Below are 57353 nucleotides of genomic sequence, written 5' to 3' on the forward strand. Positions count from 1 at the left end.
GCCGAACAGCAGCGGATGGCGCTCGTACGACGAGATCGACATGCTGAGCTCCTTCGGGTCAGGGGGCGATGTCCTGTTCGCCGTCGGCCGGCGTGGGGCGGGCCTGGTCTCCATGGACCGCAGCGGTGCCGTCCTGGTCGTCGGCGAGGTCTTCGAGGGAGCGCCAGATGCGTGCGGTGATCCGGGCCGCCTCGTCCGCGTCCCCCGCGGCGCAGGCGTCGATCAGCCGCTCGTGCCGGGCCGCCGACTCCAGCGCGCCCGCCTCGGCGAACCGGCGCCACTCCAGTCGGCGCAGCAGCGGCGTGAAGCGGGCGATCGTCGCAGCGACCGCACGGTTGCCGCAGGTGCGGACGAGCACGTCGTGCAGGTCGTCGTCGGCCCGCAGCGCCGCGCCCACCTCGCCGGTACGGGTGGCCCGTACGAAGCGGTCGTTGGCCTCGCGCATGGCCGTGACGCCGTCCGCCCAGAGCAGGGGCACTCCGGTCCGCGCGGCGAGTTCGTGCATCGCCCGCACCACCACGGCGGCCTCGCGCACGGCCCGCGGGTCGAGCCGGGTCACCCGGGTGTAGCTCTGCGGCTTGGTCTCGACGAGTCCCTCCTCGGCGAGCCGTGCGAGGGCGTCACGGACCGGTGCCCGGGACAGGCCCAGCCGGACCGCGAGGTCGGCGTCGCGCACCGGCTCCCCGGGCGGCAGCTCGCCGCACACGATGGCGTCACGAATGGCCGCGTACGCGGTGTCCCGCAGCAGAGTCCGCCCGACGGGCCGCAGTGCTCCCATGACTGACATGTTAGATGTCAATCTCATGGGAGCACAACAGGGCCCGGACCGTCAGGTGGCCGGGACCCACGGCCAGTCGGCGCTGTGGCCGCGCTCCAGCAGCGGCACCATCCGGAACGCCGCGTCGGTCAGTCCGCCGAAGGTGTGCCGCCTCGGACCACCCGAGGGCGCCTGGCCCGCCCGGTACCCCGCCAGGTTCCAGGTGTAGACCGGCACCTGCGCCGGGACCTGCTCGGCCGGGTCGCCGTAGTGGCTGTACGCGGCCTGCTCGTCGGTGACGATCAGGACCCGGTCGTGGCCCCGGTAGTGCGCCCGTACGGCCCGTGTCGTGTCCGTGCCGCCCAGGTCGCCGAAGCGGCCGAGCACCTTCAGCACCGACTCGCCCCGGCGGTACCTCACCCGGGAGCTGGTCGTACCGAACTCCACCAGGTCCGCGTGGGCCGCCCGCATGGCCACGGCCGCGCCGAACACCGCCGCGGCATCCGCCCGGTTGAGCTCGGAACGCTCCGACAGACGCGCCCACATGGAGCCGGAGCGGTCGACCAGGACGAGCGTCCGGCCCGGCAGCGAGGGCACGTTCGCCAGCGAGTGGCCGAGCGCCTTCTCCAGCGCGTACGACCAGCGCAGCGACGGAGCGTGCTGGTACGCCGCGAGGTAGCGGAAGGGGAACTGCCGCGACCGCGCGACCACTTCGGGGTCCGAGATCTCGGCGGCGACCCGCTCGGCGACCTCGTCGCGGACACCCGCCTCGTCGAAGTTGCGCAGATTGCGGATCAGCGCCATCGGTCCCATCGACGGAATGACGGCCTCCCAGGCCGCCGCGTCCATCGGGCCCTGGAGCCAGCCCGCGAGCGCCTCCCACGTCATGCCCGCCTCGGCGAGACGAGCGGCGCCGTCGGGCGCGGTGACCACCGCGCGCCGCTCGGCGACGGGGGTGGCCATCAGCGCGCGGTGCGCGACGAGCGCGCGGTTCGAGGCGGGCGGCTCGGCGGTGTCCGGGTTGTGCCGGCGGTCGAGCGCGTAACGGAACAGCTCGCCCTGCCACGGCTTCGCCGGATCGGGCGAGGCGTGCACGAGGTTGAGGATGTCGCCGAAGCGGTAACCCCTGCCGGCGGTGTCGTACTTCAGCAGGGCCTTGCCGTTCCACAGGCCGGCGACCGCGTCGGCGATGCCGCGCTTGACGGGCTTGGGCACGTTCCGGCCGTACCGCGAGGTCCAGTAGCCGAGCAGTTCGCCCGGCTCGTCGGGACGGCGCAGCACGGAGGCGACGACCTGACGGTTCGAGGGGCCGGCGGTCACGGACGCGTCGAGCCGCGCCTTGACGTACTCAGCGGCACCGACGATCGAGGCGGTCCGCAGATTGCCCTCGCCTCGCAGCCAGCCGAGCAGGCCCGCGGTCCACTCCGGGTCCTCGACGGAGAGCGTGCGCACGAGCTGCGCGAAACGGCTGTCGCGGTCCTCGCCCGACTCGTAGAAGGTTTGCTGGGAGACGAAGTTGGCCACGGCGAGCAGGAAGAGCTCGGAACGCGCGTCGCGCTCGACGCCCTTGCCGCCCTGATGCGTGCGGATCGTACGGCCGGTCGAGCGGACGGGCGAGGTGGCCGACGCCTTCGCGCCGCGCACATTGAAACGTGCCATGTGAATTCCCCCGAATTCGACGGGGAGGGGCAGCACCGGGGAATGCGGAAAACACTCTCCGCGCCTTTGCGACCCCCGCATGCCGGCCTCCCGAGATCAAAGGTGGCGGCGGCGTGATTTCGTGAAAGGAAGTAGCCGCAGCCTGCGCACCGGGAGGTGCATAAAGCATGTGTCCAGAGGTCGAAGCCGGCGGAACCGACAAGGTGCTCTGCCGTCTGAGCTACATCGGCGGGAAAGCCGATGGCGGGACTCGAACCCGCGACCGCCCCATTAACAGTGGAAGTAGGTCCTGCCTTCGCACCTGGACAGGCATCACTCTAGGAGGCGGCTATGCGGCGGCGCGAAGGGTTTTTCGCTAGCCCCGCCGATGGGGGAACGCATTCGACAGGGCCGGTCGACGGCCCACGCGTGCCATGGCGTACACAGGGCGCAGGCAGACGTCCCGACTCCGAAAGGCCGTGCAGTTCATGACTTTCCCCGCAACCGGCAGGCGCGTTCTCGTCAGCGGTGCCTCCCGGGGCCTCGGCCGCGCCGTCGCGCAGGCTTTCGCCGCCAACGGCGACAGGGTCGCCGTGCACTACGGCTCACGCGAACAGGAGGCGCGGCTGACGCTCGACTCCCTCCCCGGCACCGGGCATGTGCTGCTCGGCGGTGATCTGTCGGACCCGGAGGCCGCGCGGTCGGTCGCCGTGCGGGCGGCGGAGGAGCTCGGCGGCATCGATGTGCTGGTCAACAACGCCGCCGTCAACGAGGCGCATCCGCTCCCCTCGACGCCGTACGAGCGCTGGACGGCCGTCTGGCAGCAGCACGTCTCCGTCAACCTCCTGGCGACGGCGAACCTGAGCCATGTTGCGGCCCGCGGGATGATCGAGGCGGGCACGGGTGGACGGATCGTCAACATCGGCTCGCGCGGGGCGTTCCGGGGTGAGCCGGACCATCCGGCCTACGGGGCGACCAAGGCGGCCGTCCACGCGCTCGGCCAGTCGCTCGCGGTGTCCCTCGCGCCCTATGGCATCGCCGTCGCGTCGGTGGCGCCCGGCTTCTTCGAGACGGAGCGGGTGGCGGACCGGCTGAGCGGCGCGGAGGGTGAGGCGATCCGCGCGCAGAGTCCGTTCGGCCGGGTGGCGTCCGCCGAGGAGATCGCAGCGGCGGTGCTGTGGCTGGCGTCCCCGGCGGCGGAGTGGTCGTCGGGCGCAGTACTCGACCTCAACGGGGCGTCACATCTGCGGACGTAACGCGACGCGGGCGGCCGGGACGGCTGTCGACCGGAACACGGCGGCCGGGACGGCTGTTGACCGGAACACGTCGGCCGGGACGGCTGTCGACCGGAACACGTCGGCCGGGACGGCTGTCGACCGGAACACGTCGGCCGGGACGGGTGTCGACCGGAGCACGTCGGCCGGGACGGGTGCGCCGTGTGAGTCCCAGCCGCTGCCGGCGTCCCCACCGCAGCCCGGCGCGCCCCGACCGCCTCGCTTCGTCCGCGCTCAGGCGCCCGGCTTGGAGCGGGCCTTGAACGCCGCCTTGCGCGCGTCCTTGGCCACCTTCCTGTCCGGGTGCAGACGGCCCATCGCCTCCAGGACTTCCGGCGTCGCCGGGTGGTCCACCCGCCAGGCCGCGTCGAAGAAGCCGCTGTGCTGACCCGCGAGACCCTCCACCAGGCCCTGGAGTTCCTCCAGTTCACCGTCCGCGTCGAGCTGCGCCGCGATCGTGTCGATGGCGAGCCAGAAGATCATCGACTCGGGTGGCGCGGGCACGTCGGAGGCGCCGCGCTCGGCCAGCCAGACCCGTGCCAGACCGCCCAGTTCGGCGTCGTCGAGGACCGCGCGGACCTCGGACTCGGCCTGTGCGCCGACCAGGGTGAGCGCCTGCTGGCAGTGCAGCCGGCGCAGTGGCGCGCCCTTGTCGACGCCCCGGGCCGCGCCGAGCAGTTCGTGCGCGGCGATCGCGGGCTCGCGCCGGGCCAGCCACTGTTCGGTCTCCGCGCGGGCGGCCCGCTCGGGGTACTGCGCGAGTCCGTCGAGCAGGGCGTCGGCGCCCTTGTCCGCGAGGTCTCCCACGGCCGGCGCGTCGATCCCGCCCTCCAGCATCCGCGTGCGGATGCCGTAGAGACCGAGGGGGGTCAGCTTGACCAGCCCGTACCGCGAGACGTCCATCTCGTCGACCGCGGACGGAGCCTCGGCGTCGTCCGGGACCTCGGCCATGAGGGCCTCGTCCACCGGCCGGTACTCCACCAGACCGACCGGCTCCAGCAGCCGGAACTGGTCGTCCAGCCGCATCATCGCCACCGAGACCTGCTCCAGCACGTCGTCGGTCGGCTCGCCCATGTCGTCGGGCACGATCACCGACGCGGCGAGAGCCGGCAGCGGCACGGGCTCGTCGCCCGCGCCGCCGTCGGTGACGGTCAGCAGATAGAGGTTGCCGAGCACACCGTCGAGGAACTCGGCCTCCGCGTCCGGGTCCCAGTCCAGTGCCTCGTAGTCGATCTCGCCGTCGTCGCCGATCGCGTCGGCCAGATCGTCCAGCAGCGGGGCGATCGCGTCGGCGTGCACGGCCTCCAGCGCGTCGAGCCAGATCGCGAGGACGTCCTGCGGCCCGCCGGAGGTGATGAGCGCCAGGTTCTCCCCCGCGGAGGCGGTGCCGTACTCGGCCTCGCCGTCGTCCGGATCGTCGACGTCCACCAGGCCGGTGTCGACGGCGGTACGCCAGGCCTCGCTCGCGTACGCGGGCCCGTCGTCCTCGGTGTCCAGGCCCAGTTCCGCCGCCGCCGCGGCCAGTTGCTCCTCGGCCAGCTCGCCGCCCGCGCCCACTCGGGTGTCCGGGCCCGCCCAACGGGCGAGCTTCACGGCCCTGGTCAGCAGCGGGGTGGCCAGCGCGTCCCGCGCCAGCTCCGCTTCCGAGTGCAGCCGCACCGGCGGCAGGGTGGGGCGGTCTTCGGGCATCTGCTGCTTCTCCTCCGGGCGTACGGGTCCGGGCTGGGGTGACCGCCGCATGCCCGAGAGGCAGGGGCGAGGGCCCGGGGCCGTCCCCAGCGTAGACGTATTTCACCGGGTTTCGCCGCGCTCCGGGAGTACGCACGGGACGGCCGGGGTCCAAGGGAACTCCCCCACGTGGGCGTTCATCCGTCCGTCGGCCGCCGTACACCCGGCGACTCTTGACAAGTGGACTGCTCAGCAAAGAGATTGACGCGCGTAGAACAGCAGTGCAGCAAGCGCATACCCCTCACCCTCGATTCCGGAGTTCCTCGATGCCTTCCTCTGTCGTACCGAGAACGGCCGCCGTCGCGGCCCTTGTCGCCTCCGCGCTGGCCGCCGGCCTACTGGCCGGCTCCTCCGCCTCGGCAGCCGCCGCGGCCGAGACCCGGATCCATGACATTCAGGGCTCCACCCGGATATCCCCGCTCGTCGGGCAGCAGGTCACCGAGGTCGCCGGCATCGTCACGGGCGTACGGACCTACGGCTCGTCGCGCGGCTTCTGGTTCCAGGACCCGCAGGCCGACAAGAACCCCGCCACCAGCGAGGGCATCTTCGTCTACACGGGCTCGACCCCGACGGTCAAGGTCGGTGACTCGGTGCTGGTCTCCGGCACCGTCGGCGAGTTCGTCCCGGGCGGCACCTCCTCCGGCAACCAGTCGCTGACACAGATCTCCCGGCCGACGATCACGGTCGTCTCCGCCGACAACCCGCTGCCGGCTCCGGTCACCATCTCCGGCAGCGCCGTGCCCACGGCGTACACCCCGGCCGGCGACCCGGCCAACGGCGGCAGCATCAACGCCCTGCCGCTCAAGCCGCGCACGTACGCCCTGGACTACTACGAGTCCCTCGAAGGCACCAACGTGCGGGTCGGCACGTCCCGCGTCGTCGGTGCGACCGACGCGTACGCCGAACTGTGGGTGACGGTCAAGCCGTTCGAGAACATCACCGCGTCCGGTGGCACCCGCTACGGCTCGTACACCTCGCAGAACGCCGGCCGGCTCCAGATCCAGTCGCTGACGCCCACCGCCGAGCAGCCCTTCCCCAAGGCGAACGTCGGCGACGTGCTCGCCGGGCGGACCGAAGGGCCCCTGGACTTCAACCAGTTCGGCGGCTACACGCTGACCGCGCGCACGCTCGGCACGGTCGTCGACCGCGGTCTGGAGGCCGAGGAGACCCGCCCGCAGCGCCGGGGCGAACTGGCCGTCGCCACGTACAACGTGGAGAACCTCGACCCTTCCGACCCGCAGGAGAAGTTCGACGCGCTGGCGAAGGCCGTCGTGGAGAACCTGTCCTCGCCCGACATCCTCGCCCTGGAGGAGATCCAGGACAACAACGGCGCGAAGAACGACGGCACGGTCGCCGCCGACCAGACGGTCAAGAAGTTCACGGACGCGATCGCCGCGGCCGGCGGTCCGGCGTACGAGTGGCGCGGCGTGGACCCGCAGAACAACGAGGACGGCGGCGAGCCCGGCGGCAACATCCGTCAGGTCTTCCTCTTCAATCCGGAGCGGGTCTCCTTCACCGACCGCGCCGGCGGTGACTCCACCACCGCGACCGGGGTCGTCGAGGAGCGCGGACGGGCGGCGCTGACGCTCTCCCCCGGACGCATCGACCCCGCGAACACCGCGTGGGAGGCCAGCCGCAAGCCGCTCGCAGGTGAGTTCACCTTCCGCGGCCGTACGGTCTTCGTGATCGCCAACCACTTCGGCTCGAAGGGTGGCGACGAGGCCCTCACCGCCCACCGGCAGCCGCCGAACCGTTCCTCCGAGGTCAAGCGGCTCCAGCAGGCGCAGGCCGTGAACACCTTCGTCAAGGAGATCCTCGAGGCCGACCGCCACGCCGACGTCCTGGTGCTCGGCGACATCAACGACTTCGAGTTCTCGGCGACGACGAAGGCGCTCACCGACGGCGGCGCCCTCTACCCGGCGATCAAGTCCCTGCCCAGGCCGGAGCGTTACACCTACGTCTTCCAGGGCAACAGCCAGGTGCTCGACCAGATCCTGACCAGCCCGTCGATCGACGACTTCGAGTACGACAGCGTGCACATCAACGCGGAGTTCGCGGACCAGAACAGCGACCACGACCCGCAGGTGCTGCGCTTCCGGCCGTGACGCCGCCGTCATGTGATCCCGTGGACCGTTGGTGCGTAGGTCCACTCCCGTGGGCCGTCGCTGCGCCGGTCCCGATCCCGTGGGCCGTCGCTACGCCGGTCCCGTGAGAACCCGTACCACCGCCGCTACGTGCCCGCGCCGAGACTCAGCGCGGGCACGTAGCGGTTCACACCGCCGCCGGTCACGCCGGGGTAGTCGCGGACCTTCTCCCACGCCCCGGTGGGCGAGCCGATGCCCGCGCCCGGCGCGCCCAGGGCCTCGCGGTGCGCGTCGGCGCTCTCCCACTCGGCGTAGTTGAGCACCCGCGTACCGTCCGTACCGATGTGGAAGTGACCGGCGATCCCGCCGGGGTGGGGGTGCGGTTCGCTGTCCAGCGCGACGAAGACGGTGTCCACCCAGTCCCGTGCGCGTTCGGCGCCGGGACCGTCGAACTCGACGTCCACGATCACCACGCAACCCGGCACGCGCCGGTCGTCCCCGCCGAGCGAGGCGCTGCGGTAGAGCTCGTAGGAGTGCAGGCCGAGCCGCTCGATGCCCGGCACGGCGGCGTCGATCTCGGCGTTCCGGTCGTCCCGGAGTGTCCGGACGAACTCCCGGTAGGCGTCCTCGCCGGTCCACTGCGAGTAGTGCAGCAGTGTGCGCCCGTCCTCGCCCCGGTGGACGGTGTACGAGAGCAGTCCGCTGTCCGGCCAGTCCCTGCTCCGCCAGGCCGTGGCGATGGCGTCGATGGTGGCCCGCTGCCGCTCGGGGGTGCCGACGTCCCAGGTCGAGGCCTTGACGATGCCGACACCCGGGCGGGTGAGGTCGGGCCTGGCGTCGGGCTGCACGGTCACGGTCATGGCGATGTCCCCTCGGCTCGGCGCGCCCCTGCGGTGCGCCGCTGGTCCCAGCCTGAAACATCAACCTCGGTCGAGGTCAACCGCCCGCTTCCTCCCGCGGGAGTGCCCAGGCGGTGACGTCCAGCTCGGCCGAGGTGCCGATGTCGAGGAAGAACGGCACGGTCTGCTCCTGCTCCCCGCGGAAGGGCGCGACCACCAGGTACGCCCCCGGCCGGACGGCGTCGAACGAGGTGACCCTGTTGTTCCAGTTCAGGACCGACACGGCGCTCTTGCCGGGTGCCAGTGTCAGAGGCCGCGGTCCCTGGTCCCTGCCGGAGTCCGTGTACGCGTTCGCGCCGTGCGTGACCTTCAGCTTCAGCGCGTCACGGTCCTTGTCGAGGGCACCGATCTGCGGATAGCCCTCGACGCGGTACGGCTTCGTCCCGCAGTTCGTCAGCCGGATCGTCGTGGCCCGCCGCCCCATCGCGGCATCGACGACACCGGTGACGACGGCAACTCCCGTCTCGGGACAGGTGGTTGGCGTGGGCTCCGGGAGCTGCTCACCGTCGTTCGGGGTGCGCGGCGCCGGCACGGCCGAGGGGGGACCGGTGTACGGAGCCGGTGTCCCGGTGAGCTTGTCGGCGTGCACCCTCCAGCGTGGGTCGGGCGACGGGCTCGCACCACTCTCCCCCACACCGCCCGACGCCTCCGCGCATCCCGCGAGTACGAGCGCGGCCACCACCGCGAGCGCCGCTGCCGGCACCGCACCGTTCCGCCGCGCCCCGCCAGTCATGCCAGTCATACCGGGTCCCCTCCCCTGTGACATGTCCCCGGTGGCGATCATGCCAGACGTACGCCGGTCAATTGTTCAGCTCTGCTTGCCCCTCACCCCAAGAAGATCTAAGTAGACCTTCATGGTCCCGCGGGCCGAGACTGCGGGGATGACCACACCGCACCCCTTCGGCCGGGCGCTCTGCGCGATGATCACTCCGTTCACCGCCGGCGGCGGGCCCGACCTGGACGCCGCCGCACGCCATGCCGCCCACCTGGTGGCCGAGGGCTGCGACGGACTGGTCCTCAGCGGCACCACCGGCGAGTCCCCCACCACCACGGACGCCGAGAAGGCCGCCCTGGTCCGGGCGGTGCGCGCGGCGGTGGGCGAGGGAGTGCCGGTCGTGGCGGGCACCGGCACCGCGGACACCCGCCACACGGTGGAACAGGCGCGGGCCGCCGAAGCGGCGGGCGCCGACGGCATCCTGGTGGTGACCCCGTACTACAGCCGCCCGCCGCAGGCGGCACTGGAGGCGCACTTCCGCCGGGTCGCGGACGCCGTCGGCCTCCCGGTGATGCTCTACGACATCCCCGGCCGCACGGGCACCCGGATCGAGGTCGAGACGATGCTGCGGCTCGCGGACCATCCGCGGATCGTGGCGGTGAAGGACTGCGCGTACGACCTGCTCGGTTCCACCAAGGTGATCGCGCGGACCTCGCTCGCCTACTACTCCGGGTGCGAGGAGCTGAATCTGCCGCTGTACGCGGTCGGCGGGGCGGGCTTCGTCAGCACGGTCGCCAACGTCGCCCCGGGGCCGCTGCGCGAGGTGCTCGACGCCTTCGATCGGGGTGACACCGCCCGGGCCGCCCGCCTGAACCAACTCCTGCTGCCGCTCACGGAGTTGATGATGGCCGCCGGACTGCCGGGCACGGTGACGGCGAAGGCCCTGCTGGACGCGGGCCCGGTCCGGGAACCGCTGCAGCCCGCCGGCCGCGAGGCGACCGACGGGCTGCGCAGGGCGTACAACGAGCTGCTCGCCGCCCTCGGCGAGGCGTGAGGCCGGGCCCCTCCCCGGGGGCCGGGGCCCCTCTCCGACAGAAGGCCCTAGTTGTGGCTGTGCAGAACGTCGTTGAGGCCGCCCCAGACCGCGTTGTTCGGCCGGGCCTCGACGGCGCCGGTGACCGAGTTGCGGCGGAAGAGGATGTTGGAGGCACCGGAGAGTTCACGGGCCTTGACGATCTGGCCGTCGGGCATGGTGATGCGGGTGCCCGCCGTGACGTACAGACCGGCCTCGACGACGCACTCGTCGCCGAGCGCGATGCCCACCCCGGCCTCGGCGCCGATGAGGCAGCGCTCGCCGATGGAGATGATGACATTGCCGCCGCCGGAGAGCGTGCCCATCGTGGAGGCGCCGCCGCCGATGTCGGAACCGTCGCCCACGACGACGCCGGCGGAGATCCGGCCCTCGACCATGGAGGTGCCCAGCGTGCCGGCGTTGAAGTTGACGAAGCCCTCGTGCATCACGGTGGTGCCCTCGGCGAGGTGCGCACCGAGGCGGACCCGGTCGGCATCGGCGATACGGACGCCCTTGGGGGCGACGTAGTCCGTCATCCGCGGGAACTTGTCGACGCTGGTCACCTGAAGATGCAGTCCTTCGGCACGGGCGTTGAGCCGCACCGTCTCCAGCGTGTCGACGGCGACCGGACCGAGCGAGGTCCAGGCGACGTTGGCGAGCAGGCCGAAGAGGCCGTCCAGGCTCTGACCGTGCGGCTTGACCAGCCGGTGGCTCAGCAGGTGCAGGCGGAGATAGGCGTCGTGGGCGTCGAGCGGCTTCTCGTCGAGCGAGGAGATGACCGTGCGGACGGCGACGACCTCGACAGCGCGACGGGCGTCGGTGCCGACGGCCTTCGCGGCTCCTTCGCCGAGCAGTTCGACGGCCCGCTCGGCGGTGAGCCGCTCGGTGCCGGCGGGGCCCGGCTCGGCGGTGAGCGCGGGGGCGGGGAACCATGTGTCGAGGACGGTGCCGTCGGCCGCGATGGTGGCGAGCCCGGCGGCGACGGCGCCGGTGGTGCGAGGAGCAGTGGTGTCGGTCATGGGGAAAACCTAACCGGCGCGGCGCCCGCCGGGCGAACCGGTCTCACGTCCCGGTCGGGAGGACCACGGACCCCACGGCTTGCGCGGGCACCGCCCACGCCGGCCACAGCAGACCGGGTGCGTCCGAGTGGAGCGGGCCGCCGACCGGCGGGGCCGGTACCTGCCCGCTGAGGGCGCCCGCCTCGGCGACGCGAGACCGCGAGGACCAGAGGAAGAGGTGGACGCAAGTGACGCTGACGGCGGACTCAAGGAGAGCCCCCAAGGCGAGCAGCCGCACCGATCCGTGGCACCTTCCGCAGCATGGTCACTCAGCCCCGAGTGTCCATGGGGAAGCGACCGGCCCAGCGGACCGGAGCAAGATCAACGGGCGTTGCGCGCGGCGCTGTTCAGCCGAGCGTGCGCGCCGCTGTTCAGCCGGGCGCTCGTCCGCCGATGACGCGGGCCAGCACGTCGCGCGCGTACTCCGCGTCGTACGGCGCGTCGGTGAGGAGCACCTGAAGACAGACGCCGTCCATCAGCGCCATCAGGGCGCGGGCCGTGACGGGATCGGTCCTGCGGGCCAGGATCGCGGCGACCGAGTCGGTCCACTCGGCGGCCACCGGCCGCAGCGCGGGCCTGCGCAGGGCGGCCAGATAGAGCTCGTACTCCAGCTCCACCCCGGTCCGCTCGCCCGAGAGCCACTCCCCCATCAGCCGGGCGAGCTCCGTGGCGAGATCGGCGTCCGGGTCGGCGAGCGCCCGACTGTCCCGTACCGCCGCGCCGAAGCCCTCGTTTGCCTGCCGCAGCGCGGCGACCAACAGCTCGTCCAGAGAGGCGAAGTGGTACGTCGTCGAACCGAGCGGCACATCGGCCTCGGCCGCCACCGTGCGATGGCTGAGCCCGGCGATCCCGCGGCACCCGACCACCCTGATCGCCGCGTCGATGATGCGCTGCCGGCGCTCGGGGTCGTACCGGCGGGGCATCAGTGCGCCCCGCCCACATTCAGCACCACCACTCCGGCGATCACCAGCAGGATGCCGCCGACCTTCACCAAACTGGTCGACTCCCCCAGGAAGATCATGCCGATAGCGGCCACCGCCGCGGTGCCGACGCCCGCCCAGATCGCGTAGGCGGTGCCCACGGACATGGTCTTGAGGGTCTGGGCCAGCAGAGAGAAGGCGATCACATAGCCGATGACGGTGAGCACCGAGGGCCACAGCTTGGTGAAACCGTCGCTGTACTTCATGGCCGTGGTGCCGGCCACCTCCGCCGCGATGGCCGCGGCGAGCAGTCCGTATCCCATGCGTACGAGCGTACACAGCGTTGCGTACGACCGTACACAACGCGCACGCACACATGACGAAGCGGCCGTGTCCACCGGATGGCCCGGCGGTCACGGCCGCTTGTGTCGTACGGGGGACGGATCAGACGTTGAACCCCAGCGCGCGCAGCTGCTCGCGCCCGTCGTCCGTGATCTTGTCCGGGCCCCACGGCGGCATCCAGACCCAGTTGATCTTCAGCTCGTTGACGAGTCCGTCCGTCGCCGACTTCGCCTGGTCCTCGATGACATCGGTCAGCGGGCAGGCCGCCGACGTCAGCGTCATGTCCAGCGTCGCGATGTTGGAGTCGTCGATGTGGATGCCGTAGATCAGGCCGAGGTTGACCACGTCGATGCCCAGCTCGGGGTCGACGACGTCATACAGCGCCTCGCGGACTTCTTCCTCGGAGGCCGGCTTCAGCGCCGCCCCTGCGTTCTCCGTCATGCCGTCTTCCTCTCGGGGCTCTCGCCCAGCGCCTGTGCGGTCGCGTCCTTCCAAGCCATCCAGCTGAGCAGCGCGCACTTCACCCGGGCCGGGTACTTGGAGACACCGGCGAACGCGACCGCGTCCTCCAGCACCTCCTCCATCGCGTCGTCGGGCTCGATCTGGCCCTTGGACTGCATCAGCTCCAGGAAGGTCGCCTGGATCTTCTGCGCGTCCGCGAGGTCCTTGCCGACCAGCAGGTCGTTGAGCACGGAGGCGCTGGCCTGGCTGATGGAACAGCCCTGGCCCTCGTAGCTCACGTCCTCGATGCGGTCGCCGTCGTACTTCACGCGCAGCGTGATCTCGTCACCGCACGTCGGGTTGACGTGGTGCACCTCGGCGTCGCCGTCCCGCAGACCACGCCCGTGCGGGTGCTTGTAGTGGTCCAGGATGACTTCCTGGTACATCGAATCCAGCTTCACGCGTCAGTCCCTCATCCGAAGAAGTTACGGACGTACTCCAGCCCGTCGACCAGTGCGTCGACCTCGGCGGGCGTGGAGTACAGATAGAACGACGCTCGCGTGGTCGCAGGAATTCCGTACCGCAGGCAGACCGGGCGGGCGCAGTGGTGGCCGACACGGACGGCGATGCCCAGCTCGTCCAGGACCTGGCCGACGTCGTGCGGGTGGATGTCACCGAGCGTGAAGGAGATCGCGGCACCGCGGTCCTCGGCCGTCACCGGGCCGATGATCCGCAGACCGGGCACCTCCTGGAGCCGCTTCACCGCGTACTCGGTGATCGCGTGCTCGTGGGCAGCGACGTTCTCCATGCCGATGGCGCTCAGGTAGTCCACCGCCGCGCCGAGACCGACGGCCTGGGCGATCGGAGGCGTACCGGCCTCGAACTTGTGCGGCGCGGGAGCGTAGGTCGACGAGTGCATCGACACCGTCTCGATCATCTCGCCGCCGCCGAGGAACGGCGGCAGGTCCTCGAGCAGCTCCTGCCGGCCCCAGAGCACGCCGATGCCGGTCGGGCCGCACATCTTGTGGCCGGTGAAGGCCACGAAGTCCGCGCCCAGCGCCTGGACGTCGACCGGCATGTGCGGCACGGCCTGCGAGGCGTCGATCAGCACCAGCGCGCCGACCTCCTGCGCACGGCGGACGATCGCGTCGACCGGGTTGACGGTGCCCATGATGTTGGAGACCAGCACGAAGGAGACGATCTTCGTCTTCTCGTTGATGAGCTCGTCGATGTCGGACAGGTCCAGACGGCCGTCGTCGGTGAGCCCGAACCACTTCAGCTTCGCGCCGGTACGCTGCGAGAGCAGCTGCCACGGAACGATGTTGGAGTGGTGTTCCATCTCCGTGATGACGATCTCGGTCTCGTGGTCCACCCGGTAGGGCTCGTCGGCCCAGCCGAGCATGTTGGCCACGAGGTTGAGCGACTCGGAGGCGTTCTTGGTGAAGATCACCTCGTCGCGGCTCGGAGCGTTGATGAAGGACGCGACCTTGTCACGCGCGCCCTCGTACAGCGCCGTGGCCTCCTCGGCGAGGACGTGCACACCGCGGTGGACGTTGGCGTTGTGACGCTCGTAGTACTCGGTGACGGCGTCCAGCACCTGGCGCGGCGTCTGCGAGGTCGCCGCGTTGTCCAGGTACACGAGCTTCTTGTCGTCGTGGAGCACCCGGTCGAGAATCGCGAAGTCCTTGCGGATCGCCTCGGTGTCGAGGAGGCCCGGCAGCTGTGTCACGCGGATACGCCACCCTTCGTGTATGCCTCGTAGCCCTCGGACTCGAGCTTGTCGGCGAGCTCGGCGCCGCCGGACTCGGCGATCCGCCCGTTCGCGAAGACGTGGACGAAGTCGGGCTTGATGTAGCGCAGGATGCGCGTGTAGTGGGTGATCAGCAGCGTGCCGACCTCACCGGTCTCGCGGACGCGGTTGACGCCCTCGGAGACGGTGCGCAGCGCGTCGACGTCCAGACCGGAGTCCGTCTCGTCGAGGATCGCGATCTTCGGCTTGAGGAGCTCCAGCTGAAGGATCTCGTGGCGCTTCTTCTCACCGCCGGAGAAGCCCTCGTTGACATTGCGCTCGGCGAACGCCGGGTCCATGTGGAGCTGCTCCATGGCGGTCTTGACCTCCTTCACCCAGGTACGCAGCTTGGGTGCCTCGCCGCGGATCGCGGTGGCGGAGGTACGCAGGAAGTTGGAGACCGAGACGCCGGGGACCTCGACCGGGTACTGCATGGCGAGGAACATGCCGGCGCGGGCGCGCTCGTCGACGGACATCTCCAGGACGTCTTCGCCGTCCAGAGTCACGGTGCCACTGGTGATCGTGTACTTGGGGTGGCCCGCGATGGAGTAGGCGAGGGTCGACTTGCCGGAGCCGTTGGGGCCCATGATGGCGTGCGTCTCGCCCTGCTTCACGGTCAGGTCGACGCCCTTGAGGATCTCCCGGGGGCCGTTCTCGGCCTCGACGGAAACGTGCAGGTCGCGGATTTCAAGCGTTGCCATGGGTGACTCAGGACTCCTGGGTGACGGAGACGAGCACATCGTCCCCTTCGATCTTGACGGGGTATACGGGGACGGGGCGCGTCGCGGGCAGTCCGGACGGCTTGCCGGTGCGGAGGTCGAAGCTCGAGCCGTGCAGCCAGCACTCGATCTGGCAGTCCTCCACCTCGCCCTCGGAGAGGGAGACGTTCGCGTGCGAGCAGATGTCGTTGATCGCGAACACCTCACCCTCGGTCCGGACGAGCGAGACGGGCGTGCCGTCGAGTTCCACCCTCTTGGGGGTGTCCTCCTCCAGCTCGCTCAGCGCGCAGGCCTTGACGAAGGACATCAGACCGATGCCTCCAACTCCGCGTCGATCTTGGCGAGCAGCCGTTCCTCGACGTCCGGGAGACCGATCTGCTGGACCAGCTCGGCGAAGAAGCCGCGGACCACGAGTCGGCGGGCCTCTTCGGCGGGGATGCCGCGGGCCTGGAGGTAGAAGAGCTGCTCGTCGTCGAAACGGCCGGTGGCGGAGGCGTGGCCGGCGCCGACGATCTCGCCGGTCTCGATCTCCAGGTTCGGCACCGAGTCGACCCGCGCGCCGTCCGTGAGGACGAGGTTGCGGTTCATCTCGTAGGTGTCGGTGCCCTCGGCCGCGGCCTGGATGAGCACGTCACCGATCCACACCGCGTGCGCGTCGTCGCCCTGCAGCGCGCCCTTGTAGACGGCGTTGGACTTGCAGTGCGGCATGTTGTGGTCGACCAGGAGACGGTGCTCCTGGTGCTGGCCCTTGTCGGTGAAGTACAGACCGAAGAGCGCGGCCTCGCCACCGGTGCCCGCGTAGGAGACCCGCGGGTGCAGGCGCACGACGTCGCCACCGAAGGTCACCACGACGGACTTGAACGAGGCGTCACGTCCGACCAGCGCGTTGTGCTGGGCGATGTGGACGGCCTTGTCGTCCCAGTCCTGGACGGAGACGACGGTGAGCTTGGCGCCGTCGCCCACCACGAAGTCGACGTTGGCCGCGAGGACCGCGTCACCGCTGTGGTCGATGACCACGACGGCCTCGGCGAAGGCGCCGAGCTCGATGAGCTGGTGGCCGAAGGTCGTGCCGCCCTCGCCGTGCACCCCGATCCGGATCGGCTCGGCGAGCACCGTGTCCTTGTGGACCGTGACGACCGAGGCCTTCTCGAAGGCGGAGTACGCCTGGGCGGCGACCCGGTCCACCGGGGTGCCCGCCCGGCCGAGCCGGGCGTCGTCACGGCCGACGGTCTCGACGGTGACGCCCTCGGGCGCGTCGATCTCCACGGTGACGGCGCCGCCCGTCGCGACGGCGGTGCCGTCGTGCAGACCGCCCAGCCGCTCCAGTGGAGTGAAGCGCCACTCCTCCTCACGACCGTGCGGGACCGGGAAGTCCGCCACGTCGAACGAGGGGGGCGCACTCATACGAGTGGCGACGGTGGACTCGGCGGCCACCGCGATCGAACCGGCGGTGGTGGATCCCACCGGAATGTTCTGAGCCTCAGCCATGGCTGTCGGGGTGCTCTCTCTCTGCCTCTGCGTAAGAAATCAGTCGCTGCGGGAAGGGGCGGCCGGGACTAACCGACCGAGCCCTCCATCTGCAGCTCGATCAGCCGGTTGAGCTCCAGGGCGTACTCCATGGGGAGTTCCTTGGCGATCGGCTCGACGAAGCCGCGCACGATCATCGCCATCGCCTCGAACTCCGTCATGCCACGGCTCATCAGGTAGAAGAGCTGGTCCTCGGAGACCTTGGAGACGGTCGCCTCGTGACCCATGGACACGTCGTCCTCGCGGACGTCCACGTAGGGGTAGGTGTCCGAGCGGGAGATCGTGTCGACCAGCAGCGCGTCACAGAGCACGTTGGACTTCGCGCCCGGCGCGCCCTCGCCGATCTCGATCAGACCGCGGTAGGAGGTGCGGCCGCCGCCTCGCGCCACCGACTTGGAGACGATGTTGGAGGAGGTGTTCGGAGCCATGTGGACCATCTTGGCGCCCGCGTCCTGGTGCTGGCCCTCGCCCGCGAAGGCGATGGACAGGGTCTCGCCCTTGGCGTGCTCGCCCATCAGGTAGACCGCCGGGTACTTCATGGTCACCTTGGAGCCGATGTTGCCGTCGACCCACTCCATGGTCGCGCCCTCGTAGGCCACGGCCCGCTTGGTGACCAGGTTGTAGACGTTGTTCGACCAGTTCTGGATCGTCGTGTAGCGGCAGCGGCCGCCCTTCTTGACGATGATCTCGACCACGGCGCTGTGCAGCGAGTCCGAGGAGTAGATCGGCGCGGTGCAGCCCTCGACGTAGTGGACGTAGGCGTCCTCGTCGACGATGATCAGCGTCCGCTCGAACTGGCCCATGTTCTCCGTGTTGATACGGAAGTAGGCCTGGAGCGGGATGTCGACCTGGACACCCTTGGGCACGTAGATGAACGAGCCACCCGACCAGACGGCGGAGTTCAGCGACGCGAACTTGTTGTCGCCGACCGGGATGACCGTGCCGAAGTACTCCTGGAAGAGCTCCGGGTGCTCCTTCAGCGCGGTGTCCGTGTCGAGGAAGATGACGCCCTGCTCCTCCAGGTCCTCACGGATCTGGTGGTAGACGACCTCGGACTCGTACTGGGCCGCGACACCGGCGACGAGGCGCTGCTTCTCCGCCTCCGGGATGCCGAGCTTGTCGTACGTGTTCTTGATGTCCTCGGGCAGCTCTTCCCAGGACGCCGCCTGCTTCTCCGTGGAGCGGACGAAGTACTTGATGTTGTCGAAGTCGATGCCCGACAGGTCGGAGCCCCAGCTCGGCATCGGCTTCTTGTCGAACAGACGCAGACCCTTGAGCCGCAGCTTCAGCATCCACTCCGGCTCGTTCTTCTTCTCCGAGATGTCGCGGACGACCGCCTCGGAGAGGCCGCGCTTGGCCGCGGCACCTGCCGCGTCGGAGTCGGCCCAGCCGAATTCGTACGTACCCAGGCCCTCGAGTTCGGGGTGGGCAGTCTCCGTGGGGAGAGTCATGCGGGGTTCCTCCCGGCCGTGCTTGCAGATGCTGATGATGGTGTGGTCTTGGGAATGAACGTCGTGCACACCCCGTCGCCGTGGGCGATGGTGGCCAGACGCTGCACATGGGTGCCGAGGAGGCGGGAGAAGAACTCCGTCTCCGCCTCGCACAGCTGCGGGTACCGCTCGGCGGCGTGAGCGACCGGGCAGTGATGCTGGCAGAGCTGCTCCCCCGCCTGGGCATTGGGGGCGCTGCGCGCCGCAGCAGCGTACCCGTCGGCGCTCAGGGCCTTGGCCAGCGCTTCCGTGCGCCGGTCGGGGTCGACCGCCTCGAGGGCCTTGCGGTAGGTCTCCGCCTGGGCCTCGATACGGTCCCGGGCGAAGGCGGCCACGGCCGCCTCTCCCGCCGCTCCGCCGCCCGCAGACCGCTCGATCCAGCGGAGAGCGTCGACGGCCAGTGCGTCGTACGACTGGTCGAAGGCGTCCCGGCCGCAGTCGGTCAGGGCGAACACCTTGGCGGGCCTGCCGCGCGTGCGCGCGCCGTAGATGCGCTGTTCCCGGGGCTCGACGACATTGTCGGCGACGAGCGTGTCGAGGTGGCGGCGTACGGCCGCCTGGGTGAGTCCGAGACGTGTGGCGAGGTCGGCCACGGTGGACGGCCCGTGGTCCAGCACGGACCGCGCGACCCGGTTGCGCGTCGAGTGGTCCGAGCGCACACCGGTCGTGAGTTCCTCCTGCGGAGCCTCGCCGACGTTTTTCACAACACCATTGTTGCGTAATTCCTCCGGAGGTGACAACCGCCGTCCGGCTGCCGGACCGGTGCGCTGCATCACTAAGGGTCACCTAACGAAAACACCCGGCCGCAAGCGTCCGCACCTCCCTGAGCTGGTCTTTCTCCGGAATCCGGCACGCCGGAGACGCGATGGTCGACCTTGATCGTATTCAGTGAAAGATACGCCGGAATTGGTCAGGAAACGCGGACGGAGGGGCCGGGTCCGGCGTTGTCCGCCCCGATCCGGTACGTCTTCGGACCCGCCCCTCTTGTCGCCGCACGGCCCGCCTAGACTTCCGGCATGCGAAGCGAGTCCGTCGTCCAGATCCGGGGCCTGGTCAAGCGGTACGGATCCAAGACGGCCGTGGACGGCCTCGATCTCGAGGTCCCCCAGGGCTTGGTGACCGCTGTCCTCGGCCCCAACGGCGCCGGCAAGACCACCACCGTCGAGACGTGCGAGGGCTACCGCCGCCCCGACGGCGGCACCGTCCGGGTGCTCGGACTCGACCCGATCGCCGACGCCGCGGACCTGCGCCCCCGCATCGGCGTGATGCTCCAGTCCGGCGGGGTCTACTCCGGCGCACGCGCCGAGGAGATGCTGCGCCACATGGCGAAGCTGCACGCCCACCCGCTCGACGTGGACGCCCTGATCGAGCGGCTCGGCCTCGGCAGCTGTGGCCGTACGTCCTACCGGCGCCTCTCGGGCGGACAGCAGCAGCGGCTCGCGCTGGCGATGGCCGTCGTCGGCCGTCCCGAACTGCTCTTCCTCGACGAGCCGACCGCGGGCCTCGACCCGCAGGCCCGGCGCTCCACCTGGGACCTGGTGCGCGAGCTGCGCGCCGACGGCGTCTCCACCGTGCTGACCACCCACTTCATGGACGAGGCCGAGGCACTCGCCGACGATGTCGCCATCGTCGACGCGGGCCGGATCATCGCCCAGGGCAGTCCCGAGCAGCTGTGCCGGGGCGGGGCCGAGAACACCCTGCGCTTCACCGGCCGGCCCGGACTCGACGTCGGCTCGCTGCTGAAGGCGCTTCCCGACGGCACCGAGGCGGTCGAGCTGACGCCGGGCGCGTACCGGATAACCGGCCACGTCGACCCGCAGCTGCTGGCGACCGTCACGTCCTGGTGCGCCCAGCACGGGGTGATGCCGGACGGCATCTCGGTCGAGCGCCACACCCTCGAAGACGTCTTCCTGGAGCTGACCGGCAAGGAGCTGCGCTGATGAGCGCCGGTACATACGCACCGCGGCCGGGTGCCGCGCCGCTGGCCCGGATGATCGGGGCGCAGGCCGCGTTCGAGACGAAGATGCTGCTGCGCAACGGTGAGCAGCTGCTGCTCACCGTCGTCATCCCCTCGCTCGTGCTGGTGCTGTTCTCGACCGTCGGCATCATCGACACCGGCACGGGTGAGCCCGTCGACTTCCTCGCCCCCGGTGTGCTCGCCCTCGCCGTGATGTCCACCGCCTTCACCGGCCAGGCCATCGCCACCGGCTTCGAGCGGCGCTACGGGGTGCTCAAGCGGCTCGGCGCCTCGCCGCTGCCCCGCTGGGCCCTGCTGACCGCCAAGACGCTCTCCGTCCTCGCCACCGAGGTGCTCCAGGTCGCCCTGCTGACGGTGATCGCCTTCGCGCTCGGCTGGTCCCCGCACGGCGACCCCCTCTCCGTCCTGCTGCTGCTCGTCGTCGGCACCGTCGCGTTCTCGGGCCTCGGACTGCTGATGGCCGGGACCCTGCGGGCCGAGGCGACCCTCGCCGCCGCGAATCTGGTCTTCCTGCTGCTGCTGGTGGGCGGCGGGGTGATCGTGCCACTGGACCGGTTCCCCGACGGCGTCGCGGCGGTGCTCGCCCTGCTGCCGATCTCGGCGCTCTCGGACGGGCTGCGCGACGTGCTCCAGCACGGCGCGTCGCTGCCGTGGGGCGATCTGGGCATCCTCGCCGGCTGGTCGGTCCTCGGACTCGCCGCGGCGGCCCGCTGGTTCCGCTGGGAGTGACGCGCCCGGGAGGGACGCGCCGCTTTCCTCGGTGCCGGGAGTGACCCGCGTCTTCCGTAGGTACTGACCCACGCGCCAGTATGGCTGCGAAGATCAGCGCGTGGGAGGCCTCGATGGAACGGACCGCCGCACTCCGACTCGACGCGGAGTGGACGAAGGTCAGATCCGGCAGAGCCGGGGTGTCGCCGGACGAGCGTGAGCGGATGCTGATCGAGCTGATCGCCGCCCTCACCCCGCACGCCGAACACGATCTCCCGCTCACCGCCCGGCTGAGTCTGCGCTACGGAGATCTCGCCCGGCACCACTTCGACACCGGCCGCCGTGCGGACGCGCTGATCGCCGTGCACGAGGCCGTACGGACGTGTGCGGAGCCTGCCGTGCACGACCCGGAGCACGCCCGCTGGTACGCCAGGGCACTGATCAGCCAGGCCGTCTATCTCGCCGAACCCCTCAGCGACGAACTGGGGCTGCCGCGCTACGCCTTCCAGCCGGTCGGCGACCGGCCTCCGGTGGAGGCCCGCGCGGACGGCATCGCCGCTCTCGCGGCCGTCCACCGCGCCATCACGGTCTGGGAGGGCCTCGATCCGTCGGACCCGCAGAACCGCGAGGGCCTGGCCCAGGCCCATGCCTTTCTCGGCGACCGGCTGGAGGAGCTCGGCGATCCGGTGGAGGCGGCGGCCTGGGCGGTGCGGGCGGAGCGCGGGTACCACGAGCTGTGGTCGGGGGCCCAGGCGCGGGAGAGTCTGCAGGCCGCGACCCTGGAGCATGTGAGCGACCAGTTGGAACGGCGGCTGCGGCGCTGCCCGTTCAAGGGTGGCCTGACGCAGTTGCGGTCCGAGGACCTGCTGCCCGACCGGCTGCTCCCGCTGGCGGTCGTGGCCGCCCGTATCGAGGGCGCCGAACCGGACACCATCGCCGAGGGGCTGGACCTGGACCCCGCGGAGGTACGCCGGATACTGCGGGCCCGGTCCTGGCGAGCGGTGTGGCGGTTCGACATCCGGGCCGCGGCGGGTGGGCCGTGGGTCCCGATGGAGTACCCGTGGCGGGGTATGGACGCGGTGACCGACCGCAGCGCGGCGGCCGTGGGCCAGGAGCTGACCGACGCGTTCCTGCACTCCCCCGCGTGTCCGGGTCCGTCGGCATCGTGGCGGATCGCCGTCTGGTGGGAGGAGGAGGACCACCTCGACGGGTCACGGTTCCGCCGGACGTACAGGCCGGAGGTGGAACGGGAGCCGGCACCGGGGGCACGGGCGAGCAGCGCACCGGGCCCGGAGGCGGCCCGGCCCGAGACGGGTGGCCCACCCACGGCGGACGCGCCCTGACACCCGAGGGCGCGCGGCCTACACGCACGTGACCGTCGGACCCGCCGCCGGCGCCCGGACGCCCGCCGGACACAGCGGCGGCCATCCGCACGTTCACGCCCATTTCCGGCCGTTCCGGCACGCGAAGCCGACCCTCGTGAATGCATGCACAAGGCCCCGCCTACCATGGTGCCCGTGCAAACCCCCCTCGCCCTCATCGCCCGACGCTGGACGCCCACCCCCAGGACTCTCCGGCGCGCCGCGCTCTCCGCCGTCGTCATGAGCGTGGTCATCATCGTCACGGGTGGCGCGGTCCGCCTCACCGGCTCCGGTCTCGGCTGCGACACCTGGCCCAAGTGCACGGACGACAGCCTCTTCGCCACACCCGAGCAGGGCCTCCACGGCGCGATCGAGTTCGGCAACCGGATGCTGACCTACGTCCTGTCGGCCGCGGTCGGCTGGGCGATCATCGCGGCGCGCTCCACCAAGCCGCGGCGACGCGGGCTGACGCGTCTGGCCTGGGCGCAGTTCTGGATCGTGGCGAGCAACGCGGTGCTGGGCGGCATCACGGTGTGGGCGGGCCTCAACCCGTGGACCGTGGCGGGGCACTTCCTGGCCGCCAACGCGCTGCTCACCGTCGCGGTGATCACCTGGCACCGGACCGGCGAGGGCGACACCGCACCGCGTCCGCGGGTCCCGCGCCCGGTCCGCAGGCTGTCGTGGGCCGTCGTCTCCACCTCCGCGCTGCTGATCGCGCTGGGCACCTCGGTGACCGGTTCCGGCAAGCACGCCGGTGACAGCAGCGACGTCCCGCGCATGCCGTGGGACTGGGTGGACGCGGCACACGTCCACGCGATCGCGGCCTGGGTGGTCTGCGCGCTGGCACTCGCCATGTGGCTGGTGCTGCGGGTCGTGGACGCCCCCGACGACACCCGGGCCCGCGCCCGCGACCTGCTGCTGGTGCTCCTGGCACAGGGCGTCATCGGCTACGTCCAGTACTTCACCCACGTCCCCGAGGCCCTGGTCGCCGCCCACATGCTCGGGTCCGCGCTGATGTGGATCGCGGTGCTGCGCCTCGCGCTGAGCCTGCGGGAGCGTCCGCAGCCGACGGCGGAGATCCCGGCCCAGAGCGACGTGGCACTGTCCCGCGCCTGAGCACGCCTCACCGCCTGCTTCCGCGGCCGGCGCGCGCTGATCACACCGCGTCCAGCAGCCCGTAGACGCGGCGGGCGTTGGCCGAGGAGATCATCGTCGCCACCCGCTGGGCGTCGGTGCGGGACCACGCACCGTCGCCCACCCAGTCGCCCAGAACGCGCGCCAGCGACTCCCGGAAGATCCTGGCGCCCACCACGTGCAGCTCGGGCAGCCCGCGCGCGCCACTGGAGAACAGCAGCTTGCCGAACGGCGCGAGCTCCAGGATCTCCGCCAGCACGGCCGGCGCCCGGGCGCCCGTGTGCACGAGCGCCGGCCCGAGGTCCGCGTACACATGCGGGAAGACACTCGCCAGATGGGCCGCGTGCCGGTGGTACGGATAGCCGTGCAGCAGCACGAGGTCGGTTCCCAGCCCGGCGGTCGCGGCGGCGAAACTCGCCAGCAGCATCGGGTCCTCCACGCCCACATGGAGCTGGAGCGGCAGCCCGGAGGCGACGGCGATCCACAGCACATGCCGCACGAGAACGGGGTCGGTGAGCGTGCCGCCCACCTGGCGCGCGGCCAGCCAGCGCCCGACCGCCCCGCGCACCTCGCCGGGGCCCGGAGGCTCCGGCGCGAGGGCGAGCCCGTGGCACACGGCGGCGACGGAGGTGAAGGCCACGGCGGACGCGGCGGCCCCGTGGACGGCTTCGGCGAGGTTGGCGAGGAAAGCCTCGACGGTGCCCGAGGTGTCGGCGACCTGTTCGGCGAGGAGTTCGAGCCGTACGATCTCGCGGGCCTCGGCCGCGCCCGCGGCGGCGATCTCGGGCGGTCCGGTGAGATCGCCCGGCAGCCCGGTGTCCACCAGATAGGTGGAGATCCCGCTGCCTCTCAGCAGCCGTCTGCCCGCCTCCAGCACCCCGAGCTCACGGCGCCGGGCGAGATAACGGGCAGGCGGGCAGTGCGGTTCGAGCCCCAGCAGGGGCGGGCACCAGCGCCGGACGGCGAACCCCGTCTGGGTGTCGAAGAAGGTCGTGCCCGGCGCGGGCGGTCCCGCGGTACGGCCCAGATGCGCCTCGAAGGTGCCGAGACCGAGCTCGGTGCGGAGCACCCCGTGACAGTACTGGTCCACGAGGGTCGGGGTGTCGATCATCCGGGCTCCCAGTCGTGGACCGTGTTTCCACAGTCCTAACGGGTGACACCCCGGCGAGGTGTTGCTCAGCCGTTGGAAGGGCCGCCGACCTGGATGCCCGCCATACGGCTCCACTCGTACGGCCCGGTGCGGACCTTGGCGGCCAGGTCGCCGTCGAAGGAGTCGTGGAGGGTGATGCCGGCCTTCTCGGCGGCCGCGACCGCGACCGCGTGGTTCGGCGCCACGAGGTCGCCCCACTCGCCGTCCTCACCGATGAGCACGATCCGGGTGCCTGCCTGGCCGAGGTACTCGAGGGTCCCGTCGGCACCGCCGTGCGCCTTGGCGAAGGCGCCGATCTGCTTGGCCATCCGGGCCGCCTTGCGCTCCACCTGGCCGTCTGCCTGCTGCGTGTCTGCCATGGGGCGATGCTACTCGCGGGTAGTCCGCCCCGGCCACGGCGGGTGCACGTGGCATGGGCCACGGCCGGGGGTGCCTCAGGTCCGGCAGGCCGCGGAGGCGAAGCGGGCTAGCGCAGGAAGGGGTCCACCGCGACCGCCACGAACAGCAGCGAGACATAGGTGATGGACCAGTGGAAGAGCCGCATCTCCTTGAGCTTGCCGCCCATCACCTCGGCCTTGGCCCGTGCCTGGAGCGCGTGCGCCTCCCACAGCCACCAGCCGCCGGCCGCCAGCGCCACCACGGTGTAGAACCAGCCGGTGTAGCCGAGCGGGGTGAGCAGCAGGGAGACCGCGACCATCACCCAGCTGTAGAGGACGATCTGGCGGGCCACCACCTTGTTGGAGGCGACGACCGGCAGCATCGGCACACCGACTCGCGCGTAGTCCTCCTTCACCTTCATCGACAGCGGCCAGTAGTGCGGCGGCGTCCAGAAGAAGATGACGAGGAAGAGGATGAGCGCGGCCCAGGACACCGAGTTGGTGACGGCGGACCAGCCGATCAGGACCGGCATGCAGCCGGCGATGCCGCCCCACACGATGTTCTGCGCGGTGCGCCGCTTCAGGATCATCGTGTAGACGACGACGTAGAAGAGAAGCGCGCCGAGCGAGAGCGCCGCTGACAGCCAGTTGACAAGCAGTCCGAACCAGAGGGTGGAGACCACGGTGAGGACGAGGCCGAAGACCAGTCCCTCGCGCGGCGACACCATGCCGGTCACCAGGGGCCGCTGCGACGTACGGTCCATCAGTGCGTCGATGTCGCGGTCGATGTACATGTTGAGCGCGTTCGCGCCACCCGCGGAGAGATAGCCGCCGACACAGGTGGTGAGCACCAGCCACAGGTCGGGCACGTCCTGAGCAGCCAGGAACATCACCGGCACCGTCGTGATCAGCAGCAGTTCGATGATCCGCGGCTTGGTCAACGCCACGAAGGCCTTGATCCGGGCCCCGAACGGCCGGTGACCGCGGTTTCTGCGGAACTCCCCCGCGGCCTCGACGGCATGGGCGGTGCCACCACCCGCTGGACGGGATTCGACGGCCGTCACGCACACCCCTGACAGAGACTCCTTGCAAGCCCGGGCAAGGAGAAAGGGCCCGGTAAAGACTTGCGCGTACCACGCCACTCTAGACGTTGCCCATACGTCGTCCCGCACGGGGGTGGCGTCGTGTTGAGCGGCGGACCCGGCCCGTGCGTACAGGTCGTCGAAAGCTCGTCGAGCGCGCCGCCGGGAGGCGAAGTCGTCCCGAGGGCCGCACCCTGGCTGTGTCCGGTTTTTTGAAAGGCATGCACTCGAAAAGGTGCGCGTTGTTCCGGGGGTAGGCTCGACAACGCCCGGTGCTTCCGTCGTCACCGGGATACGACATGTGGAGAGGAGCCCTGACTCAGGGTGAGCACCAAGCCGACCACCACAGACCTCGAGTGGACCGATCTGGACCAGCGGGCCGTCGATACCGTCCGCGTCCTGGCCATGGATTCCGTACAGAAGGTCGGCAACGGCCACCCCGGTACGGCCATGAGCCTCGCGCCCGCCGCGTACGTCCTGTTCCAGAAGCTGATGCGGCACGACCCGGCCGACCCGGACTGGACCGGCCGTGACCGGTTCGTCCTGTCCGCCGGTCACTCGTCGCTGACCCTCTACATCCAGCTCTACCTGGCCGGTTACGGCCTGGAGCTCGACGACCTCAAGGCCTTCAGGACCTGGGGTTCGAGGACCCCCGGACACCCGGAGTACGGACACACCCCCGGCGTCGAGACGACCACCGGCCCGCTCGGCCAGGGTGTCGCCAACGCGGTGGGCATGGCCATGGCCTCCCGCTACGAGCGCGGTCTGTTCGACCCGGACGCCGCACCCGGCACCTCCCCGTTCGACCACACCATCTGGGCCATCGCCGGTGACGGCTGCCTCCAGGAGGGCATCTCCTCGGAGGCGTCCTCGCTGGCCGGGCACCAGAAGCTGGGCAACCTGGTGCTGCTGTGGGACGACAACCACATCTCCATCGAGGGCGACACGGAGACGGCCGTCTCCGAGGACACGCTCAAGCGCTACGAGGCGTACGGCTGGCACGTCCAGCGCGTCGAGCAGCTGCCGAGCGGCGACCTCGACCCGGCGGGCCTCTACCGGGCCCTCCAGGCCGCCAAGGCCGAGACCGAGCGTCCCTCCTTCATCGCGGCGCGCTCGATCATCGCCTGGCCGGCCCCGCACGCGCAGAACACCGAGGCCGCGCACGGCTCGGCGCTCGGCGACGACGAGGTCGCGGCCACCAAGCGTGTCCTCGGCTTCGACCCGGAGAAGAGCTTCGAGGTCTCCGACGAGGTCATCGCCCACACCCGTGGGGCGCTCGACCGCGGCCGTGAGGCCCGCGGCGAGTGGGAGAAGACCTTCGCCGCGTGGCGCACCGCCAATCCGGAGCGTGCCGCGGAGTTCGACCGGATCCGCTCGACCGAGCTGCCCGCCGGCTGGGAGGAGAAGCTCCCCGACTTCGAGACCGGCAAGGGTGTCGCCACCCGCGCCGCCTCCGGCAAGATCCTTCAGGCGCTGGGCGCGGTCATCCCCGAGCTGTGGGGTGGCTCCGCGGACCTGGCGGGCTCGAACAACACGACGATCGACAAGACGTCGTCGTTCCTGCCCGCGGGCAACCCGCTGCCGGGCGCCGAGCCGTACGGCCGCACGATCCACTTCGGTATCCGTGAGCACGCGATGGCCGCCGTCATGAACGGCATCACACTGCACGGCAACACCCGTGTGTACGGCGGCACCTTCCTGGTGTTCTCCGACTACATGCGCAACGCGGTGCGGCTGTCGGCCCTGATGCACCTGCCGGTCACCTACGTGTGGACGCACGACTCGATCGGTCTCGGCGAGGACGGCCCGACGCACCAGCCGGTCGAGCACCTGGCCTCGCTGCGCGCCATCCCCGGTCTGAACATCGTCCGTCCGGCGGACGCCAACGAGACCGCGATCGCGTGGCGCGAGATCATGCGCCGCTGGACCAAGGAGTTCGGCAAAGGCGCCCCGCACGGTCTGGCACTGACCCGGCAGGGTGTGCCGACCTACGAGCGCAACGAGGATGCCGCGCGCGGCGGTTACGTCCTGTTCGACGCCGAGGGCGGCGAGCCCCAGGTCGTCCTGATCGGCACCGGTTCCGAGGTGCAGCTGGCCGTCGAGGCGCGCGAGCAGCTCCAGGCCGCGGGCATCCCGACCCGGGTGGTCTCGATGCCGTCGGTCGAGTGGTTCGACGAGCAGGACCAGGCGTACCGGGACTCGGTGCTGCCGCCCGCCGTACGGGCACGGGTGGCGGTCGAGGCCGGTATCGGACTCACCTGGCACCGTTTCGTGGGGGACGCCGGCCGCATCGTTTCGCTGGAGCACTTCGGCGCTTCGGCGGACGGCAAGGTTCTCTTCCGCGAGTTCGGCTTCACTGCCGACAATGTCGCCAGGGCCGCGCGGGAATCTCTCGAAGCCGCCGCACGCTGACGCCGGTACACGACAAGTAGGAGATGCAACTCTCATGACAGACGCACTCAAGCGCCTCTCCGACGAAGGCGTCGCGATCTGGCTCGACGACCTGTCACGCAAGCGGATCACGTCCGGCAATCTCGCCGAACTGATCGACCAGCAGCATGTGGTGGGCGTCACCACCAACCCGTCGATCTTCCAGAAGGCGATCTCGCAGGGCGACGGCTACGACCAGCAGCTCGCCGACCTCGCGGCCCGCAAGGTGACCGTCGAGGAAGCCCTGCGCATGATCACGACGGCGGACGTCCGTGACGCGGCCGACATCCTGCGCCCGGTCTACGACGCGACGCAGGGCCAGGACGGCCGGGTCTCCATCGAGGTCGACCCGCGCCTGGCGCACAGCACCAGGGCCACCGTCGCCGAGGCCAAGCAGCTCGCCTGGCTGGTGGACCGGCCCAACACGCTCATCAAGATCCCGGCCACCAAGGCGGGCCTGCCGGCGATCACCGAGACCATCGGCCGCGGCATCAGCGTCAACGTGACGCTGATCTTCTCGCTGGAGCGCTACCGCGAGGTCATGGACGCGTACATCTCCGGCCTTGAGCAGGCCAAGGAGCGCGGACTCGACCTGTCGAAGATCCATTCGGTGGCGTCGTTCTTCGTGTCCCGGGTGGACGCCGAGATCGACAAGCGTCTGGACGCGCTGGGCACCCCGGAGGCCAAGGCGGCGCGCGGCAAGGCCGCTCTGGCCAACGCCCGGCTCGCCTACGAGGCGTTCGAGGAGGTCTTCTCCTCCGACCGCTGGGCCGCGCTCGACAAGGCGCAGGCCAACAAGCAGCGTCCGCTGTGGGCCTCGACCGGCGTCAAGGACAAGGCGTACAAGGACACGCTGTACGTCGATGAGCTGGTCGCGCCGGGCACGGTGAACACCATGCCGGAGGCGACCCTGGAGGCCGTGGCGGACCACGGTCAGATCACCGGTGACACGGTGCGCGGCACCTACGACGAAGCGCGCGCCGACATCGAGGCTGTCGAAAAGCTCGGCATCAAGTACGACGACGTCGTGCAGCTGCTCGAGGACGAGGGCGTCGAGAAGTTCGAGGCGTCCTGGAACGACCTGCTCAAGTCGACCGAGGCCGAACTCAAGCGCCTCGCCCCTTCGGAGGGCTGACCACCTTGTCCGGTACGTACGAAGCCAATCCGCTTCGTGACCCCGCAGACCGACGGCTCCCGCGTATCGCGGGGCCGTCGGGCCTGGTCATTTTCGGTGTCACGGGCGATTTGTCCCGTAAAAAGCTGATGCCCGCCGTGTACGACCTGGCCAACCGGGGACTGCTCCCGCCGGGCTTCTCCCTCATCGGGTTCGCCCGTCGCGAGTGGCAGGACGAGGACTTCGCCCAGGAGGTCCACGACGCCGTCAAGGCGCACGCCCGCACCCCCTTCCGTGAGGAGGTCTGGCAGCAGCTCATCCAGGGGATGCGCTTCGTCCAGGGCGACTTCGACGACGACGACGCCTTCGAGCAGCTGAAGGCGACCATAGAGGACCTGGACAAGAAGCAGGGCACCGGCGGCAACTTCGCCTTCTATCTGTCCGTCCCGCCGAAGTTCTTCCCCAAGGTCGTCCAGCAGCTCAAGAAGCACGGGCTCGCCGACCAGAAGGAGGGCTCCTGGCGCCGCGCGGTCATCGAGAAGCCGTTCGGCCACGACCTGGTCTCCGCCAAGGAGCTCAACCAGGTGGTGCACGAGGTCTTCCCGGCCAACGAGGTCTTCCGGATCGACCACTACCTCGGCAAGGAGACGGTCCAGAACATCCTGGCCCTGCGCTTCGCCAACACGCTCTTCGAGCCGATCTGGAACCGGTCGTACGTCGACCACGTGCAGATCACCATGGCCGAGGACATCGGCATCGGCGGCCGCGCCGGTTACTACGACGGCATCGGCGCCGCCCGTGACGTCATTCAGAACCACCTCCTCCAACTCCTCGCGCTGACCGCGATGGAGGAGCCCGCCTCCTTCGAGGCGGACTCCCTCGCCGCCGAGAAGACCAAGGTGCTGGGCGCGGTGAAGCTGCCCAAGGACCTCGGCACCGGTACGGTCCGCGGGCAGTACGCCGAGGGCTGGCAGGGCGGCGAGAAGGTCGTCGGCTACCTCCAGGAAGACGGCATCGACCCCAAGTCGAAGACCGACACCTACGCCGCGGTCAAGCTCGAGATCGACAACCGCCGCTGGGCCGGTGTGCCGTTCTATCTGCGGACGGGCAAGCGGCTCGGCCGCCGCGTCACCGAGATCGCGGTCGTCTTCCAGCGCGCCCCGCACTCGCCCTTCGACCACACGGCGACGGAGGAACTGGGCCAGAACGCCCTGGTCATCCGCGTCCAGCCGGACGAGGGCGTGACCCTGCGTTTCGGCTCGAAGGTGCCGGGCACCTCGATGGAGGTGCGGGACGTCTCGATGGACTTCGCCTACGGCGAGTCCTTCACCGAGTCCAGCCCCGAGGCGTACGAACGTCTCCTCCTCGACGTACTGCTCGGCGACTCCAACCTCTTCCCGAGGGTCGAGGAGGTCGAGCGCTCCTGGATGATCCTCGACCCCGTCACGGAGTACTGGGCCAAGCACGGCAAGCCGGCTCAGTACCAGGCTGGGACCTGGGGGCCGGACGAGGCGGACGAAATGCTCGCACGAGACGGACGGAGCTGGCGTCGGCCATGAAGATCGACCTCACGGACACCACGTCCAGCAAGATCAACAAAGCACTGGTGCAGGCGCGCCGGGCGATCGGCACACCGGCCGTCGGCATGGTCCTCACCCTCGTCATCGTCACCGACGAGGAGAACGCCTACGACGCGCTGAAGGCGGCCAGCGAGGCATCGCGCGAGCACCCCTCGCGCAAGCTCGTCGTCATCAAGCGGGTCTCGCGCTCGCCGCGCGACCGGGCGAAGGCACGCCTGGACGCCGAGGTACGGGTGGGCACGGACGCCGGCACCGGCGAGACGGTGGTCCTGCGGCTGTACGGCGAGGTCATCGACCACGCCCAGTCCGTGGTGCTGCCGCTGCTGCTGCCCGACGCCCCGGTCGTCGTCTGGTGGCCGGTGAACGCGCCGCTCGACCCGGCCAAGGAGCCGCTCGGCGCGCTCGCGCAGCGACGGGTCACGGACTCCTACGCGGCAGAGGAGCCCGTGAGGGAACTCGTGGCGCGCGCCGCCGCCTACACCCCCGGTGACACCGACCTGTCCTGGGCCAGGATCACTCCCTGGCGCTCGATGCTGGCCGCCGCCCTGGACCAGGTGGCGTGCGACGTCACGGCGGTCGAGGTGGAGGGCGAGGAGTTCAATCCGAGCTGCGAACTGCTCGCCATGTGGCTGGCGGACCGGCTGAAAGTGCCGGTCAAGCGCTCCGGTTCGGCGGGCCCCGGGCTCACGGCCGTACGCCTGGAGACCTCCTGCGGTCCGATCGTGCTCGACCGGGCCGACGGCTCGCTGGCCACCCTGTCCATCAAGGGGCAGCCGGATCGCGCGGTCGCCCTGAAGCGGCGCGAGACCGCCGAGCTGATCGCGGAGGAGCTGCGCCGGCTGGACCCCGACGAGATCTACGCCTCGGCGCTGCGGTTCGGTGTGCACCGGCTCTCGGACGGCGGGGACGTCGAGGCCGAGAAGTCCGGGGCCGCCCCGGCGAAGAAGACTCCCGCAAAGAAGGCGGCAGCGAAGTGAGTGCGCCGCAGCTCGTCGTCCACCGCGACAAGGAGCTGATGGCGCAGGCCGCGGCGGCCCGGCTGATCACGAAGATCGTGGACGCCCAGGCCGCGCGCGGTTCGGCGTCGGTGGTCCTGACGGGCGGTCGCAACGGCAATGCGCTGTTGACCGCCCTCGGGAACTCGCCGGCCCGCGACGCGATCGACTGGGGGCGGCTCGATCTGTGGTGGGGGGACGAGCGGTTCCTCCCCGACGGCGACCCGGAGCGCAATGTCACGCAGGCCCACGCGGCCCTGCTGGACAGGGTTCCCGTGGATCCGGCCCGGGTGCATGCGATGGCTCCCTCGGACGGTGCGTACGGCAGCGACGTGGAGGCCGCGGCCGCCGCGTACGCCACCGCGCTCGCCGCAGCGGCGGGTCCGGAGGACCACGGTCCGGTCCCGCGGTTCGACGTCCTGATGCTGGGCGTCGGCCCCGACACCCATGTCGCCTCGCTCTTCCCGGAGCATCCGGCGGTGCGGGAGACCGAACGCACGGTGGTGGGTGTGCACGGCGCGCCGAAGCCGCCGCCGACCCGCATCACACTCACGCTCCCGGCGATCCGGGCGGCCCGTGAGGTGTGGCTGCTGGCGGCCGGCGAGGACAAGGCGAAGGCGGTGCAGATCGCCCTGTCGGGCGCGGGCGAGGTTCAGGCGCCCGCGGCCGGTGCGTACGGACGCAGCAGGACGCTGTGGCTGCTGGACGGGGCCGCGGCCTCGGAACTGCCGCGCGATCTGTACCCACCGGCGTCGCCGTGACGTCGCACTGGTGACGGGCTCTGGGGAGCCCTCTGTTCCGACCGCCGCCGGCCCCGTTCCTCCGGGCCGGCGGCGGTCGGCGTAGGGGGGCGGTCGCGGGAGCCCACGGCGGATGGCGGTGATCCGGTCCGGCGGTTCGCGACGCAGCGGTTCTCCATGTGCCGGGTCCCGACGCAGCGGGTCCCGACGCGCCGGTTGTCGACACGCCGGTTGTCGACGCGGCGAACGGCCGTGCGGCCCGCCCTGTCCTCGCCCGGCGCCGCCACCTGCACGTCCACGCGACCCGTTCATACGGGGATCGTCGCGCCGCCGTCCGGGCCGTCGCATGTCCGTGCGTCCCCGTCCCGCAGCAGGAACGGTTCCAACAGCCCCGGAACGGCGTCCGCCGCGAAGCCCAGACCCTCGCTCGCGTCGGCGTCGAGGACCGCGTAGGCGCCCGCTCCCGCCGCCGTCGTCGCGGTGAGGGTCAGCACCCCGGCCCGGCGCTGGAACACGGACTGCTTCACCACCCAGCCGATGACTCCCCCGCGCTGCAAGGCGACCGTCGCCCGCCGGACCGTGCCCGAGCGGGCGACGAGATAGCCGCCGCTGATGCCGTGGCCGAGGCTGCGGTAGGCGTCGAGGGCGAGGAGGACCGCCGTCGGCAGCGCGAGGACCGCACAGCCCGCCGCGATGTACAGCAGGACGTCGGTGAGCCACAGGCCCAGCGCGGTGAGCAGGGCGAGTGGCAGGACCGCGGTCGCGAGCGACCAGCGCAGTCTGCGGCTGCGTGCCGCCCGCGGGTGGGCGGTGAGTGGGGCGTCCGTCGGCGTCCGCGCCTCACGCAGGACCTGACCGGCCACGTCGTCCGCCACCGCCCGGGGCACCGGCGGCAGCAGCACCTTGAGGTCGGCGTGCTTGTCCTGGTCGTCGTCGGCGATGCCGGTGGCGACCGCGTCCACCCGGGCCGCGCCGAACAGCCGTACGCCGAGCGGTTCGACCAGTTCGACCCCGCGCAGCCGGCGCTCCTCCATGGAGATCGAGCGCGCGGTGAACAGTCCGCGCCGCACCCGCAGGGTGCCCCCGGGCTCGCGCTCCAGCCGGTAGTTCCACCACATCTCGATCCACAGGCCCAGCGAGCCGACGACACCGGCGGTGACGGCCGCCAGCAGCAGCACCACGATCATCATGAGCACGGAGGTGTGCGAGAAGCGCTCGCCCACCCAGTCGATGACCGCGCCCTGCGCCCCGAACCACTCGCTGACCTGCATCACACCGCCGGCCGCCGCGCCGCCGAGCAGCGGGGCGACGAAGGAGACCGGCGCGTAGCGGACCCACGCCAGGTCGACGGACGCGAGCTGCCCTTCGCGGTGTTCGCCGGGTGCGGCGGTGGTGGCGCGGCCGAGAAGTTCCCTGCGCAGCCGCTCGCCCTCCGCCTTGGTGACGGGGTTGAGCTCCAGCGTCGACTCACCGCCGGTGTGCTCACCGGTGCCGATGCGCACTTTCACCAGGTCGAGGATCCGCAGCAGGGGGTTGGCCGTCAGATCGACGCTGCGGATGCGTTCGCGGGCCAGCGAGCGCCGTTTGACCAGCAGTACCCCGGTGCGCAGTTCGGCGCGCTCGGTGCCTATCCGGTAGCGGGTCTTGCGCCAGCGCAGATACTCCGCGCCCGCTCCGGCGAGTACCAGCAGGGCCCCGCCGAGAAGCAGCAGAGCGATGCCGGTGCCGCTGCGGGCCTCTGCGCGGAGCCAGTCCCCGCCGGAGAGCCCCAGCAGGACGGGCAGGCAGATGCCTCCCGCGACGCCGGACATCACCGCGGCCCTCACCACCAAGGCCCGCTTGTCGAGCCGGCGCCAGTCCTGGCCGGACGCCTGCCGGTCCGCCGTGCTCTCGCCGGACGCCTGCCCGTCCGCCGTGCTCTCGCCGGACGCCTGCCCGTCCGCCGTGCTCCCCCCGGTCGGTCGGCCCGCCGTCCCCTCGCCTGCGCCGGGGCCGTACGCCGCCGCGCCCGGCAGAGCGGCCTCCCCCGCGGCCGGGTCCTCCGCGGTGCTCATGTCGCGTCCCCGGGCGTCGCCTGGGTGATGTGCGTGAGCTGCTCCGCGAGTTCGGCCGCGACCTCGTGGTCGAGCCCCTCGATCTTGATCGCGCCCTTGGAGGAGGCGGTGGTGACGATGACCGTCGCCAGCCGGAAGGCGCGTTCGAGGGGCCCGCGCAGGGTGTCCACGGTCTGGATCCGGGACATCGGCGCGATCCGCCACTCCTGCCACAGGGCGCCGCTGCGGACGTACACCGCCTCGTCCGTGACCTCCCACCGGTGGACCCGGAACCACCAGGAGGGGAAGAAGGCGGTGCACAGCAGTCCGAGCACCGCCAGTCCTCCGGCGACGGCGAGCAGCCAGGTCCGGACGGGCCCGATCATGGCGCCCAGCACGGCCAGCACCACGACCGGGACGCCCGTCAGCAGCAGCAACTGCACCCGCCACCAGCCGACGACTCGGTCATTGAGCGTGTTGTTCGGCGGCCTCAGCCGAACCGTCCCCTCCCCGGCGGCCATCGGCTCAACGACCGCGCAGTGAGCGGTACGTGGCCACCAGTGCGGCGGTCGAGCCGTCCAGATCCCCGCCGCCCGTGCCCTCCGTGAGCACCGGCTCGAGCCTCTTCGCGAGGACCTTGCCCAGCTCGACGCCCCACTGGTCGAAGGAGTCGATGTTCCAGATGGCTCCCTGGACGAACACCTTGTGCTCGTACAGCGCGATCAGCTGGCCGAGGACCGAGGGGGTGAGCTCGTCGGCGAGGATCGTGGTCGTGGGGCGGTTGCCGGGGAACGTCTTGTGCGGCACCAGCTCCTCGGGCACACCCTCCGCCCGTACCTCGTCCGGCGTCTTGCCGAAGGCGAGCGCCTGCGTCTGCGCGAAGAAGTTGGCCATCAGCAGGTCGTGCTGGGCGACGAGACCGGGCAGCAGGTCGTCGACCGGATTGGCGAAGCCGATGAAGTCCGCCGGGATGAGCTTCGTCCCCTGGTGGATCAACTGGTAGTACGCGTGCTGTCCGTTGGTGCCGGGCGTGCCCCACACCACGGGTCCGGTCTGCCACTCCACCGGGTTGCCCTCGCGGTCCACCGACTTGCCGTTGGACTCCATGTCCAACTGCTGGAGATAGGCGGTGAACTTGCTCAGATAGTGGGAGTACGGCAGCACCGCGTGCGACTGGGCGTCGAAGAAGTCGCCGTACCAGACCCCCAGCAGGCCGAGCAGCATCGGCGCGTTGGACTCGGCGGGGGCCGTCCGGAAGTGCTCGTCGACGAGGTGGAACCCGTCGAGCATCTCGCGGAAGCGGTCCGGGCCGATCGCGATCATCAGCGAGAGGCCGATGGCGGAGTCGAACGAGTAGCGTCCGCCGACCCAGTCCCAGAACTCGAACATGTTGGCCGTGTCGATGCCGAAGTCGGAGACCTTCTCGGCGTTGGTCGACAGGGCCACGAAGTGCTTGGCCACGGCCTCCTGACCGGCCTTCAGCTCGGTGAGCAGCCAGTCTCGTGCGGAGGTGGCGTTGGTGATGGTCTCGATCGTGGTGAAGGTCTTGGACGCGATGATGAACAGCGTCTCGGACGCGTCCAGCTCACGCACGGCCTCGTGCAGATCGGCGCCGTCGACGTTGGAGACGAAATGGAACGTCAGATCGCGGGCGGTGTAGGCGCGCAGCGCCTCGTACGCCATGGCGGGGCCGAGGTCGGATCCGCCGATGCCGATGTTGACGACGTTCTTGATGCGCTTGCCGGTGTGACCGGTCCACTCACCCGAGCGGATCCGGTCCGCGAACGCGGCCATCCTGTCGAGCACCGCGTGCACGGCCGGCACCACGTTCTCGCCGTCGACCTCGATGACGGCGTCCCGGGGGGCCCGCAGTGCCGTGTGCAGGACGGCGCGGTTCTCGGTGGTGTTGATCTTCTCGCCGCGGAACATCGCGTCCCGCAGCCCGGTGACGTCGGTCGCCGCCGCGAGCTCGCGCAGCAGCGTCAGCGTCTCGTCGGTCACCAGGTGCTTGGAGTAGTCGAGGTGGAGGTTGCCGACCTGCAGGGTGTACCTGCTGCCGCGCTGTGCGTCGGCCGCGAACAGCTCCCGCAACTGCGTCTGGCCGAGCTGCTCGCGGTGCTTGCTGAGAGCAGCCCATTCGGGCGTCTTGTTGAGCCTGGTACGGCCGTCTGCGTTCATTCTGGACATCAGCCCACTTCTCTTGTACCTGCCTGCATGCCCCGCTGCCTTTCTAACCTAGTTGATCAGACCGGTCAGCGAGGCGACAGCAGGCACGAACAGCGCCGCCGCGAGCAGTGCCGGAGCGTTGCCTCCCCAGGCGGCCGCAGCCGCGCCGCCGGCGAGCGCGCCGAGCGGGGCTCCTGCGACGCCGAGGGTGCGGAACGCCGAGCTGATCCGGCCGAGCATGTCCGCCGGGCTGCGCTCCTGCACCAGCGTCGCCTGGTTGACGTTCCACACCATGCTCATGACGCCGAAGACCGCCATCGCGGCGACCGTCACCCACAACGCGCGGACCGTCCCGGTGATCGCCAGACAGCCGGCCTGCACGGCCCCGGCGATGAACACGCTGCGGATGCGCCCGACGCGCTCCGCGAGCCGGCGGGCCACCAGCCCGCCCGTCACGCTGCCCGCGCCCACCGCGGTGAGCACCGCCGCGTACGCCCCGCTGCCCGCGTCGAGCCAGCCGGTGACATGGACGACGAGGGTGGCGATGAGCGCGCCCATGCCTATGTTGCACAGGGTGGTGGCCACGCACAGACGGCGCAGCGCAGGGTCGCTCCACAACCGGCGCAGCCCTTCTGCGATCTCCGCGCGCAGGGTGCTTCCGGCGGGCCTGGGCGCCCGCTCCGGCGCCCGCAGGCGCAGCGAGGCGATCAGGGCCGCCGCCACGAGATAGGTGACGGCGTCCGCGGCGTACGGCACGGCCGCGCCGGCGAGGAGGAGCACCGGCACCGCCGGCGCGGCCAGGAATGCCCCGACGATCTGCTGTGCGGTCATCAGCCGGGCGTTGGCCCCCGCCAGCGCGCCCTCGGGGACCAGGGCGGGCAGCAGGGCGGTCGCGGCGTTGTCGAAGAGCGTCTGGAGGGTGGTGAGGGCGAAGGCGAGCGCCAGCAGCAGAGCGATCGATGCGAGTCCCTGCCGGACGGCGAGGGCGAAGCCCGCCATCAGCAGGCCTCGCAGCAGGTCCACGGCCCACATGGCCCGCCGCTGGTCCACCCGGTCGGCGACCGCGCCGCCCAGCAAGCCGAAGAGCAGCCAGGGCAGATATCCGCAGGCCGTCACCGAGGCGATCAGCAGCGGATCGTCGGTCAGCGAGGCGGCCAGCAGCGGCATGGCGGCAAGTCGCAGCGCGTCGCCGAACCTGGAGACGACGGCAGCGGTCCACAGCCGTCCGAATCCCCCGCGCCAGGAGACGCTCCGCGCCGCCACCGCTTCGGTCGTCGTCACAACATCCCCTTCCCGTCCCGTGATCCGGAACGCTACGGGGTGCCACTGACAGTCGGGCCTGCCGGCGAGAAGGGCGGGAAAAGCAGACCGGCCGGGCACCGTGAGGTGTCCGGCCGGACGCAAGTTCTAGATCTCGCCCCGCAGTTTGGCAAGTGCTTCGGCGAGGATCGCCTCACCGTCCGCGTCGCTGCGCCGCTCTCGTACATACGCGAGGTGCGTCTTGTACGGCTCGGTCCGCGGCGGGTCCGGCGGGTTGTCCCGGTCCTGACCGGCCGGGAACCCGCAGCGCGGGCAGTCCCAAGTGTCAGGGACCTGTGCGTCGCTGGCGAAGCTCGGCTGCGTCTCGTGCCCGTTCGAGCACCAGAAGGAGATGCGCAGGCGTGGCGCGGACTCGCCACGCTCGGCCTCGCCCATCGGCCCCGCTCCGACCCGGCTTCCCCGGATCGCGTTGCCACTTGCCACGGTCGTAACTCCCTGCGTGATGGTGCTGCACAGCCTCTCACAGCGGCTGCGCCGCGGTGCCCCAGTCTACGTAAGGCCCAACGCTCGTCCAGTGGTGGGAGTTACACCCCAGCCCGGGACGCGGAAGGCGTGGGTCAGCTGTCCAGCTTCATCAGCAGACCAAGTACGACAATGCACGCGAACCACAGCAGACCGACCACCACGGTGATGCGGTCGAGGTTGCGCTCGGCGACCGAGGAGCCGCCCACGGACGACTGCATGCCACCGCCGAACATGTCGGAGAGGCCGCCGCCCTTCCCCTTGTGCATCAGCACGAGCAGCATCAGCAGCAGGCTGAAAGCGATCAGGGCGATCGAGAACCCCATAACCACGGCTGGACCCTACTTCCTGGCAATTCTCTCGGGACATCTACGGACGAGCGGGGGCCCGGGCTCCACAGCCTCAGGCCCCCGCAAGGGTACGACGGATCCGCGCTACCGCATACTCACTGGTCGCGGAACCGGACGATCTTGACGAACTCTTCGGCGTCCAGCGACGCGCCACCGACCAGAGCGCCGTCCACATCGGGCTGCGCCATGATCGCGGCGACGTTTCCGGACTTCACGGAGCCGCCGTACTGGATGCGGACCTTGTCGGCCACCTCCGGCGAGTACAGCTCGGCCAACCGCCCGCGGATCGCCCCGCAGACCTCCTGGGCGTCCTCCGGGGTGGCGACCTCACCGGTGCCGATGGCCCAGACCGGCTCGTAGGCGATCACGATGGACTCGGCCTGCTCGGCCGGAATGTCCTTCAGACCGCCTTCGAGCTGGCTCAGCGTGTACTGGACCTGCTGGCCGGCCTTGCGGACCTCCAGGCCCTCGCCGATACAGAGGATCGGCGTCAGACCGTGCCGGAACGCGGCCTTCACCTTGGCGTTGCAGATCTCGTCCGTCTCGGCGTGGTACTGCCGGCGCTCGGAGTGGCCCACCACGACATAGGTGCACTTCAGCTTGGCCAGCATCAGGCCCGAGATCTCGCCCGTGTAGGCACCGGCGTCGTGCGCGGAGAGGTCCTGCGCGCCGTACTTGATCTTCAGCTTGTCGCCGTCGACCAGGGTCTGGACGGACCGCAGGTCGGTGAAGGGCGGCAGGACCGACACCTCCACGGCGTCGTAGTCCTTGTCGGACAGTGCGAAAGCGAGCTTCTGGACGTGGGCGATGGCCTCGAGGTGGTTGAGGTTCATCTTCCAGTTGCCCGCCATCAGCGGGGTACGCGTAGTCATGAGTGGGTCAGTCCTCCAGTGCGGCGAGGCCGGGAAGCGTCTTGCCCTCGAGGTATTCGAGGCTGGCGCCGCCACCGGTCGAGATGTGGCCGAATGCCTTCTCGTCGAAGCCCAGGATCCGCACGGCCGCGGCGGAGTCCCCGCCGCCGACCACGCTGAAGGCCGAGGAGTCGACGAGCGCCTGGGCGACGGCCTTGGTGCCCTCGGCGTAGTCGGGGTGCTCGAAGACGCCCATCGGACCGTTCCAGAAGACGGTGGCCGCGTCGGCGAGCTTCGATGCGTACAGCTTGCGGGTCTCGGGACCGATGTCCAGACCCTCCTCGTCGGCCGGGATCGCGTCCGCGGCGACGACGGTCGGGTTGGCCGGGGCCTTGGTCTTGAGGTCCGGGAATTCCGGGGCGACCAGGACGTCGACGGGGAGCACGAACTCCACGCCCTTCTTCTCGGCGCGCGTCAGGTACTCCCTGACCGCCGGGATCTGGTCCTCCTGGAGCAGCGAGATGCCGACCTCGTGGCCCTGGGCCTTGAGGAAGGTGTACGCCATGCCGCCGCCGATCAGGATGCGGTCGGCCTTCTCCAGCAGATGGTCGATGACACCGAGCTTGTCGGAGACCTTGGCTCCGCCGAGCACGACGACGTACGGCCGGGCCACGTCTTCGGTGAGCTTCTTGAGGACGCCGACCTCGGTGGCGATCAGCTGGCCGGCCGCGTGCGGCAGGCGGGCCGGCAGGTCGTACACGGAGGCGTGCTTGCGGTGCACGGCGCCGAAGCCGTCGCCGACGTACACATCGGCCAGGGCGGCCAGTTCGTCGGCGAAGGCGCCGCGCTCGGCGTCGTCCTTGCTCGTCTCACCGGGGTTGAAGCGGAGGTTCTCGATCACCGCGACCTGGCCGTCCGCCAGGGCGGCGACGACGGACCGCGCCGACTCGCCGACGGTGTCGGTCGCGAAGGCGACATCGGTGCCGAGCAGTTCACCGAGCCGGGCGGCCGCGGGGGCCAGCGAGAAGGCCGGGTCCGGGGCGCCCTTGGGACGGCCGAGGTGGGAGGCGACGATGACGCGGGCGCCGGCCTCGGCGAGCTTGGCGACGGTCGGCTGGACGGCACGGATGCGGCCGTCGTCGGTGATGGTGGTGCCGTCGAGCGGCACGTTCAGGTCGGCGCGGACGAAAACGCGCTGACCCGTGACCCCTTCTGCAAGAAGCTGGTCGATCGTCTTCATGGTCAGAACTCCTGGGACGGCGGGACGTGCGACAGGGCTCGAACCGCGCCACACTGCGCGTGCCCGAGCCCTGTCGCTCACATCGGGATGCTCTCGGTGCCGGTCGGAGCTGTCAGAGCCGGCCGCCGACGAAGACCGTGAGGTCCACGAGGCGGTTGGAGTAGCCCCACTCGTTGTCGTACCAGCCGAGGATCTTCACCGTGTTGCCTTCCTGGACCATGGTCAGGGAGGAGTCGAAGGTGCAGGAGGCCGGGTCGCCGACGATGTCCGAGGAGACGATCGGGTCCTCGGTGTAGGTCAGGAAGCCCTTGAGGTCGCCGTCGTCGGACGCCTTCTTGAACGCGGCGTTGACCTCGTCCTTGGTGACCTCGCGCTGCAGCGTCACCACCAGGTCGGTGGCCGAACCGGTCGGGACCGGCACGCGCATCGCGATGCCGTCGAGCTTGCCCTTGAGCTGCGGAAGGACCAGTGCGGTGGCCTTGGCGGCGCCCGTGGTGGTCGGAATGATGTTCTCGGCAGCGGCGCGGGCGCGACGCAGGTCCGAGTGCGGGAAGTCCAGGATGCGCTGGTCGTTGGTGTACGCGTGGACCGTGGTCATCAGGCCCTTGACGATGCCGAAGTTCTCGTCGAGAACCTTGGCCATCGGCGCCACACAGTTGGTGGTGCAGGAGGCGTTGGAGATGACGTGGTGCTTGTCCGCGTCGTACTTGTCCTGGTTGACGCCCATCACGATGGTGATGTCCTCTTCCTTGGCCGGAGCCGAGATGAGGACCTTCTTGGCGCCGCCCGCGATGTGCTTCTCGGCGTCAGCCTTCTTCGTGAAGATGCCGGTCGACTCGATGACGATGTCGACGCCCAGCTCGCCCCACGGGATGTCGGCGGGGTTGCGCTCGGAGAGCACCTTGATCGTGTGGCCGTCGACCGTGATGGTGTCGGCGGTGTGGGTCACCTCGGCCTTGAGGCGGCCCAGGATGGTGTCGTACTTCAGCAAGTGAGCCGTGGTCGCAGTGTCACCCAGGTCGTTGACAGCCACGATCTCGATGTCTGCACCCTGCTCCAGCAGCGCGCGGAAGTAGTTACGACCGATGCGGCCAAAGCCGTTGATGCCTACGCGGATCGTCACGAACCGATCTCCTCGTTAGGTACGCCGGTTTTCGACGCCGGCGAGTTGTATGGGATGTCCCCGACCGCCTCCGACCCTACCTCTCTGGAGGCCGCGGAGTGACATCGGAAGGGCCCCTGTGTGGCGGTGGCGGCCCGTACCCCTCAGTAGGGTGCACGGGCCGCCGGAGCCGCGCCCGGAGCCGCGGTCTCCGTCACCCGGGGTCAGCGCCCGAGTGCGCCGAGAGCACGGCCGACGATCTTCTTGCGTTCGGTCGCGCCGGGGACGTGCTCCAGACCGAATCCGATCAGCACCGTGTCGCGCGTGGTGACCGCCGCCGCCGACGGGAACAGGTCCTGGCTGCGCTCCCAGGTCCCGCGCAGCGCCGGGCTGCCGTCGGGTGCCGGACCCGTCGTCCACGGCCCGAGCGAGGTCTCGAATCCCTCGGCGCCCTGTCCGGCGCCCGTGACCAGCCGGGTGTCGTCCACGAAGATGCCGCGGCCGCCGTCACTGGGGTCGGTGATGTACGAGACGGAGACCTCGATCTGCTTGCCCGCGTAGGCGCTCAGATCGAACGAGGCGGCCTTCCAGCCGTCGGAGGCACCCGTGAACGAGTGCCAGGCGCCGCTGGTGCCGGTCGCCGTGCAGCCGCCGGACCCGACGGTGAGGTAGTGCCGCAGGAACGGGTGCTGGTTGACGTAGAACCCCTGGTCGCACTGGGTCGGCACGGTTGTCCGCGTGCCGCCGTTGGCATCCGGCAGGGTGGTCCAGTCGTCCTGGCCGACGGTGTGGACCTCGACGACGGCGTTGTCGTAGCCGGGTTCGGTGTTGAAGCTGATCCGCAGGTTCAGCCCGGGCCGGTCGGCGGCGGTGGTGCCGGTCAGGTCGACCGCCCGCGACAGCCGCATCCAGGAGGAGTTGCGGTGGCTCGCCGCCGCGTACCACTCTCCCTCGTACGGCGAGAACGGCATCTTGACGCCCGGGTAGTCGCCCGCGGCCGCGCTGCGGAACTGCGGGAACTGCGCCGGCGGCAGAGTGTCCGAGGTGACCGTGTACGCGCCCGCCGCGTCCAGCGGGTTGCCGGGAGCGTCGCCGAGTGCGCCCGCGGCGCCGGAGAGGCGTCCCGTGCCGAGGAAGTCCGCGGCCCCGGCGAGCGAGGCGCGTCCCGAAGCGCCGAGGTAGTACTGCGCGAAGTCGTCGCTGAGCGCACCGCCGAGGTCGGCGTTGCCGCCGGCCCGTTCACCGGTGGTGATGAGCTTGCCGCCCTCGTTGACGAAGTCGCGTACGGCCCGGGTGGTGGGCCAGGAGGGTGCGGCGGATCCGGTGTACCAGAGGGCCGTGTCGAAGTGGCCGAGCACGCCGAGCCGGTGCGGCACGCCCTGGGTCGCGACGTCCCAGACCGCGCTGCGCTCGCCGTTGTCGGCGAGTGCCCCGGTGTAGGCGGCCGTGTTCTTCGCGGCTGTGGTGCCGCCCTCCTCGGCGATCACGAGCGTGTCGCCGCGCGGCCGTTGGGCGACCCTGTACGTGAAGTGCTCGCTCGCGGTGGGCTTTCCGGCCCGGGTCTCGCCGGTGAACCAGACCTCGACCGTGTCGCCGACGTCGCCGTCCCTGACCTTGGCGCGGTACTCGTCGAAGAGGATGTTGTCCTCACCGCCGTACGTCTCGCCGCCCTTCCAGGGCTTCAGCGCCTGGTCGTGGACGCGCCCGCCGTTGACGCGGTAGCGGAGCTCCTTGTCGCGCACCGACCTGCGAGCCACGACGGAGACCTCCTGGTCACCGCCGCGCGCGTAGGAGACGGTGAAGGGGTCGGGGGTGAAGTCCGCGGCCTTCAGGCCCAGCGAGGAGGCTGGCTGGTCCGGGTGCAGGGACGTCTCGGCGACGGAGAGCGCGAACGGGACGTTCTTGGCGAACTCCTGCTGGATCAGCTTCTCGTCGTCGGGGAAGGTGAAGACGGAGGCGCAGTCGGCCGCGTTCCAGGGGTCCTGGGGATCGATCCTGGAGGCGGTGGCGCAGGTCGACATCTCCGGGGTGTACATCATCATCCCGTTGACGTTGGCCGCGTGCCCGTCGGCCTCGCCGTTGGTGGTGTAGAGCTCGGAGGAGACCTGCGGACGGTAGCCGGGGATCGCCGAGTTCTCGGGTGTGCCGGCGAGCGACCGGTAGAGGACGTCGTCCGGGGTCGGTGTGGCGACCTGCCAGCCCACTCCGTACAGCAGCAGTTCGGCCGCGGAGTGGTAGTTGATGCCGTAGGAGAAGCCGATGCGCTTCTGGAACCGGTCGATGGCCCTGGTCTCCGGCTCGGAGGCCGGGCCGGTGCCGCGGAAGGTCTCGTCGAACGGGTCGGGGGACGAACCCTCGTTGTCGTAGCCCCACTTGTAGGTGAAGTTCCGGTTGAGGTCGACGCCGTCGCCCGGCTTGATCGCGCCGTCACCGTTGTTGTCGCGGAGGTTCTTGCGCCACTGCCGCTGCTGAGTGCCGGTGAAGGAGTAGTCGTAGCCGTCGGGGTTGGCGGACAGCACGAACCACAGCTCGCTGCTGTTCACGATCTTGGTGACGCGGGGATCCTTGCCGTAGTTGGCGAGGTAATAGTGCATCAGCCGCCGGGTCATCTCCGGGGTGATCCACTCGCGCGCGTGCTGGTTGGACATGTACAGCGTCGCGGGCTTGGAGCCGTCCGCCGTCCTCGCCGCGCCCTTGCTGAGCTTGAGGGCGAGGATGTCCTGGCCCTTGACCGTCTTGCCGATGCTGACGACCTTGGTGAGGCCGGGGTTGGCCTGCGCCGTGGCGAGGATCTCGCGCTGGAGCCCCTTCTCCCCGCTGTACGGGCGGAAGACGCCGTCGCCGGCGGCGGCGACCCGGTTCCTCGCCGCCGGGGACACGGTGTGCTCGGTGATACCGACGCCCTGCTCGCGCAGTTCACCGGCCTGACGTTTCGTGAGGTAGAGCTCGACGGTCGCCGTGCCCTTGTCGGGCACCTGTTCCGTCAGTTCGTGTCCGTCGGCGCCCGCCGCGAGGATCAGCGGAACCTGGGCCTTGGTGACTTTCGCGTGCCATACGGACAGCCCGTCGCCATTCCCTCCGCCGGGTTCGGCCTGGGCGATCGGAGCGGCCGCAAGTGTTGCGGTCAGCAGTGAAACCGCGGCGAGGATCGATCTCGCTCTGCGTCTCATAAGCCCCCCTTGCTGGTGTCTGCCAGGAAAGTGAACAGACGCCAGACTCATCACACCCCATGACCATGTCAAGAAGGCCGGGCCCGGCACACGGGTGAACGACCGACGCTGCCGGTGCCCTGGGGGCACCGGCAGCGTCGGCAGAGGCGCAAGAGCGGTGTGTCAGCCGACGAGACCGTCGGCCAGTTCCTCGGAGAGGGTGGACTCGGTGCCGGGGATGCCGAGGTCCTGTGCGCGCTTGTCGGCCATCGCCAGCAGCCGGCGGATCCGGCCCGCGACCGCGTCCTTCGTCAGCGGCGGGTCGGCGAGCGCGCCCAGCTCCTCCAGCGAGGCCTGCTTGTGCTCCATACGCAGCCGGCCGGCGGCGGCGAGGTGCTCGGGCACCTCCTCGCCCAGGATCTCCAGCGCGCGCTGCACCCGGGCGCCCGCGGCGACCGCGGCCCGTGCCGAGCGGCGGAGGTTGGCGTCGTCGAAGTTGGCGAGGCGGTTGGCGGTGGCGCGGACCTCGCGCCGCATGCGCCGCTCCTCCCAGGCGAGCACCGACTCGTGAGCACCCAGACGCGTCAACAGCGCGCCGATCGCATCACCGTCACGGACGACGACCCGGTCCACACCGCGTACCTCCCGCGCCTTCGCGGCGATGGAGAGCCGGCGGGCCGCGCCGACCAGCGCGAGCGCCGCCTCGGGGCCGGGGCAGGTGACCTCCAGCGACGAGGAGCGGCCGGGCTCGGTCAGCGAGCCGTGCGCCAGGAACGCCCCGCGCCAGGCTGCCTCCGCGTCACAGGTGGCACCGGAGACGACCTGCGGCGGCAGGCCCCGGATCGGCCTGCCGCGGCCGTCGACCAGCCCTGTCTGGCGGGCGAGCTGGTCGCCGCCCGCCACCACGCGTACGACATAGCGCGAACCGCGGCGCAGTCCCCCGGGCGCCATCACCATCAGCTCGGAGCTGTGTCCGAAGATCTCCAGGATGTCCCGCTTCAGCCGGCGCGCGGCGATGCCGGTGTCCAGCTCCGCCTCGATCACGATGCGGCCGCTCACCAGGTGCAGCCCGCCCGCGAACCGCAGGATCGCCGAGACCTCCGCCTTTCTGCAGCAGGTCCGGGTGACGGGAAGCCGGGAGATTTCGTCCTTCACCGCTGCCGTCATCGCCATGGGCCGATCCTTCCATGCATCCGAAAAATACGGTCGTACGCGGCGGCCAACAGCTCCGGATCATGCTTCGGAACGCCGTCGGGCGAGGCCACGGGGGCCAGCTCGACCGCGGCGCCGAGGCTCTTTGCGGCATCGGCGAGGGACCCTCGGTCGGGCACGGCGGCCACGTCGGCCAGCACCACGTCGAGGGCGAGTTTAGGCGCGTGTCGTCCCAAAACCTCCAAATGACGCTGCGGTGAGAAGCCTTCTGTTTCGCCGGGTTGGGGCGCGAGGTTCAACGACAGGACCCGGCGGGCCTTCGTCTCGACCAGCGCGTCCAGCAGTTCGGGCACCAGGAGGTGCGGAATCACCGAGGAGAACCAGGAGCCGGGCCCGAGAACCACCCAGTCGGCGTCCCGTACGGCGGCGACGGCCTCCGGGACGGCCGGCGGGTCGTGGGGCACGAGGTGCACGGACTGCACCTCTCCGGGGGTGAGCGCCACGGTCGCCTGCCCCCGGACCGTCTCCACGTCGTCCGGGCGCGCCGGATCGTGGCCCCTGACCAGTGCCTGGAGCTCCAGCGGTACGGCGGACATGGGCAGCACCCGGCCGTGCGCGCCCAGCAGCCTGCCGACGAGGTCCAGTGCCTGGACGTGGTCGCCGAGCTGTTCCCACAGCGCCACCATCAGCAGATTGCCGACCGCGTGCTCGTGCAGATCGCCCTTGGACTGGAAGCGGTGCTGGATCACCCGGGCCCAGGTCTGGCCCCATTCGTCGTCGCCGCACAGGGCCGCCAGCGCCTTGCGCAGATCGCCGGGCGGCAGCACGCCCAGCTCCTCCCGGAGCCGGCCGCTGGAGCCGCCGTCGTCGGCGACGGTGACGACCGCGGTGAGGTCGCCGGTGATACGGCGCAGAGCCGTGAGCGACGCGGAGAGGCCCATGCCGCCGCCGAGGGCGACGACCTTGGGCTGGGCGCCGCGGTTCCGCCCCGCGAGCGTGTGCGCGGTCCTGCGCAGCCGACGCAGACGGATGGCCTGTCCGCTCACTCGCGCCCCATGTCACGGTGGACGACGACGGTCTCGACTCCCGCGGAGGAGAGCCGGGCGGCGAGCTTCTCGGACGTGGCGACGGAGCGGTGCTTGCCGCCCGTGCAGCCGACGGCGATGGTCACGTACCGCTTGCCCTCACGACGGTAGCCGGCGGCGATCAGCTGGAGCAGCTCGGTGTAGCGGTCGAGGAACTCCTTGGCGCCGGGCTGGTTGAAGACGTAGTTCGACACCTCTTCGTTCAGGCCGGTGAAGGGGCGGAGCTCCGGGACCCAGTGCGGGTTCGGCAGGAAGCGCATGTCGACCACGAGGTCCGCGTCCACCGGCAGCCCGTACTTGAAGCCGAACGACATGACGGTGGCCCGCAGCTCGGGCTCCTCGTCGCCGGCGAACCGGGCGTCCATCTTGGCCCGCAGCTCGTGCACGTTCAGGCTGGAGGTGTCGATCACCAGATCGGCGTCGCCGCGCAGCTCACGCAGCAGATCGCGCTCCGCCGCGATGCCGTCGACGATCCTGCCGTCGCCCTGGAGGGGGTGCGGCCTGCGGACCGACTCGAAGCGGCGGACCAGGGCGTCGTCGGAGGACTCCAGGAACACGATCCGGCGCGTGACCTGCTTGGAGTCGAGGTCGGCGAGGGACTCCCGGAGGTTGTCGAAGAACCGCCGGCCGCGGACGTCGACGACGACCGCGATCCGGGCCACATTGCCCTGCGAGCGGGCCCCGAGCTCCACCATGGTGGGGATCAGGGCGGGTGGGAGGTTGTCGACGACGAACCAGCCGAGGTCCTCCAGACACTTGGCCGCCGTGCTGCGCCCGGCGCCGGACATACCGGAGATGATCACCAGCTCGGGGATGGCCGCGTCCGCGGCACCGCCGGGCTCGATCGTGGTGCCCGTACTCACGTCTGCTCCGTCTCCGTCGTGCTCGGTCATGTCGTACTACCCCCGTCGTTCTCTTCCATGATCTCTCCTGTTGCCGTGTTCACGGCAGGGACGGCCGGAGCCGTCCGGGCAAGGGCCACCACCACGGATTCCGCCGTCTTGCGGCCCATGCCGGGCACCTCGCAGATCTGCTCGATTGTCGCCTGCCGCAGCCGTTTGACCGATCCGAAATGCTTGATCAGCGCCTGTTTGCGGGCCTCTCCCAGACCGTGCACCGCGTCCAGCGGGCTGGTCCTGATGCGCTTGGTCCGCTTGGAGCGCTGGTAGCGGATGGCGAAGTCGTGGGCGGTGTCCCGGATGCGCTGGAGGAGGTACAGGCCCTCGCTGGAACGCGGCAGGATCACCGGATCATCCTCACGCGGCAGCCAGACCTCCTCCAGCCGCTTGGCCAGTCCGCAGACCGCGACGTCGTCGATGCCCAGCTCGTCGAGCGCGCGCTGGGCCGCGGCCACCTGCGGCTTTCCGCCGTCGACGACGACGAGCTGCGGCGGGTACGCGAACCGCTTGGGCTTCCCGTCGTCCTCGGGGGGCGCGTCCTCGCCGATCCACTCACCGGTCCTGTCCTTCTCGGCGAGATAGCGGCGGAAGCGCCGGCTGATCACCTCGTGCATGGACCGGACGTCGTCCTGGCCCTCGAAGGTCTTGATCTGGAAGCGGCGGTACTCGCTCTTGCGTGCCAGGCCGTCCTCGAAGACGACCATGGAGGCCACGACGTCCTCGCCCTGGAGATGGGAGATGTCGAAGCACTCGATGCGCAGCGGCGCCGAGTCCAGCCCGAGGGCCTCCGCGATCTCCTCCAGTGCGCGGGAGCGGGTGGTGAGGTCGCTGGCACGCTTCGTCTTGTGGAGGCCCAGCGCCTGGAGCGCGTTGCGCTGGACTGTCGCCATCAGGTCCTTCTTGTCCCCGCGCTGAGGGATGCGCAGGGAGACGTTCGAGCCGCGGCGCTGGCCGAGCCACTGGCTGACGGCCTCTGAGTCGTCCGGGAGGGCGGGGACGAGGACCTCCTTGGGCACCGCGTCGCCGCTCTCCTCGCCGTACAGCTGCTGGAGCGCGTGCTCGACGAGCCCGGCGGTGTCGACGGCCTCGACCTTGTCGGTGACCCAGCCGCGCTGTCCGCGCACCCGGCCGCCGCGGACGTGGAAGATCTGCACGGCCGCTTCCAGCTCGTCCTCGGCGACCGCGATCACATCGGCGTCGGTGGCGTCGGCGAGCACGACGGCGTTCTTCTCCAGGGCGCGCCGCAGAGCCCCTATGTCGTCGCGCAGCCGGGCCGCCCGCTCGTACTCCATCTCCTCGGCCGCCTCGGTCATCTGCCGTTCCAGGCGGCGGATGTAGGTGCCGGTGCGGCCGGCCATGAAGTCGCAGAACTCGTCGGCCAGTTCGCGGTGCTCCTCGGGCGTGACCCGGCCGACGCAGGGCGCCGAGCACTTGCCGATGTAGCCGAGCAGACAGGGCCGGCCCTTTTGCTGATGGTTCCTGAAGACACCGGCGGAGCAGGTGCGTACGGGGAAGACGCGCAGCATCAGGTCGACGGTCTCGCGGATCGCCCAGGCGTGGCCGTACGGACCGAAGTACCGCACGCCCTTGCGCTTGGCGCCACGCATCACCTGGACGCGCGGGAACTCCTCGTTGAGGGTGACCGCGAGATAGGGATAGCTCTTGTCGTCCCGGTACTTGACGTTGAACCGCGGGTCGTACTCCTTGATCCAGGAGTACTCCAGCTGAAGCGCCTCGACCTCGGTGGAGACGACGGTCCACTCGACGGAGCACGCCGTGGTGACCATCGTCGCCGTGCGCGGGTGCAGATTGGCCAGGTCCTGGAAGTAGCTGGCGAGGCGCTGGCGGAGGCTTTTCGCCTTCCCGACGTAGATCACGCGGCGGTGATCGTCGCGGAACCGGTAGACCCCCGGCGAGTCGGGGATCTCTCCCGGCTTGGGACGGTAGCTGGAGGGGTCTGCCATGCCGACCACCCTACTGGCGGGGGGTGACACCGCGGGGCGCGCGGGCCTGCACGGAGCAGGAGGCTCAGCGGGCCTCAGGTGCCGCGACGGCGTCCCGTGCGGCTCGGCCCGGGACGGTCATCGCTCACCGTCCGAGAGGCTGCCCGCACGGTCAGTGCGCGGCGGGGACGGAGCGCGCCCGGGGACGCCGCGGTTGTGCCCGAATCCTTGTCGCGGGCAGGTCAACCCGCTTCAATGCGGTGGACACGGGACTGTGAACGCCGCGACCGGGATGTGACCACTCCCCCGCTCCGGCCGGACGGCAGCGCCGCCCGCTCACCGCGCCCCGCTTCCCGTCCTGACCGTTCAGCCGGGCCGTCGCACGCCGCGCAGCCGTACCCGAAGCCGCTGGAGGTTCCATGGGTCACACCGAGGCCGATCTGGCGCAGGTGCTGCACACCGGGCCGTTCCATCTGGCGCTGCGCGCCGCGCTCGCGGTGCGTGGGCTGCCTCTCCAGCGCGTGCAGCACCATCTCGCGCACCGTGGCATCAAGGTCGGGGTGACCAGCCTCAGTTACTGGCAGCAGGGCGCCCGCAGGCCGCAGCGTCCGGAGTCGCTGCGGGCGGTACGCGCGCTGGAAGAGGTGCTGGAGCTGCCCGGCAACTCACTGACCCGGCTGCTCGGTGCCGGCGAGCGCGCGGCGGGCCTGGACGTCGAGCGCCCCGCCGGACGTTCCTACCGCTCCCTGGTCGAGGTGCCCGCTGTCGTGGAGCGGCTGCTCGACGACATGGAGACGCCGGCGGACACCGGGCTGCACACCGTGGGACACCACGAGCGGGTCCGGATCGGCGCCGGCCGGGAACTGGTGGGCCGCGATTCGCGGCATGTCGTCCGCGCCCACCGCGACGGCGTCGACCGCTATCTGGCCATCCACCACGGGGACCCGGGCTGTGACCCGGCGGCGGTCCGGGTGAGCGCGCTGGAGAACTGCCGTACGGGCCGGGTCCGCCGGCACCGCGAGACCGGGATCGTCGTCGCGGAACTGCTCTTCGACGCCCGGCTGCGGGCCGGTGAGACCTATGTCTTCGGCTACGGCTTCGAGGACGGCACCGGCGGCCCCAGCAGTGAGTACGTCCGCGGCTTCACCTTCGCGGGCGGGCAGTACGTCCTTCAGGTGCGGTTCGACGAGGGGGCCCTGCCGGCCCGGTGCCGCCGGTTCGCCCAGGCCACCACGGGTGCTCCGCGGGGCGCCCGGACGGCCCTGACGCTCAGCGGCAGGCACCGCACGGTGCATCTGGTCGAGCAGGGTGTGCGGCCCGGGATCCTCGGGATCGACTGGGACTGGGAGTGAGCGCGGAACTATCGCCTTCGCCGGCCGGTGGCCGGTCCGCCGGACGCCTTATGCGCTCGGCCCCGCGACGAGCTTTCCGCCCCGCGCCGTGACCGGGACCTCCGGCAGCGGCACGGTCGCCGGGCCCTGGAGCGCCTTGCCGGTGGTGACGTCGAAGCGGCTTCCGTGGCAGGGGCAGTTGCCCTCGGTGCCCTCGACCTTGTCGAGGACGCAGCCGGCGTGTGTGCACTGGGCGCTGAACGCCCGGTACTGGCCGGCGGCCGGGCAGCTCACGACCAGACGCTGCTCGCGGTAGAGCTTGGCGCCACCCACCGGGACGGCGTCGGCCGCGCCGAGGTCGACGGGCGCGGTCGGTGTGGGGTTCTCCGCGTGACCGAGCTCGGACTCGGTCGAGCAGGCGGCGACCCCGAGGCCGGCGGCCCCGGCGAGGGCGGCGCCTTTCAGCACGGTGCGGCGGGCGGCTGAGGGGTGGCCGGACATGCAGACTCCACGGATCAGAGCATCGGTCGCAGGACCTGCGACAGACCCGACCATACCGGCGCGTACCTGCGGCCCCGAGGGCGGGATGCCTCCCGGCCGCGGGTGTGCGTTACGTTCTGAGCCGTGATCGTCGTCGCCGGTGAATCCCTGATCGATCTGGTCCCGCACGGGGACGGCGAGCCCCTGCCGATGCTGCTGCCGCGCCTCGGCGGCGGGCCGTACAACACCGCTGTGGCGCTGGGGCGCCTCGGGGCGCGCGCCGCGTTCTGCTCCCGGATGTCCACGGACGGCTTCGGGGAGGCGCTGCTGGCCGGGCTGCGGGACGCGGGCGTCGACACCGGGCTGGTGGCGCGCGGGCCGGAGCCGACGACGCTGGCGGTCACGTCCCTCGGCGCGGACGGATCCGCCGGCTACGGCTTCTACGCGGAGGGCAGCGCCGACCGGCTGTTCGAGCTGCCGCCCCGGCTGCCGGACGCGGCACGGGCGGTGGCGTTCGGCACCTGCTCGCTGGTACTGGAGCCGGGCGCGAGCGCGTACGAGGCGCTGCTGCGGCGGGAGGCGGAGCGCGGGCTGTTCACGCTGCTCGACCCGAACATCAGGCCGGGGCTGATCCCGGACGCGGACGCCTACCGTGCGCGGTTCGCCGGCTGGCTGCCGTCGGTGTCGCTGCTGAAGCTCTCCGAGGACGACGCCCGCTGGCTGGGCGGTGTGCCCGAGGGCCCGGCGGCGGTGGTGCTGACGCGGGGCGACGAGGGCATGTGCGTACGGACGCGGACCGGGGCGGAGGTCTCCGTGCCCGCGACACAGGTGCGCGTCGCCGACACCATCGGCGCGGGCGACACGGTGAACGCGGCCCTGTTGCACGGCCTCGCGGACCGGGACGCCCTGTCGGCGGACGGCATGGCCCGGCTGGACGTGGAGGGCTGGCGTGAGGTGCTGGACTTCGCGGCGCGGGCGGCGGCGGTGACCTGCTCCCGTACGGGGGCGGAGCCGCCCTACGCCTGGGAATTGCGCCAGGGCTGACGAGCCGTCCGGGACCGGGCGCGGGCGGGACGCCGGGCGCGGGCGGGACGCGGGCAGAACGCTATCGGTCTCCCCCCCATGAGCCCGGGGGGAGACCGATGGCGCTGCCGACTGCGCTGCTCAGGCCTTGCGGGCGCGAGCCGCCGTCTTCTTCGTCGCCGTCTTCTTGGCCACCGCCTTCTTGGCGGTGTTCTTGACGTTGTTCTTGGCGACGGGTGCCTTCACGGTGGGGACCGAGTTCGCGGCGGCCGTGGTCGCGGGCTTCTTCGCCGCGGCCTTCCGGGAGCCCGAACGCGCCTGCGGCACCAGCGCGTCGCTGATCCGCTCCGTGTCCAGGATGTCCCGGAGGAACTTGCCGGTGTGGCTGGTCGGGACCCCGGCGATCTGCTCCGGAGTGCCTTCCGCGATGACGAGTCCGCCGCCGCTGCCGCCCTCCGGTCCCATGTCGACGACCCAGTCCGCGGTCTTGATCACATCGAGGTTGTGCTCGATGACGATGACGGTGTTGCCCTTGTCGACCAGCCCGGACAGCACGTTGATCAGCTTGCTGATGTCCTCGAAGTGCAGACCGGTCGTCGGCTCGTCGAGCACGTACACGGTGCTGCCGGTCGAGCGCTTCTGGAGCTCGGACGCCAGCTTCACCCGCTGGGCCTCACCACCGGAGAGCGTCGGCGCGGACTGACCGAGGCGGACGTAACCGAGACCGACCTCGTTGAGCGTGCGCAGATGGCGGGAGATCGTCGGGACGGCCTCGAAGAAGTCCAGGGCCTCCTCGATCGGCATGTCCAGCACCTCGGCGATGGACTTGCCCTTGTAGTGGACCTCCAGGGTCTCCCGGTTGTAGCGCGCACCGTGGCAGACCTCGCACGGGACGTACACGTCCGGAAGGAAGTTCATCTCGATCTTGATGGTGCCGTCGCCCGAGCAGTTCTCGCAGCGGCCGCCCTTGACGTTGAAGGAGAACCGGCCGGGGAGGTAGCCCCGGACCTTCGCCTCCATCGTCTCGGCGAAGAGCCTGCGGACATGGTCGAACACACCGGTGTACGTCGCCGGGTTCGACCGCGGGGTACGGCCGATCGGCGACTGGTCGACATGCACGACCTTGTCGACGAGGTCGTCCCCGTCGACGCGGGTGTGCCGGCCGGGCACCGACTTGGCGCCGTTCAGCTCACGCGCCAGATGCGTGTAGAGGATGTCGTTGACCAGGGTCGACTTGCCGGAGCCGGAGACACCGGTGACGGCGGTCAGGACACCGAGCGGGAAGGAGACGTCGATGTCCCGCAGATTGTTCTCACGGGCGCCGTGGACGGTGAGCTGCCGTCCCGGGTCCGTGGGCCGGCGGATGTCCGGGGTCGGGATGGACCGCTTCCCGGCGAGGTACTGGCCGGTGATCGACGCCTTGTTGGCGAGCAGATCCTTGAGCGAGCCCGAGTGCACGACCTTGCCGCCGTGCTCGCCGGCGCCGGGGCCGATGTCGACGACCCAGTCGGCCACCTTGATGGTGTCCTCGTCGTGCTCGACGACGATGAGGGTGTTGCCCATGTCACGGAGGCGGACGAGCGTCTCGATGAGCCGGTGGTTGTCGCGCTGGTGCAGACCGATCGACGGCTCGTCCAGGACGTACAGCACGCCGACGAGTCCGGAGCCGATCTGGGTGGCGAGCCGGATGCGCTGGGCCTCGCCGCCGGAGAGTGTGCCGGCCGCGCGGTTCAGCGAGAGGTAGTCCAGGCCGACGTCGACCAGGAACCTCAGCCGCTCGTTGACCTCCTTGAGGACCCGCTCGGCGATCTTCTTGTCCCGGGCGTTCAGCGTCAGTCGGCCGAGGAACTCGGCGCACTCGCTGATCGACATCGCGGACACGTCGGCGATGGACTTCTCCATCACCGTCACCGCGAGGACGATCGGCTTCAGCCGGGTGCCCTGACAGGTGGGACAGGGGACTTCGCGCATATAGCCCTCGAAGCGCTCCCTGCTGGAGTCGCTCTCGGCCTCCTGGTGCCGCCGCTTGACGAACTGCACTGCGCCTTCGAACGCGGGCGTGGTGTACGCGCGCTCCCTGCCGTACCTGTTGCGGTAGCGGACCTCGACCTGGGTCTTGTGGCCGTACAGCAGGGCCTTCCTGGCGCGCTGCGGCAGCCCTCCCCAGGGCATGTCGGTGGAGAACCCGAGCGCCTGGGCGAGGCCGCCGATCAGCCGGCCGAAGTACTCCTTGGTGTGGCCGTGCGACCAGGGGTGGATCGCGCCCTCGTCGAGGGACTTCTCCTCGTCCGGGACGATCAGGTCGGGGTCGACCTCCATGCGCGTGCCGATGCCGGTGCAGTCGGGGCAGGCGCCGAAGGGGGAGTTGAAGGAGAACGAGCGCGGTTCGAGCTCCTCGAAGGACAGGTCGTCGTACGGGCAGTACAGATGCTCGGAGTACATCCGCTCGCGCTCGGGATCGTCCTCGGGGAGGTCGACGAAGTCGAGCACGACCATGCCGCCGGAGAGGCCGAGTGCGGTCTCCACGGAGTCGGTCAGCCGGCGCTTGGCGCTGTCCTTGACCGTGAGGCGGTCGATGACCACCTCGATGGTGTGCTTCTCCTGCTTCTTCAGCGTCGGCGGCTCGGCGAGCTGGATCGTCTGCCCGTCGACCCGGGCCCGGCTGTATCCCTTGGTCTGGAGATCGGAGAAGAGGTCGACGAACTCGCCCTTGCGCTCGCGCACCAGCGGCGAGAGCACCTGGAAGCGGCTTCCCTCGGGAAGCTCGAGCACCCTGTCGACGATGGCCTGCGGCGACTGGCGCGTGATGGGCCGGCCGCACTCGGGACAGTGCGGCTTGCCGATCCGCGCGAACAGCAGGCGGAGGTAGTCGTAGACCTCGGTGATGGTGCCGACCGTCGAGCGCGGGTTGCGCGAGGTCGACTTCTGGTCGATGGAGACGGCCGGGGAGAGGCCCTCGATGAAGTCGACGTCCGGCTTGTCCATCTGCCCGAGGAACTGGCGGGCGTACGACGACAGGGATTCCACGTACCGGCGCTGGCCCTCGGCGAAGATCGTGTCGAAGGCGAGCGAGGACTTGCCCGACCCGGAGAGCCCCGTGAAGACGATGAGGGAGTCACGGGGGAGGTCGAGCGAAACGTTCTTGAGATTGTGCTCGCGAGCGCCACGAACGATGAGACGGTCGGCCACGCCGGGTCCGCACCTTTCTTCAGAGAAGCGGGGGCACCGGCCCCCGTCCCAGACTGTTCCAGCCTACGGAGGGCGCCAGATCGATGAGTGCCAGACAAGCAAGGATGCCTCGGACCAGGCTATAGCACGTGCATTCGATTTCAGACCGCGCTCTGCCACCTTCACCCGAACGTGTGGCGAAGCTATCGTCGGCCCCATGATCGATCCCCAGCGCGACCTGGCATCTGTACGTGAAGCGACGGAGCGGCTGCTCACCGCAGTCGACGGAATGGACAACGCCGTCCTCGCCGGTCCGTCACGGCTACCGGGCTGGAGCCGCGGACATGTCCTTGCTCATGTATCCCGTAACGCCGACGCGATCGTAAATATTCTCGAAGGCCGTCCGATGTACGCGAGCGCCGAGGCGCGCGAGGCCGATATCGAGCGGGACGCGCCGCGTCCGCCGGACGTGCAGCTCGCCGACCTGCGCGACAGCG

Annotated in this window: 51 protein-coding genes and 1 tRNA gene (2 of these 52 only partly in view); 15 read left to right on the forward strand and 37 right to left on the reverse strand. The window is 70.6% G+C overall.

The genetic code is table 11. The annotated features are described in order from the left end of the window. The 4 genes from ABTX78_RS23095 to ABTX78_RS23110 form a co-directional block, all read right to left on the reverse strand. A protein-coding gene (locus tag ABTX78_RS23095) for a 1-aminocyclopropane-1-carboxylate deaminase (RefSeq protein WP_352208681.1) crosses the window boundary here: on the reverse strand, positions 1–42 show its 5' portion. 975 nt of this gene lie to the left of the window's left edge; only the first 42 of its 1017 coding nucleotides appear in the window; it begins with the start codon at positions 40–42; its stop codon lies beyond the left edge, outside the window. 16 nt (positions 43–58) lie between these two features. Then, a complete protein-coding gene (locus ABTX78_RS23100) occupies positions 59–778 on the reverse strand; it encodes a GntR family transcriptional regulator (RefSeq protein ID WP_352208682.1) in 720 nt (239 codons plus the stop codon). Between the two features lie 51 nt (positions 779–829). Then, positions 830–2416 carry a TROVE domain-containing protein gene (locus ABTX78_RS23105; RefSeq protein ID WP_352208683.1) on the reverse strand — a complete coding sequence of 529 codons (1587 nt, stop codon included), beginning with the start codon at positions 2414–2416 and terminating at the stop codon, positions 830–832. 235 nt (positions 2417–2651) lie between these two features. After that, positions 2652–2727 (reverse strand) — tRNA-Asn (locus tag ABTX78_RS23110). A 156-nt stretch (positions 2728–2883) separates the two neighbouring features. Here ABTX78_RS23110 and ABTX78_RS23115 point away from each other — a divergent pair. Further along, positions 2884–3651, forward strand: a complete 768-nt coding sequence (locus ABTX78_RS23115; protein WP_352208684.1) for an SDR family NAD(P)-dependent oxidoreductase — start codon at positions 2884–2886, stop codon at positions 3649–3651. A gap of 252 nt (positions 3652–3903) precedes the next feature. On the opposite strand, the gene ABTX78_RS23120 is transcribed toward ABTX78_RS23115, so the two are convergent. Continuing rightward, the gene (locus ABTX78_RS23120; protein WP_352208685.1) at positions 3904–5358 is read right to left on the reverse strand and encodes a hypothetical protein; all 1455 of its coding nucleotides are present in this window, start codon (positions 5356–5358) and stop codon (positions 3904–3906) included. 305 nt (positions 5359–5663) lie between these two features. On the opposite strand from ABTX78_RS23120, the gene ABTX78_RS23125 reads away from it, so the two are divergent. Further along, positions 5664–7502 carry a DUF8508 domain-containing protein gene (locus ABTX78_RS23125; RefSeq protein WP_352208686.1) on the forward strand — a complete coding sequence of 613 codons (1839 nt, stop codon included), beginning with the start codon at positions 5664–5666 and terminating at the stop codon, positions 7500–7502. A gap of 125 nt (positions 7503–7627) precedes the next feature. On the opposite strand, the gene ABTX78_RS23130 is transcribed toward ABTX78_RS23125, so the two are convergent. Both ABTX78_RS23130 and ABTX78_RS23135 read right to left on the reverse strand, forming a co-directional pair. Next, the gene (locus tag ABTX78_RS23130; protein WP_352208687.1) at positions 7628–8341 is read right to left on the reverse strand and encodes an antibiotic biosynthesis monooxygenase; all 714 of its coding nucleotides are present in this window, start codon (positions 8339–8341) and stop codon (positions 7628–7630) included. 76 nt (positions 8342–8417) lie between these two features. After that, positions 8418–9122, reverse strand: coding sequence for a DUF4232 domain-containing protein (locus ABTX78_RS23135; protein WP_352208688.1), 705 nt, complete (start codon positions 9120–9122; stop codon positions 8418–8420). A 139-nt stretch (positions 9123–9261) separates the two neighbouring features. Here ABTX78_RS23135 and dapA point away from each other — a divergent pair, with 139 nt between their 5' ends. Continuing rightward, positions 9262–10149 (forward strand): 4-hydroxy-tetrahydrodipicolinate synthase, encoded by an 888-nt coding sequence (gene dapA, locus ABTX78_RS23140; protein ID WP_352208689.1) that lies wholly within the window; start codon positions 9262–9264, stop codon positions 10147–10149. A gap of 47 nt (positions 10150–10196) precedes the next feature. Here the strand turns inward: dapA and dapD are convergent, their stop codons facing one another. The 11 genes from dapD to ABTX78_RS23195 all read right to left on the reverse strand — a co-directional run bounded on the left by dapD (position 10197) and on the right by ABTX78_RS23195 (position 19157). Then, positions 10197–11186, reverse strand: a complete 990-nt coding sequence (gene dapD / locus ABTX78_RS23145; RefSeq protein ID WP_352208690.1) for a 2,3,4,5-tetrahydropyridine-2,6-dicarboxylate N-succinyltransferase — start codon at positions 11184–11186, stop codon at positions 10197–10199. A 410-nt stretch (positions 11187–11596) separates the two neighbouring features. Beyond that, positions 11597–12148: a TetR/AcrR family transcriptional regulator gene (locus ABTX78_RS23150; RefSeq protein WP_352208691.1), complete on the reverse strand. Its 552-nt coding sequence runs from the start codon at positions 12146–12148 to the stop codon at positions 11597–11599. Beyond that, a complete protein-coding gene (locus ABTX78_RS23155) occupies positions 12148–12486 on the reverse strand; it encodes a DMT family transporter (RefSeq protein ID WP_502993942.1) in 339 nt (112 codons plus the stop codon). The genes ABTX78_RS23150 and ABTX78_RS23155 overlap by 1 nt, the downstream gene beginning before the upstream one ends. 103 nt (positions 12487–12589) lie before the next feature. Then, positions 12590–12928, reverse strand: a complete 339-nt coding sequence (locus ABTX78_RS23160) for a metal-sulfur cluster assembly factor (RefSeq protein ID WP_313947039.1) — start codon at positions 12926–12928, stop codon at positions 12590–12592. Next, positions 12925–13389, reverse strand: a complete 465-nt coding sequence (gene sufU, locus ABTX78_RS23165; RefSeq protein ID WP_313947038.1) for a Fe-S cluster assembly sulfur transfer protein SufU — start codon at positions 13387–13389, stop codon at positions 12925–12927. Before sufU ends, ABTX78_RS23160 begins: the two co-directional genes overlap by 4 nt. An 11-nt stretch (positions 13390–13400) precedes the next feature. Continuing rightward, a complete protein-coding gene (locus tag ABTX78_RS23170) occupies positions 13401–14657 on the reverse strand; it encodes a cysteine desulfurase (RefSeq protein WP_352208693.1) in 1257 nt (418 codons plus the stop codon). Continuing rightward, positions 14654–15418, reverse strand: a complete 765-nt coding sequence (sufC, locus tag ABTX78_RS23175) for a Fe-S cluster assembly ATPase SufC (protein ID WP_327684871.1) — start codon at positions 15416–15418, stop codon at positions 14654–14656. The genes ABTX78_RS23170 and sufC overlap by 4 nt, the downstream gene beginning before the upstream one ends. A 7-nt stretch (positions 15419–15425) precedes the next feature. After that, complete coding sequence (locus ABTX78_RS23180; protein ID WP_352208694.1) at positions 15426–15743, reverse strand: bifunctional 3-phenylpropionate/cinnamic acid dioxygenase ferredoxin subunit; 318 nt, start codon at positions 15741–15743, stop codon at positions 15426–15428. Continuing rightward, positions 15743–16924 carry a Fe-S cluster assembly protein SufD gene (gene sufD / locus ABTX78_RS23185; protein ID WP_352208695.1) on the reverse strand — a complete coding sequence of 394 codons (1182 nt, stop codon included), beginning with the start codon at positions 16922–16924 and terminating at the stop codon, positions 15743–15745. Before sufD ends, ABTX78_RS23180 begins: the two co-directional genes overlap by 1 nt. A gap of 68 nt (positions 16925–16992) precedes the next feature. After that, complete coding sequence (gene sufB / locus ABTX78_RS23190; RefSeq protein WP_327684869.1) at positions 16993–18414, reverse strand: Fe-S cluster assembly protein SufB; 1422 nt, start codon at positions 18412–18414, stop codon at positions 16993–16995. Next, positions 18411–19157, reverse strand: a complete 747-nt coding sequence (locus ABTX78_RS23195) for a helix-turn-helix transcriptional regulator (protein ID WP_352208696.1) — start codon at positions 19155–19157, stop codon at positions 18411–18413. Before ABTX78_RS23195 ends, sufB begins: the two co-directional genes overlap by 4 nt. Positions 19158–19469: 312 nt before the next feature. On the opposite strand from ABTX78_RS23195, the gene ABTX78_RS23200 reads away from it, so the two are divergent. From ABTX78_RS23200 to ABTX78_RS23215, 4 genes are all read left to right on the forward strand, one after another. Next, complete coding sequence (locus tag ABTX78_RS23200; protein WP_352208697.1) at positions 19470–20393, forward strand: ABC transporter ATP-binding protein; 924 nt, start codon at positions 19470–19472, stop codon at positions 20391–20393. After that, positions 20393–21160, forward strand: coding sequence for an ABC transporter permease (locus ABTX78_RS23205; RefSeq protein ID WP_352208699.1), 768 nt, complete (start codon positions 20393–20395; stop codon positions 21158–21160). The genes ABTX78_RS23200 and ABTX78_RS23205 overlap by 1 nt, the downstream gene beginning before the upstream one ends. Positions 21161–21273: 113 nt before the next feature. Continuing rightward, the gene (locus tag ABTX78_RS23210) at positions 21274–22482 is read left to right on the forward strand and encodes a hypothetical protein (protein WP_352208700.1); all 1209 of its coding nucleotides are present in this window, start codon (positions 21274–21276) and stop codon (positions 22480–22482) included. 165 nt (positions 22483–22647) lie between these two features. Next, on the forward strand, positions 22648–23616 hold the full coding sequence (locus tag ABTX78_RS23215; RefSeq protein ID WP_352208701.1) for a COX15/CtaA family protein: 969 nt from the start codon (positions 22648–22650) through the stop codon (positions 23614–23616). A gap of 40 nt (positions 23617–23656) precedes the next feature. On the opposite strand, the gene ABTX78_RS23220 is transcribed toward ABTX78_RS23215, so the two are convergent. The 3 genes from ABTX78_RS23220 to ABTX78_RS23230 form a co-directional block, all read right to left on the reverse strand. Beyond that, the gene (locus tag ABTX78_RS23220; protein ID WP_352208702.1) at positions 23657–24745 is read right to left on the reverse strand and encodes an amidohydrolase family protein; all 1089 of its coding nucleotides are present in this window, start codon (positions 24743–24745) and stop codon (positions 23657–23659) included. Between the two features lie 65 nt (positions 24746–24810). Beyond that, positions 24811–25143, reverse strand: a complete 333-nt coding sequence (locus ABTX78_RS23225; protein ID WP_352208703.1) for a hypothetical protein — start codon at positions 25141–25143, stop codon at positions 24811–24813. A gap of 107 nt (positions 25144–25250) precedes the next feature. Beyond that, on the reverse strand, positions 25251–26225 hold the full coding sequence (locus tag ABTX78_RS23230) for a heme o synthase (protein WP_502993938.1): 975 nt from the start codon (positions 26223–26225) through the stop codon (positions 25251–25253). Between the two features lie 342 nt (positions 26226–26567). Between ABTX78_RS23230 and tkt the strand changes: the two genes are divergently transcribed. From tkt to pgl, 5 genes are read left to right on the forward strand one after another with little or no spacing between them, the layout of a single operon-like run. After that, positions 26568–28655, forward strand: coding sequence for a transketolase (tkt, locus tag ABTX78_RS23235; protein ID WP_352208705.1), 2088 nt, complete (start codon positions 26568–26570; stop codon positions 28653–28655). A gap of 34 nt (positions 28656–28689) precedes the next feature. Then, a complete protein-coding gene (gene tal / locus ABTX78_RS23240) occupies positions 28690–29808 on the forward strand; it encodes a transaldolase (RefSeq protein WP_352208706.1) in 1119 nt (372 codons plus the stop codon). Positions 29809–29813: 5 nt separating this feature from the next. Continuing rightward, positions 29814–31346, forward strand: coding sequence for a glucose-6-phosphate dehydrogenase (gene zwf / locus ABTX78_RS23245; protein WP_352208707.1), 1533 nt, complete (start codon positions 29814–29816; stop codon positions 31344–31346). Continuing rightward, the gene (gene opcA / locus ABTX78_RS23250; RefSeq protein WP_352208708.1) at positions 31343–32344 is read left to right on the forward strand and encodes a glucose-6-phosphate dehydrogenase assembly protein OpcA; all 1002 of its coding nucleotides are present in this window, start codon (positions 31343–31345) and stop codon (positions 32342–32344) included. Before zwf ends, opcA begins: the two co-directional genes overlap by 4 nt. Continuing rightward, complete coding sequence (pgl, locus tag ABTX78_RS23255; protein ID WP_352208709.1) at positions 32341–33123, forward strand: 6-phosphogluconolactonase; 783 nt, start codon at positions 32341–32343, stop codon at positions 33121–33123. The genes opcA and pgl overlap by 4 nt, the downstream gene beginning before the upstream one ends. 287 nt (positions 33124–33410) lie before the next feature. Here pgl and ABTX78_RS23260 read toward each other — a convergent pair whose 3' ends face one another. From ABTX78_RS23260 to uvrC, 14 genes are all read right to left on the reverse strand, one after another. After that, entirely contained in the window at positions 33411–34913 is a 1503-nt protein-coding gene (locus ABTX78_RS23260) for a PH domain-containing protein (RefSeq protein WP_502993943.1), read from the reverse strand. Positions 34914–35152: 239 nt separating this feature from the next. Continuing rightward, positions 35153–35656, reverse strand: a complete 504-nt coding sequence (locus ABTX78_RS23265; RefSeq protein WP_352208711.1) for a PH domain-containing protein — start codon at positions 35654–35656, stop codon at positions 35153–35155. Between the two features lie 4 nt (positions 35657–35660). Next, positions 35661–37313: a glucose-6-phosphate isomerase gene (gene pgi / locus ABTX78_RS23270; protein ID WP_352208747.1), complete on the reverse strand. Its 1653-nt coding sequence runs from the start codon at positions 37311–37313 to the stop codon at positions 35661–35663. Positions 37314–37370: 57 nt separating this feature from the next. After that, positions 37371–38582: an MFS transporter gene (locus ABTX78_RS23275; protein WP_352208712.1), complete on the reverse strand. Its 1212-nt coding sequence runs from the start codon at positions 38580–38582 to the stop codon at positions 37371–37373. A 126-nt stretch (positions 38583–38708) separates the two neighbouring features. Continuing rightward, positions 38709–39044: an RNA polymerase-binding protein RbpA gene (locus ABTX78_RS23280; protein WP_003957010.1), complete on the reverse strand. Its 336-nt coding sequence runs from the start codon at positions 39042–39044 to the stop codon at positions 38709–38711. A gap of 134 nt (positions 39045–39178) precedes the next feature. After that, entirely contained in the window at positions 39179–39409 is a 231-nt protein-coding gene (gene secG / locus ABTX78_RS23285) for a preprotein translocase subunit SecG (protein ID WP_313949056.1), read from the reverse strand. A gap of 119 nt (positions 39410–39528) precedes the next feature. Next, the gene (tpiA, locus tag ABTX78_RS23290; RefSeq protein WP_352208713.1) at positions 39529–40305 is read right to left on the reverse strand and encodes a triose-phosphate isomerase; all 777 of its coding nucleotides are present in this window, start codon (positions 40303–40305) and stop codon (positions 39529–39531) included. Between the two features lie 7 nt (positions 40306–40312). Further along, positions 40313–41524, reverse strand: a complete 1212-nt coding sequence (locus ABTX78_RS23295; RefSeq protein WP_352208714.1) for a phosphoglycerate kinase — start codon at positions 41522–41524, stop codon at positions 40313–40315. 112 nt (positions 41525–41636) lie between these two features. Further along, positions 41637–42647 (reverse strand): type I glyceraldehyde-3-phosphate dehydrogenase, encoded by a 1011-nt coding sequence (gene gap / locus ABTX78_RS23300; RefSeq protein WP_352208715.1) that lies wholly within the window; start codon positions 42645–42647, stop codon positions 41637–41639. A 203-nt stretch (positions 42648–42850) separates the two neighbouring features. Continuing rightward, positions 42851–45796: a M14 family metallopeptidase gene (locus ABTX78_RS23305; protein WP_352208716.1), complete on the reverse strand. Its 2946-nt coding sequence runs from the start codon at positions 45794–45796 to the stop codon at positions 42851–42853. A 162-nt stretch (positions 45797–45958) separates the two neighbouring features. Continuing rightward, a complete protein-coding gene (gene whiA, locus ABTX78_RS23310; protein ID WP_313947013.1) occupies positions 45959–46948 on the reverse strand; it encodes a DNA-binding protein WhiA in 990 nt (329 codons plus the stop codon). After that, on the reverse strand, positions 46939–47973 hold the full coding sequence (locus ABTX78_RS23315; protein ID WP_352208717.1) for a gluconeogenesis factor YvcK family protein: 1035 nt from the start codon (positions 47971–47973) through the stop codon (positions 46939–46941). The genes whiA and ABTX78_RS23315 overlap by 10 nt, the downstream gene beginning before the upstream one ends. Next, positions 47970–48905: an RNase adapter RapZ gene (rapZ, locus tag ABTX78_RS23320; RefSeq protein WP_352208718.1), complete on the reverse strand. Its 936-nt coding sequence runs from the start codon at positions 48903–48905 to the stop codon at positions 47970–47972. The genes ABTX78_RS23315 and rapZ overlap by 4 nt, the downstream gene beginning before the upstream one ends. Next, on the reverse strand, positions 48902–50875 hold the full coding sequence (uvrC, locus tag ABTX78_RS23325; protein WP_352208719.1) for an excinuclease ABC subunit UvrC: 1974 nt from the start codon (positions 50873–50875) through the stop codon (positions 48902–48904). The genes rapZ and uvrC overlap by 4 nt, the downstream gene beginning before the upstream one ends. Before the next feature lie 398 nt (positions 50876–51273). Between uvrC and ABTX78_RS23330 the strand changes: the two genes are divergently transcribed. Then, entirely contained in the window at positions 51274–52206 is a 933-nt protein-coding gene (locus ABTX78_RS23330) for a hypothetical protein (RefSeq protein ID WP_352208720.1), read from the forward strand. 48 nt (positions 52207–52254) lie between these two features. Here ABTX78_RS23330 and ABTX78_RS23335 read toward each other — a convergent pair whose 3' ends face one another. Further along, a complete protein-coding gene (locus ABTX78_RS23335) occupies positions 52255–52686 on the reverse strand; it encodes a Rieske (2Fe-2S) protein (RefSeq protein WP_352208721.1) in 432 nt (143 codons plus the stop codon). A 123-nt stretch (positions 52687–52809) separates the two neighbouring features. Here ABTX78_RS23335 and ABTX78_RS23340 point away from each other — a divergent pair, with 123 nt between their 5' ends. Beyond that, positions 52810–53709: a carbohydrate kinase family protein gene (locus tag ABTX78_RS23340; RefSeq protein WP_352208722.1), complete on the forward strand. Its 900-nt coding sequence runs from the start codon at positions 52810–52812 to the stop codon at positions 53707–53709. Between the two features lie 120 nt (positions 53710–53829). Here ABTX78_RS23340 and uvrA read toward each other — a convergent pair whose 3' ends face one another. Next, positions 53830–56877: an excinuclease ABC subunit UvrA gene (uvrA, locus tag ABTX78_RS23345; RefSeq protein WP_352208723.1), complete on the reverse strand. Its 3048-nt coding sequence runs from the start codon at positions 56875–56877 to the stop codon at positions 53830–53832. A 196-nt stretch (positions 56878–57073) separates the two neighbouring features. Between uvrA and ABTX78_RS23350 the strand changes: the two genes are divergently transcribed. Then, on the forward strand, positions 57074–57353 hold the 5' end (the start) of the coding sequence (locus ABTX78_RS23350) for a maleylpyruvate isomerase family mycothiol-dependent enzyme (RefSeq protein ID WP_352208724.1). The gene runs 413 nt beyond the window's last position; the window shows 280 of its 693 coding nt (coding positions 1–280); its start codon is at positions 57074–57076; its stop codon lies off the right edge, out of view.

Origin of the sequence: Streptomyces sp. NPDC096193, from assembly GCF_040302905.1 — a bacterium.
GTDB lineage: Bacteria > Actinomycetota > Actinomycetes > Streptomycetales > Streptomycetaceae > Streptomyces.

Coding starts and splice junctions, on each gene's coding strand:
- ABTX78_RS23100 (WP_352208682.1), bottom strand. CDS start 778: ATGGGAGCACTGCGGCCCGTCGGGCGGACTCTGCTGCGGGACACCGCG.
- ABTX78_RS23105 (WP_352208683.1), bottom strand. CDS start 2,416: ATGGCACGTTTCAATGTGCGCGGCGCGAAGGCGTCGGCCACCTCGCCC.
- ABTX78_RS23115 (WP_352208684.1), top strand. CDS start 2,884: ATGACTTTCCCCGCAACCGGCAGGCGCGTTCTCGTCAGCGGTGCCTCC.
- ABTX78_RS23120 (WP_352208685.1), bottom strand. CDS start 5,358: ATGCCCGAAGACCGCCCCACCCTGCCGCCGGTGCGGCTGCACTCGGAA.
- ABTX78_RS23125 (WP_352208686.1), top strand. CDS start 5,664: ATGCCTTCCTCTGTCGTACCGAGAACGGCCGCCGTCGCGGCCCTTGTC.
- ABTX78_RS23130 (WP_352208687.1), bottom strand. CDS start 8,341: ATGACCGTGACCGTGCAGCCCGACGCCAGGCCCGACCTCACCCGCCCG.
- ABTX78_RS23135 (WP_352208688.1), bottom strand. CDS start 9,122: ATGACTGGCATGACTGGCGGGGCGCGGCGGAACGGTGCGGTGCCGGCA.
- dapA (WP_352208689.1), top strand. CDS start 9,262: ATGACCACACCGCACCCCTTCGGCCGGGCGCTCTGCGCGATGATCACT.
- dapD (WP_352208690.1), bottom strand. CDS start 11,186: ATGACCGACACCACTGCTCCTCGCACCACCGGCGCCGTCGCCGCCGGG.
- ABTX78_RS23150 (WP_352208691.1), bottom strand. CDS start 12,148: ATGCCCCGCCGGTACGACCCCGAGCGCCGGCAGCGCATCATCGACGCG.
- ABTX78_RS23160 (WP_313947039.1), bottom strand. CDS start 12,928: ATGACGGAGAACGCAGGGGCGGCGCTGAAGCCGGCCTCCGAGGAAGAA.
- sufC (WP_327684871.1), bottom strand. CDS start 15,418: ATGGCAACGCTTGAAATCCGCGACCTGCACGTTTCCGTCGAGGCCGAG.
- ABTX78_RS23180 (WP_352208694.1), bottom strand. CDS start 15,743: ATGTCCTTCGTCAAGGCCTGCGCGCTGAGCGAGCTGGAGGAGGACACC.
- sufD (WP_352208695.1), bottom strand. CDS start 16,924: ATGGCTGAGGCTCAGAACATTCCGGTGGGATCCACCACCGCCGGTTCG.
- sufB (WP_327684869.1), bottom strand. CDS start 18,414: ATGACTCTCCCCACGGAGACTGCCCACCCCGAACTCGAGGGCCTGGGT.
- ABTX78_RS23200 (WP_352208697.1), top strand. CDS start 19,470: ATGCGAAGCGAGTCCGTCGTCCAGATCCGGGGCCTGGTCAAGCGGTAC.
- ABTX78_RS23205 (WP_352208699.1), top strand. CDS start 20,393: ATGAGCGCCGGTACATACGCACCGCGGCCGGGTGCCGCGCCGCTGGCC.
- ABTX78_RS23210 (WP_352208700.1), top strand. CDS start 21,274: ATGGAACGGACCGCCGCACTCCGACTCGACGCGGAGTGGACGAAGGTC.
- ABTX78_RS23215 (WP_352208701.1), top strand. CDS start 22,648: ATGGTGCCCGTGCAAACCCCCCTCGCCCTCATCGCCCGACGCTGGACG.
- ABTX78_RS23220 (WP_352208702.1), bottom strand. CDS start 24,745: ATGATCGACACCCCGACCCTCGTGGACCAGTACTGTCACGGGGTGCTC.
- ABTX78_RS23225 (WP_352208703.1), bottom strand. CDS start 25,143: ATGGCAGACACGCAGCAGGCAGACGGCCAGGTGGAGCGCAAGGCGGCC.
- tal (WP_352208706.1), top strand. CDS start 28,690: ATGACAGACGCACTCAAGCGCCTCTCCGACGAAGGCGTCGCGATCTGG.
- opcA (WP_352208708.1), top strand. CDS start 31,343: ATGAAGATCGACCTCACGGACACCACGTCCAGCAAGATCAACAAAGCA.
- ABTX78_RS23260 (WP_502993943.1), bottom strand. CDS start 34,913: ATGTCCGGCGTCGCGGGAGGCATCTGCCTGCCCGTCCTGCTGGGGCTC.
- ABTX78_RS23265 (WP_352208711.1), bottom strand. CDS start 35,656: ATGGCCGCCGGGGAGGGGACGGTTCGGCTGAGGCCGCCGAACAACACG.
- pgi (WP_352208747.1), bottom strand. CDS start 37,313: ATGAACGCAGACGGCCGTACCAGGCTCAACAAGACGCCCGAATGGGCT.
- secG (WP_313949056.1), bottom strand. CDS start 39,409: ATGGGGTTCTCGATCGCCCTGATCGCTTTCAGCCTGCTGCTGATGCTG.
- tpiA (WP_352208713.1), bottom strand. CDS start 40,305: ATGACTACGCGTACCCCGCTGATGGCGGGCAACTGGAAGATGAACCTC.
- ABTX78_RS23295 (WP_352208714.1), bottom strand. CDS start 41,524: ATGAAGACGATCGACCAGCTTCTTGCAGAAGGGGTCACGGGTCAGCGC.
- ABTX78_RS23305 (WP_352208716.1), bottom strand. CDS start 45,796: ATGAGACGCAGAGCGAGATCGATCCTCGCCGCGGTTTCACTGCTGACC.
- whiA (WP_313947013.1), bottom strand. CDS start 46,948: ATGGCGATGACGGCAGCGGTGAAGGACGAAATCTCCCGGCTTCCCGTC.
- rapZ (WP_352208718.1), bottom strand. CDS start 48,905: ATGACCGAGCACGACGGAGACGGAGCAGACGTGAGTACGGGCACCACG.
- uvrC (WP_352208719.1), bottom strand. CDS start 50,875: ATGGCAGACCCCTCCAGCTACCGTCCCAAGCCGGGAGAGATCCCCGAC.
- ABTX78_RS23330 (WP_352208720.1), top strand. CDS start 51,274: ATGGGTCACACCGAGGCCGATCTGGCGCAGGTGCTGCACACCGGGCCG.
- ABTX78_RS23335 (WP_352208721.1), bottom strand. CDS start 52,686: ATGTCCGGCCACCCCTCAGCCGCCCGCCGCACCGTGCTGAAAGGCGCC.